This window comes from [Scytonema hofmanni] UTEX 2349 (assembly GCF_000582685.1).
Classification (GTDB): Bacteria; Cyanobacteriota; Cyanobacteriia; order Cyanobacteriales; family Nostocaceae; genus Hassallia; species Hassallia hofmanni.
The window spans coordinates 3641811-3699481 of record NZ_KK073768.1 but is presented as its reverse complement, the minus strand read 5'-3'; the positions used below and the strand labels follow the sequence as shown (position 1 = coordinate 3699481).

At 41.6% G+C, this 57671-nt stretch carries 50 protein-coding genes and 1 pseudogene (1 of these 51 only partly in view); 21 read left to right on the top strand and 30 right to left on the bottom strand.

The window, feature by feature from the left end; genetic code table 11:
- The 3 genes and pseudogenes from TOL9009_RS0121560 to TOL9009_RS0121550 all read right to left on the bottom strand — a co-directional run.
- Positions 1-287: the 5' portion of a DsbA family protein gene (locus tag TOL9009_RS0121560; protein ID WP_029634595.1), read on the bottom strand. 271 nt of this gene lie to the left of the window's left edge; 287 of the gene's 558 nt are visible here — the first part of the coding sequence; its start codon is at positions 285-287; its stop codon lies off the left edge, out of view.
- A gap of 221 nt (positions 288-508) precedes the next feature.
- A complete protein-coding gene (locus TOL9009_RS0121555; RefSeq protein WP_029634594.1) occupies positions 509-1132 on the bottom strand; it encodes a response regulator in 624 nt (207 codons plus the stop codon).
- Positions 1129-3423 (bottom strand): annotated as a pseudogene (locus TOL9009_RS0121550) (PAS domain S-box protein); the annotation flags it as partial. The pseudogene TOL9009_RS0121550 and the gene TOL9009_RS0121555, both read right to left, overlap by 4 nt.
- A gap of 519 nt (positions 3424-3942) precedes the next feature.
- Between TOL9009_RS0121550 and TOL9009_RS0121545 the strand changes: the two are divergent.
- The 3 genes from TOL9009_RS0121545 to TOL9009_RS0121535 all read left to right on the top strand — a co-directional run bounded on the left by TOL9009_RS0121545 (position 3943) and on the right by TOL9009_RS0121535 (position 6439).
- Complete coding sequence (locus TOL9009_RS0121545; RefSeq protein WP_029634592.1) at positions 3943-4266, top strand: hypothetical protein; 324 nt, start codon at positions 3943-3945, stop codon at positions 4264-4266.
- A gap of 241 nt (positions 4267-4507) precedes the next feature.
- The gene (locus TOL9009_RS0121540) at positions 4508-5908 is read left to right on the top strand and encodes a GTP-binding protein (protein WP_051502982.1); all 1401 of its coding nucleotides are present in this window, start codon (positions 4508-4510) and stop codon (positions 5906-5908) included.
- A 252-nt stretch (positions 5909-6160) separates the two neighbouring features.
- On the top strand, positions 6161-6439 hold the full coding sequence (locus TOL9009_RS0121535; protein WP_029634590.1) for a Calvin cycle protein CP12: 279 nt from the start codon (positions 6161-6163) through the stop codon (positions 6437-6439).
- On the opposite strand, the gene TOL9009_RS0121530 is transcribed toward TOL9009_RS0121535, so the two are convergent.
- The 3 genes from TOL9009_RS0121530 to apcB form a co-directional block, all read right to left on the bottom strand.
- Positions 6436-7248, bottom strand: coding sequence for a TlyA family RNA methyltransferase (locus tag TOL9009_RS0121530; protein ID WP_029634589.1), 813 nt, complete (start codon positions 7246-7248; stop codon positions 6436-6438). The two genes, TOL9009_RS0121535 and TOL9009_RS0121530, sit on opposite strands and share 4 nt — an antisense overlap.
- Positions 7249-7683: a DUF29 family protein gene (locus TOL9009_RS0121525; protein WP_029634588.1), complete on the bottom strand. Its 435-nt coding sequence runs from the start codon at positions 7681-7683 to the stop codon at positions 7249-7251.
- A 163-nt stretch (positions 7684-7846) separates the two neighbouring features.
- Positions 7847-8356, bottom strand: coding sequence for an allophycocyanin subunit beta (apcB, locus tag TOL9009_RS0121520; RefSeq protein WP_029634587.1), 510 nt, complete (start codon positions 8354-8356; stop codon positions 7847-7849).
- Between the two features lie 361 nt (positions 8357-8717).
- On the opposite strand from apcB, the gene glnA reads away from it, so the two are divergent.
- Positions 8718-10133 (top strand): type I glutamate--ammonia ligase, encoded by a 1416-nt coding sequence (gene glnA / locus TOL9009_RS0121515; protein WP_029634586.1) that lies wholly within the window; start codon positions 8718-8720, stop codon positions 10131-10133.
- Positions 10134-10283: 150 nt separating this feature from the next.
- On the opposite strand, the gene TOL9009_RS0121510 is transcribed toward glnA, so the two are convergent.
- A complete protein-coding gene (locus TOL9009_RS0121510) occupies positions 10284-10487 on the bottom strand; it encodes a hypothetical protein (RefSeq protein WP_029634585.1) in 204 nt (67 codons plus the stop codon).
- A 336-nt stretch (positions 10488-10823) separates the two neighbouring features.
- Here TOL9009_RS0121510 and TOL9009_RS0121505 point away from each other — a divergent pair, with 336 nt between their 5' ends.
- From TOL9009_RS0121505 to TOL9009_RS0121490, 4 genes are all read left to right on the top strand, one after another.
- Positions 10824-11066 (top strand): ribbon-helix-helix domain-containing protein, encoded by a 243-nt coding sequence (locus TOL9009_RS0121505; RefSeq protein ID WP_029634584.1) that lies wholly within the window; start codon positions 10824-10826, stop codon positions 11064-11066.
- 4 nt (positions 11067-11070) lie between these two features.
- Positions 11071-11367 (top strand): type II toxin-antitoxin system RelE/ParE family toxin, encoded by a 297-nt coding sequence (locus TOL9009_RS0121500; RefSeq protein ID WP_029634583.1) that lies wholly within the window; start codon positions 11071-11073, stop codon positions 11365-11367.
- Between the two features lie 266 nt (positions 11368-11633).
- Positions 11634-12689, top strand: a complete 1056-nt coding sequence (locus tag TOL9009_RS0121495) for a class I SAM-dependent methyltransferase (RefSeq protein ID WP_029634582.1) — start codon at positions 11634-11636, stop codon at positions 12687-12689.
- A 133-nt stretch (positions 12690-12822) separates the two neighbouring features.
- A complete protein-coding gene (locus TOL9009_RS0121490; RefSeq protein WP_029634581.1) occupies positions 12823-13086 on the top strand; it encodes a hypothetical protein in 264 nt (87 codons plus the stop codon).
- 385 nt (positions 13087-13471) lie between these two features.
- On the opposite strand, the gene patX is transcribed toward TOL9009_RS0121490, so the two are convergent.
- From patX to TOL9009_RS0121475, 3 genes are all read right to left on the bottom strand, one after another.
- The gene (gene patX / locus TOL9009_RS0121485; RefSeq protein ID WP_029634580.1) at positions 13472-13690 is read right to left on the bottom strand and encodes a heterocyst-inhibiting protein PatX; all 219 of its coding nucleotides are present in this window, start codon (positions 13688-13690) and stop codon (positions 13472-13474) included.
- 107 nt (positions 13691-13797) lie between these two features.
- Positions 13798-15570: an FAD-dependent oxidoreductase gene (locus tag TOL9009_RS0121480; protein ID WP_029634579.1), complete on the bottom strand. Its 1773-nt coding sequence runs from the start codon at positions 15568-15570 to the stop codon at positions 13798-13800.
- A 741-nt stretch (positions 15571-16311) separates the two neighbouring features.
- Positions 16312-18375 carry a TonB-dependent receptor plug domain-containing protein gene (locus TOL9009_RS0121475; RefSeq protein WP_029634578.1) on the bottom strand — a complete coding sequence of 688 codons (2064 nt, stop codon included), beginning with the start codon at positions 18373-18375 and terminating at the stop codon, positions 16312-16314.
- Between the two features lie 928 nt (positions 18376-19303).
- On the opposite strand from TOL9009_RS0121475, the gene isiD reads away from it, so the two are divergent.
- Positions 19304-19516, top strand: coding sequence for a protein IsiD (gene isiD, locus TOL9009_RS0121465; protein WP_029634577.1), 213 nt, complete (start codon positions 19304-19306; stop codon positions 19514-19516).
- Between the two features lie 68 nt (positions 19517-19584).
- Positions 19585-20787 (top strand): bifunctional phosphopantothenoylcysteine decarboxylase/phosphopantothenate--cysteine ligase CoaBC, encoded by a 1203-nt coding sequence (gene coaBC / locus TOL9009_RS0121460; protein ID WP_029634576.1) that lies wholly within the window; start codon positions 19585-19587, stop codon positions 20785-20787.
- A gap of 100 nt (positions 20788-20887) precedes the next feature.
- Here coaBC and TOL9009_RS0121455 read toward each other — a convergent pair whose 3' ends face one another.
- The 7 genes from TOL9009_RS0121455 to TOL9009_RS0121420 form a co-directional block, all read right to left on the bottom strand.
- Complete coding sequence (locus TOL9009_RS0121455; RefSeq protein WP_029634575.1) at positions 20888-21310, bottom strand: hypothetical protein; 423 nt, start codon at positions 21308-21310, stop codon at positions 20888-20890.
- Between the two features lie 329 nt (positions 21311-21639).
- Positions 21640-22230, bottom strand: coding sequence for a cytochrome c oxidase subunit 3 (locus tag TOL9009_RS0121450; RefSeq protein WP_029634574.1), 591 nt, complete (start codon positions 22228-22230; stop codon positions 21640-21642).
- 287 nt (positions 22231-22517) lie between these two features.
- Positions 22518-24227 (bottom strand): cytochrome c oxidase subunit I, encoded by a 1710-nt coding sequence (gene ctaD / locus TOL9009_RS0121440; RefSeq protein WP_029634572.1) that lies wholly within the window; start codon positions 24225-24227, stop codon positions 22518-22520.
- A gap of 87 nt (positions 24228-24314) precedes the next feature.
- Complete coding sequence (locus tag TOL9009_RS0121435; protein WP_038296502.1) at positions 24315-25217, bottom strand: cytochrome c oxidase subunit II; 903 nt, start codon at positions 25215-25217, stop codon at positions 24315-24317.
- Positions 25218-25324: 107 nt separating this feature from the next.
- Positions 25325-25927 (bottom strand): DUF2231 domain-containing protein, encoded by a 603-nt coding sequence (locus TOL9009_RS0121430; protein ID WP_029634570.1) that lies wholly within the window; start codon positions 25925-25927, stop codon positions 25325-25327.
- A complete protein-coding gene (locus TOL9009_RS0121425) occupies positions 25924-26424 on the bottom strand; it encodes a DUF2231 domain-containing protein (RefSeq protein WP_029634569.1) in 501 nt (166 codons plus the stop codon). Before TOL9009_RS0121425 ends, TOL9009_RS0121430 begins: the two co-directional genes overlap by 4 nt.
- Positions 26425-27189: 765 nt before the next feature.
- The gene (locus TOL9009_RS0121420) at positions 27190-30786 is read right to left on the bottom strand and encodes a tetratricopeptide repeat protein (RefSeq protein WP_260675926.1); all 3597 of its coding nucleotides are present in this window, start codon (positions 30784-30786) and stop codon (positions 27190-27192) included.
- A 289-nt stretch (positions 30787-31075) separates the two neighbouring features.
- On the opposite strand from TOL9009_RS0121420, the gene TOL9009_RS0121415 reads away from it, so the two are divergent.
- Entirely contained in the window at positions 31076-32557 is a 1482-nt protein-coding gene (locus tag TOL9009_RS0121415) for a site-2 protease family protein (protein ID WP_029634567.1), read from the top strand.
- Positions 32558-32654: 97 nt separating this feature from the next.
- Here the strand turns inward: TOL9009_RS0121415 and TOL9009_RS0121410 are convergent, their stop codons facing one another.
- The 3 genes from TOL9009_RS0121410 to TOL9009_RS0121400 form a co-directional block, all read right to left on the bottom strand.
- The gene (locus TOL9009_RS0121410) at positions 32655-33404 is read right to left on the bottom strand and encodes a PEP-CTERM sorting domain-containing protein (RefSeq protein ID WP_029634566.1); all 750 of its coding nucleotides are present in this window, start codon (positions 33402-33404) and stop codon (positions 32655-32657) included.
- A 400-nt stretch (positions 33405-33804) separates the two neighbouring features.
- On the bottom strand, positions 33805-34950 hold the full coding sequence (locus TOL9009_RS40040) for a glycoside hydrolase family 10 protein (protein ID WP_242055533.1): 1146 nt from the start codon (positions 34948-34950) through the stop codon (positions 33805-33807).
- A gap of 574 nt (positions 34951-35524) precedes the next feature.
- The gene (locus tag TOL9009_RS0121400; protein WP_029634565.1) at positions 35525-36790 is read right to left on the bottom strand and encodes a sulfonate ABC transporter substrate-binding protein; all 1266 of its coding nucleotides are present in this window, start codon (positions 36788-36790) and stop codon (positions 35525-35527) included.
- Between the two features lie 105 nt (positions 36791-36895).
- On the opposite strand from TOL9009_RS0121400, the gene TOL9009_RS0121395 reads away from it, so the two are divergent.
- The 3 genes from TOL9009_RS0121395 to TOL9009_RS0121385 all read left to right on the top strand — a co-directional run bounded on the left by TOL9009_RS0121395 (position 36896) and on the right by TOL9009_RS0121385 (position 39539).
- Entirely contained in the window at positions 36896-37192 is a 297-nt protein-coding gene (locus TOL9009_RS0121395; protein ID WP_029634564.1) for a hypothetical protein, read from the top strand.
- A gap of 20 nt (positions 37193-37212) precedes the next feature.
- Complete coding sequence (locus tag TOL9009_RS0121390) at positions 37213-37881, top strand: cadmium resistance transporter (RefSeq protein WP_029634563.1); 669 nt, start codon at positions 37213-37215, stop codon at positions 37879-37881.
- 1163 nt (positions 37882-39044) lie between these two features.
- A complete protein-coding gene (locus TOL9009_RS0121385; RefSeq protein ID WP_029634562.1) occupies positions 39045-39539 on the top strand; it encodes a hypothetical protein in 495 nt (164 codons plus the stop codon).
- Positions 39540-39627: 88 nt separating this feature from the next.
- Here TOL9009_RS0121385 and TOL9009_RS0121380 read toward each other — a convergent pair whose 3' ends face one another.
- Together TOL9009_RS0121380 and TOL9009_RS40035 are read right to left on the bottom strand one after the other, a co-directional pair.
- On the bottom strand, positions 39628-40461 hold the full coding sequence (locus TOL9009_RS0121380; protein WP_144238299.1) for a hypothetical protein: 834 nt from the start codon (positions 40459-40461) through the stop codon (positions 39628-39630).
- 23 nt (positions 40462-40484) lie between these two features.
- The gene (locus TOL9009_RS40035) at positions 40485-41777 is read right to left on the bottom strand and encodes a DNA cytosine methyltransferase (RefSeq protein WP_051502981.1); all 1293 of its coding nucleotides are present in this window, start codon (positions 41775-41777) and stop codon (positions 40485-40487) included.
- Positions 41778-42566: 789 nt separating this feature from the next.
- Here TOL9009_RS40035 and TOL9009_RS0121365 point away from each other — a divergent pair.
- Entirely contained in the window at positions 42567-44147 is a 1581-nt protein-coding gene (locus TOL9009_RS0121365) for a hypothetical protein (RefSeq protein WP_029634560.1), read from the top strand.
- Positions 44148-44373: 226 nt separating this feature from the next.
- Here TOL9009_RS0121365 and dusB read toward each other — a convergent pair whose 3' ends face one another.
- The 3 genes from dusB to trpS form a co-directional block, all read right to left on the bottom strand.
- Positions 44374-45426 (bottom strand): tRNA dihydrouridine synthase DusB, encoded by a 1053-nt coding sequence (gene dusB, locus TOL9009_RS0121360; protein ID WP_029634559.1) that lies wholly within the window; start codon positions 45424-45426, stop codon positions 44374-44376.
- A gap of 195 nt (positions 45427-45621) precedes the next feature.
- Positions 45622-46548: a methylenetetrahydrofolate reductase gene (locus TOL9009_RS0121355; protein WP_029634558.1), complete on the bottom strand. Its 927-nt coding sequence runs from the start codon at positions 46546-46548 to the stop codon at positions 45622-45624.
- A 60-nt stretch (positions 46549-46608) separates the two neighbouring features.
- On the bottom strand, positions 46609-47619 hold the full coding sequence (gene trpS / locus TOL9009_RS0121350; protein WP_029634557.1) for a tryptophan--tRNA ligase: 1011 nt from the start codon (positions 47617-47619) through the stop codon (positions 46609-46611).
- Here trpS and TOL9009_RS49555 point away from each other — a divergent pair.
- On the top strand, positions 47612-47746 hold the full coding sequence (locus TOL9009_RS49555; protein WP_260675925.1) for a hypothetical protein: 135 nt from the start codon (positions 47612-47614) through the stop codon (positions 47744-47746). The genes trpS and TOL9009_RS49555 overlap by 8 nt on opposite strands.
- 485 nt (positions 47747-48231) lie before the next feature.
- Here TOL9009_RS49555 and TOL9009_RS0121345 read toward each other — a convergent pair whose 3' ends face one another.
- Positions 48232-49362 (bottom strand): class I SAM-dependent methyltransferase, encoded by a 1131-nt coding sequence (locus TOL9009_RS0121345; protein WP_029634556.1) that lies wholly within the window; start codon positions 49360-49362, stop codon positions 48232-48234.
- Positions 49363-49462: 100 nt separating this feature from the next.
- Here TOL9009_RS0121345 and TOL9009_RS0121340 point away from each other — a divergent pair, with 100 nt between their 5' ends.
- The 4 genes from TOL9009_RS0121340 (at position 49463) to TOL9009_RS0121325 (ending at position 52457) form a co-directional block, all read left to right on the top strand.
- Complete coding sequence (locus TOL9009_RS0121340; protein WP_029634555.1) at positions 49463-50560, top strand: fatty acid desaturase family protein; 1098 nt, start codon at positions 49463-49465, stop codon at positions 50558-50560.
- 191 nt (positions 50561-50751) lie between these two features.
- Positions 50752-51699 (top strand): prolyl aminopeptidase, encoded by a 948-nt coding sequence (pip, locus tag TOL9009_RS0121335; RefSeq protein ID WP_029634554.1) that lies wholly within the window; start codon positions 50752-50754, stop codon positions 51697-51699.
- A 72-nt stretch (positions 51700-51771) separates the two neighbouring features.
- Positions 51772-52092, top strand: coding sequence for a hypothetical protein (locus tag TOL9009_RS0121330; protein WP_029634553.1), 321 nt, complete (start codon positions 51772-51774; stop codon positions 52090-52092).
- A complete protein-coding gene (locus TOL9009_RS0121325; RefSeq protein WP_029634552.1) occupies positions 52089-52457 on the top strand; it encodes an aspartyl protease in 369 nt (122 codons plus the stop codon). The genes TOL9009_RS0121330 and TOL9009_RS0121325 overlap by 4 nt, the downstream gene beginning before the upstream one ends.
- A 168-nt stretch (positions 52458-52625) precedes the next feature.
- On the opposite strand, the gene TOL9009_RS50200 is transcribed toward TOL9009_RS0121325, so the two are convergent.
- Positions 52626-52877 carry a type II toxin-antitoxin system HigB family toxin gene (locus TOL9009_RS50200; protein ID WP_063628698.1) on the bottom strand — a complete coding sequence of 84 codons (252 nt, stop codon included), beginning with the start codon at positions 52875-52877 and terminating at the stop codon, positions 52626-52628.
- Positions 52878-52891: 14 nt separating this feature from the next.
- The gene (locus TOL9009_RS47585; protein ID WP_072022159.1) at positions 52892-53095 is read right to left on the bottom strand and encodes a hypothetical protein; all 204 of its coding nucleotides are present in this window, start codon (positions 53093-53095) and stop codon (positions 52892-52894) included.
- A 107-nt stretch (positions 53096-53202) separates the two neighbouring features.
- Here TOL9009_RS47585 and TOL9009_RS40025 point away from each other — a divergent pair, with 107 nt between their 5' ends.
- A complete protein-coding gene (locus TOL9009_RS40025; RefSeq protein WP_038296499.1) occupies positions 53203-53979 on the top strand; it encodes a DUF429 domain-containing protein in 777 nt (258 codons plus the stop codon).
- A gap of 55 nt (positions 53980-54034) precedes the next feature.
- Here the strand turns inward: TOL9009_RS40025 and glgP are convergent, their stop codons facing one another.
- Together glgP and TOL9009_RS40020 are read right to left on the bottom strand one after the other, a co-directional pair.
- Positions 54035-56608, bottom strand: a complete 2574-nt coding sequence (gene glgP / locus TOL9009_RS0121310) for an alpha-glucan family phosphorylase (protein ID WP_029634551.1) — start codon at positions 56606-56608, stop codon at positions 54035-54037.
- A gap of 408 nt (positions 56609-57016) precedes the next feature.
- On the bottom strand, positions 57017-57370 hold the full coding sequence (locus TOL9009_RS40020) for a hypothetical protein (RefSeq protein WP_038296498.1): 354 nt from the start codon (positions 57368-57370) through the stop codon (positions 57017-57019).
- Between the last annotated feature and the right edge of the window lie 301 nt (positions 57371-57671).

The window sequence follows — 57671 nt, the reverse complement described above, 5'->3', positions numbered from 1 at the left end:
AACTGTCCCTGAGCGGCGGCGGCAACGGCTGCTTGGGCTGCCCGTTGAGCTTGGGGATGAATCTGTGCTTGCGGAAAATGACGGAAGATAAAGCATAAATCATCTTCTCCAAAAGAAGCACTAAGTTCTCCTTTGAGCAATTTAATCAGCTTGTAAACATCCGCACTTTTAGAGCATTGATAGTCTCCATACATCACCAGCACGACCTTAGCACTCAGCACACCTCGCATCCAATCCTGGGTTGAAGGGGTTACAAGTAAGGAACTGTGGCTACGATCGTCGTTCATTTTTATACATTTGCATCAAGCATGGAACCTGGCAATTTACTTACGCAATCAATGGATTGAGTAAGTGTTTGCATAAATTCAATATAGGCGATCGCCTTCAAGCTGTCGTCTATAGCAAGTTAAAATTTTTACAGTACAAATTGATAGAGAAACCATGCCGTCGCGGAGTAGAAGGCTAGCTATAACTTAAGTTAGAATCCGAATTCGATCGAAAGTAAACCCTATAAATTGACAATGCCGCGTTTAACGGCAACAATTACAGCTTGGGTGCGATCGCTAACATCTAACTTATTCAAAATCCGATTGACATGAGATTTGACAGTGCCTTCACCAATACTCAAAGCAGCTGCAATATCGGCATTGCTCATTCCCTGCGCCAGTGAGCCGAGTACTTCTAGTTCTCGTTCACTCAGTTCTGGATTGCTGAGGCGCTGTACCAACTTTGCTCCCACATCAGGCGGAATATACTTCTGACCCCGATGAACGGTACGAATAGCATTCAGAAGCTCGTCAGGTTCAGTTTCTTTCAACAGATATCCTTTTGCGCCTGCCTGCAATCCCCGATAAATATCTTCGTCACTATCATACGTGGTCAGTACAATAATCCGAGCAGATTTAGCAGTAGCACAAATTGCACCGATGGCGGCAACTCCTTCCACTTCAGGCATTCGGAGATCCATGAGCGTGACATCCGGTTGGTGTTCCCCAAATAGAGCGATCGCTTGTTCCCCATTTTCGGCTTGGGCAATCACCTGCATATCTGGGTCACGGTTAATAATGGTGGCTAATCCTTGCCGAAAAATAGCATGATCGTCTGCAATCAGAACCCGAATGGCTTGGCTCATTGTGATGCCTCCCGATCGACAGTAACAATCATCTCTGTTCCTTCTCCAGGTTGACTCCTAATCGTGAGTTGTGCGCCGATGCGCTCTGCCCGTTCGCTCATGCCTAGTAAGCCAAAACCCTCAGAGGCTGGAATACTCCCAACTCCAAAGCCCTGTCCATTGTCTCTCACGCGCAAGCAAAACTGATCGCGATCGTAGATTAGCTCCACTCGAATTTCATCAGCATCGGCGTGTCGAATCGCATTGGTTAAGGCTTCCTGCCCAATCCGCAGTAGATTACTCTCGACTTCAGTCGGCAGAGAATATACTGCACCCTCAATCTCATAATATAAAGTGGTATCCATTGCGGCAGTTCTGAGTTGAGCGACGAGACGATGTAGAGCGCTCTGTAGACTGCCTTCCTCCAAAAGCTGAGGACGGAGCGCTACTACCGATCGCCGCGCTTCAACCAGTCCAGTTCGCGCCAATTCTTTGATCAGGTCTAGGTGTGCCTCAGTTGCTTCTAAATCATCCGTTAGCACCTGTTTTGCCGCTCCCACCTGAGCCAGAATGCCCGTAAACGCCTGAGCGAGTGTGTCGTGAATTTCACGCGCCATGCGGTTGCGTTCTTCCAAAATTGAGGCTGCTTCTGCTTGCTTTTGCAGCGTAATATCTCGCGCTATCCAAATGACCTGCTCATGCCGAATCGGTGCAATGCGCGCTGAAAACCAAGTTTCTCGTCCATCTATCTGTAGGCTGTACTCAACGGTAAGCACTTGTTGGATTCTCAGCACCTGCTGAATATAATCCATAAATTTATCGGCTTGTTCTTCTTCAAAAATCTGATGCAGTGTTTTACCAACCTTCTCCTCAACTGAACTATACAACTGCCTCGGATTCCCTGCGACTGTTTCGATCACTCGCCCTTGGGCAGTAACAACACATAGCGGATCGGGAATGGCTGAAAAGAGCGCCCGTAGCTCTGCTTCAGAGGCTTGCAACGCTACTTCTGCCTGTTTGCGATCGCTAATATCTGCAATCACCCCTTCGATGTAGTCATCGCCTGCATTCAGATAAAAAGAGAAAAGCCCCCAAAACAATGTCCCATCTCGTTTTCGCATCTGGGCTTCAAAGCTTCGCACTTCCCGATCCCGCTTCAGCAACTCAATGGCGTGTTGGTGATCGCTGGGATCTGCATAATAGTCTGTGACGTGTTCAAGCCCAATGATCTCCTCTGGTGAATCAAAGCCAAACAGATTGGCATGGCGTTGATTGGCATCGAGAAGTAATCCATCCGAGAGGCGGGTTCGGAAGATGCCGACCTGCGAGTTTTCAAAGATATTGCGGAACTTGGTTTCACTGCGTTGTAATGCCTCTTCTGCTTGTCTACGCTGGGTGGTGTCATTGCCAACCGATAAGATTTCAACGACATCTCCCTGTTCATTGAAGATGGCTTGATTTGACCAAACAACCCAAACTCGCCGACCGTCTCGACACAGGTTTTCACCCTCGCCTTGCGGGTACGATTGAGGATTACGAAGTAAATCATGGACAAAGGGTCTCACATCGCGTCCAGAAAGTTCGACTTCTGGAATGATGGTTTCAAATAAGCTCCGCCCTAAAATCTGATGTTCTTCATAGCCAAGAAGTTTTACCCCATAATCGTTGATGTAGCGAATCCGTCCTTGCGGATCATAGCGAATGATAACGGAATTCGCGGTTTGTAGCAGGTTGCGATAATTTGCTTCACTTTGTCTCAATGCGGCTTCGGTTTGTTGACGTTCCGCGATCTCCTGCTGCAAAGCTTGAGTTTGCTCTTCTACCTTCCTTTCCAGTGTTTCGGAATAATCCGATAAGCGTTCATATAACCGAGCATTCTCCAGTGAAATTGCTGCCTGAGCAATCAATAGTTTAAGGACTTGTAAGCGATCGCTAGTAAACACTCCGGTACTGAGATTGTTCTCTAGATAAAGTATGCCAATCAGCTGATTTTGCTTGAGAATGGGCATACACAGGAGCGATCGCGTTTGTTGGTTTTGAATATACCGATCAGTCAAAAAAGACGGTTCGCTGATTGCCTCATCAAACACCAGAGTTTCAGATGTGCGTTCTACTGATTGGATGACGGAGACAGGAATTGTTGCACAGCCAGCAACAGCGATCTTTTCTAGGTTACACTGTCTACTCTCACTGCACTGAGCCACAACAGTGAGCCGATCATCTTCCAGGAGAACCAGAGCGCCAGTTTTGGCTCCTGCATTTTCTATCACTACCTGCATCAATGTGGCAATCAATTGATCGAAATAGATCATTGAACGCTCCTCCGACGAAGGACTGTCAGCCGTCTCCCAAAGTATATCACTTGCCAAACTCCAGAAAATTAAGCTTCTGGATGGATTTTTAAGGTTTTCCAATGACTACATTTGGGACTTCCAAAGAATAAATTATTCCAAAAAAAAGAAGAGACAGGTTGATTTAAAGAATGATAATCATTTTAATGGGAAAAAAGGGCTTGCCGTCGGCAAGACGAAAAAACAAGACTTTGAGATTGCTTCCTTACGTCGCAATGACAGAAATTCGTAGTCCGTGCGTAAATCCTGCCTAATAGACACAGGAAATTGGAAATTATTTAACCATTACCCCAAATCCTTGATTAGACGTAGCAATGCTACGTCTTATTGGGGGTTCTGGATAACGCATATTTAAATTCAAACGAGTCTAATAAATTCCTCATTTAGTCGTATACTCAAAGTCTTTCTTGAGAAGGAACTCTTCACGGCTTTGATTCTATAAAGTGATATTAGTAGATAAATTCTGGAGAATTAAAAATTATGGCTAATCAATCAGAAAATGAAATTAAGCAACCAGTAAGCCCAACTATAGAATCCAGAGAAGAACCAACACCTAAAGAAAAGAACGCCACAGTCAATCCTGGAGATGTGGTTGATGAGTCAAAATCACTTGAAGAAAAAGCTCAACAAATTGCTGTAGATTCACCAGACATTACAGGTGAACATATCACAGTACCAACTTACTTCGTTGTCGATGAACCCAATGGTGAACAAAAGGCACTTCACCACGTTAAAGATGCAGAAGAAATTTCTGATGTAATTCGTCAAGCAAGAGTTGACGAAGACGGAAACCGGATTTGGTAGATAAGTATTTGGGCAAAATCAACGTAAAATATTCTCTACGTAGTGAGCGGTTTACCGCTCATAGTTTCGATTTTAAGGGCTTCAGCCCTTACTACATTAGAACACATTTATCTATGCCCATCTAGTTATCAAGGGTCATATTTGACCGTCGCTTCATACGAACATTCACGCATTCACCCATTCAAAAAGAATTAAATAACCAACGACTCAGTAACGTCTTTAGGCATTGCTGAGTTTTGTTATGCAATTGAAGCAAAATAGATATATAGCTTGTTACAACAAAGGCAAGAACGTGCCTAATAATCTGCAAGAAACTCATTTAAACCGCGCTCGTGCTAGTCTCAGACAAGTACTGTCTTGGTATGGATATCTTCGTAAGCCAGGACAACCACAATCAAACCTGGAATTAGCATCTTTTGTCAAACCAGAATTAGAGATATTGACAAATACTCTTAATAAACTCGACTCTAACGTAATTAGAATTGCCGCTTTTGGTTTAGTCAGTCGTGGGAAGTCAGCAGTGTTAAATGCCTTAGTGGGACAAAAAATTCTGCAAACAGGTCCCCTTAATGGTGTAACTCAGTATCCTCGTTCCCTACGGTGGACTCCTGGTGGAAAGGTGCAGGTAGAATTAATTGATACCCCCGGATTAGATGAAATTCAGGGGGAGGTAAGAGGGCAAATGGCGCGAGATGTAGCACAGCAAGCTGATTTAATCTTGTTTGTGGTGTCAGGTGATATTACCCGGACTGAGTATCAAGCGCTGCTAGAGTTGCGGCGATCGCAAAAACCCCTAATTCTTGTATTTAACAAAATAGACTTGTATCCAGATACAGATAAAACAGTTATTTATAAAAATTTGCAACAACTGGGTGCAGGACATCCCCAAAGTAAGCCGTTATTACCCGATGAAATTGTGATGGTAGCGGCAGAACCTGCACCCCTTGAAGTGCGGGTTGAGTGGACTGATGGACGTGTAACTTATGAATGGGAGACACCGCCAATTGAAATAGAGGAACTCAAAGAGACAATTTTAAATATTCTCAATCGTGAAGGGCGATCGCTTCTTGCTTTAAATGCACTGATTCAGGCAAGAGATGCAGAAGCTGCGATCGCTCAAAAAACTATCGAGTTGCGCGAACAACAAGCAGAAGACCTCATTTGGCAGTTTAGCAAATATAAAGCTTTAGCAGTAGCGTTAAATCCCATCGCCTTTTTAGATGTCGTTGGCGGAAGTGTTGCCGACTTAGCGTTAATTCGCTCCTTAGCAAGATTATACGGCTTACCGATGACCGGTTACGAAGCAAGCAAAATTCTCAAGACAATTTTCTTTAGTTCTGGCGGTTTACTTTTGGGAGAATTAGGAAGCAGCTTGCTTTTAGGTTTAGGCAAAACTACCGCCGCCTTAGCCAGTGGTGAAAATCCCACCAATATTACAGCCTTCGCCGGAAGTGCGATCGCTCAAGCTGGTATCGCCGGTTATGGCGCATATGCGATCGGCAAAGCCGCACAAGTATATCTAAAAGAAGGCTGTACTTGGGGTCAAATGGGCGCTAGTACCGTCATTCAAGAAATTCTGTCCCAAGTTGACCAAAACACAATTTTGTACCGTTTGCAACAAGAATTAAGATTGGGGGAATAGGGCATTGGGCATTGGGCATTGGGCATTGGGAGGATGAACTCCTTGTCCTTTATCCTCCTTATCCTCCTTATCCCCCTCATCCCCCTCATCCCCCTCATCCCCCTTATCTCCCTAGTCCCCTGTCCGCAGTCCCTAAATGACGGTTTTCCCACCGGCATTTTTTGTTAAGCCTGTCTAAACTAGAAATTAAGCTTTTGAAATAATTCAGAAGCTGGCAGTCGATTTCTAAATCAACACACAAAGGTAAGTATCATGACTGACATCTCAAACGTAGTCCAGGCTGCTATTAACTCCGCCGAAAATCCAACTCAAACCCTTGAAGAAACAATATTTGAAGCTGTTGCTGAAGCCCGCCAAACCTGCGATATTAGCGGTAGCAATTCTGCTAACTGCGCTGTAGCTTGGGATATCGTCGAAGAATTGCAAGCTAAGAAATCTCACAAACAGCAAGCAACAAAAGGCAAATCTTCTTTAGAAAGTTACTGCGATCGCCATCCCGAAGCAGTAGAATGTCTAATCTACGACGTTTAATTTCTCAATTGGGCAACAGCAGATTTAGTAATTTGCTGAATAGCTTCTAAATCAGGCGGTGGTGTTTCGCTTTCTATATCCAGCCACAACAGATATTCAATATTCCCAGCAGGACCTGTGATCGGCGACCAAGTTAAGCCCTTGTAGTTCCATCCTAAATTTTCAGCAGTTTGCAAAACCTGAAAAATTGCCTCAGCTTGGTCAGAAGAATCACGAACAACGCCTTTTTTTCCCACACGGGACTTGCCAACCTCGAATTGTGGCTTCACCAGTAAAACAGCTTCTCTTTGAGGTTGAGTTAACTCCCACAAAGCAGGCAAAATCTTGGTTAAAGAAATAAACGAAACATCCACCACCGCCAAATCAGCTTTTTGTTCCTCACCATATAACTCATGGGGTTGCAGTTGTCGTAAATTAGTGCGTTCCAGCAATTTCACCCGCGAATCATTTCGCAGACGCCAATCAACTTGACCGTAACCGACATCAACCCCGTAAACTATCTTTGCCCCAGCTTGTAACAGACAATCAGTAAAGCCTCCAGTGGAAATACCCCCATCCAAACAAACGCGATTTTCCACAGAGATATTAAATAATTCTAAAGCCTTCGCCAGCTTCTCACCGCCACGAGATACAAAACGCGATCGCTCCTTAATCTTAATATCCGCCGCAACATCAACCTCCGTCCCCGCCTTATCCACAACCACACGATTAACCTGAACTTCCCCCGCTTGAATCAACCGTTGCGCCAAAGCGCGAGAAGCACACAAATTCAACTCTACTAATAATATATCAAGTCGTTGTTTAGCCAATTAACTGGACTCTCCTGGCAATATTAAACCTAAAGCACGATTGAGAATTTTTTCTTGGTTAACCAGCTTTTCCAATTCCTCTAGCTCATAACGACCCTCTTCTACTTCTAGGGAAGCTTGATCAATGGCATTTAAATAAGCTTCTACTAAAGTTTCCCATAGTTCTTCTGGTGTGAGATAATAACCTCCAGCCTTACGCCGCTTATTTTCTCGCTGAATTTCCCTAACAGAATTGCGAATTGACACATCCCAAGAACGAGTCGTGCGATTTTCAGCTTGTTGTTTAATCAAATGCAACAGGAGAATTACTGCATAGCTACGAATCGTCTTGATGATATCATTTCGGCTCATTTCGGTTAATTCTTCCACAATCATCAAAGCACCTTGAACATCGCCTTGAACCAGCAAGTTTTTCAGGGTTAATAATTCTTCCATAGCTAGCGCCTCAAATATGGGCAACTTCTATTATGGTCGTTTTTTTTGTATTAAAAAAAGTAAACGCACCTTGCCAATGAAGTCAAAGTGCGATCGCTATAATCTTTTTACATTTGCAGGGGAAACCCCAAGATAGCGCTGGCTCAATTTTTACCTTGTGCCACTAAATATCCTGCTCGCTCAACTCCCGTGTCATATAATCAAAAGGCTCATCCAAAAAAGCAGTATTAGCAACACCAGCAGCCGTCACTTGCTCCTTGATAATATCCTTCAAAATCTGGATACCCCGAACCGTCGGACCAATCGGCACACCCAAAGAATTGTAAGTTTCCCGCAGTCCTTGCAGTACCCGCTCATCTAGAACATCCATACTACCAGCAACCAGCGCATAAGTAGCGTAGCGCAAATAGTAATCCATATCCCGCAGACAAGCTGCATAGCGACGAGTCGTGTAAGCATTTCCACTAGGACGAATCAACTCCGGCTGTTCTTCAAATAACCGAGAACCAGCCTGTCTGACAATAGACGCCGCATTAGAATTAATTGCCCCAGCTGCTTGTACTCGTGCTGTACCACTTTCAAAGTAAGACTTGAGGCTGTCGATCGCATTCCGGTCAAAATACCGTCCGGCTACGTCATAATTCTTAATTAAACTTGTTACTGCATCCCGCATTCCGTTTTCTCCCAATCAATCCTATTTATGGTTTGATATTTATCTAGCTGCTTTTATGCGCCTATAAATTTTTGTGCTGCGGCAAAAGTCTCAGCACAAACATTAATCCATCGGCTACTTAAAGGATTCTATGTCAAAGTTGACCCTGTGAAATGAAGTATGAAGTTTTGTGAAAGTCGTTAAGCAAAAGTAAATATAAACTTTAATCATGAGTTTTTGTAGCTTATGCAACAAAACTACCTAATGTCCTATCTCTAGGATATTTCAGGGATCTCACAATTTGGTTTCATCAAACAGGGTCAGAGTGAATGCATTGAAAATTTCAGTTCTACCCTAGTAAATAGGCACACAAGGAGTAATCATGACAACCCCACAAGAAGTCTTGAAAATGATTCAGGACAACAACATTCAGATGATCGATCTGAAATTCATCGATACGCCAGGAACTTGGCAGCACCTCACGCTGTACTATAACCAAATTGATGAGACTGCATTTACTGACGGCGTGCCTTTCGACGGTTCGAGTATTCGGGGATGGAAAGCGATTAACGAATCAGACATGTCAATGGTTCTCGACCCAAACACAGCCTGGATCGATCCGTTCATGGCAGAGCCGACCCTGAGTATAATTTGTAGTATTCAAGAACCGCGTACAGGTGAACCTTACAATCGCTGTCCCCGCGTTATTGCTCAAAAAGCAGTAGACTACTTGGTTTCTACAGGTGTTGGTGACACAGCTTTCTTTGGTCCAGAAGCGGAATTTTTCATCTTTGATGATGCCCGATTTGACCAAACCGCCAATTCCGGCTATTATTATGTAGATTCAGTAGAAGGTGCTTGGAATTCCGGTAAAGAAGAAGGTCCTAACCTCGCATACAAACCACGCTTCAAACAGGGTTACTTCCCAGTTGCCCCCACCGACAGTTTCCAAGATATCCGCACCGAAATGCTGCTGACAATGGCAAAGTGCGGCGTACCGATTGAAAAGCAACACCACGAAGTTGCTACGGGTGGACAGTGCGAACTCGGTTTCCGTTTCGGTAAGTTAATTGAAGCTGCCGACTGGCTGATGACTTACAAATATGTCATCAAGAACGTTGCTAAGAAATACGGCAAAACCGTTACCTTCATGCCCAAGCCCATCTTCGGCGATAACGGTTCTGGGATGCACTGTCACCAATCTATCTGGAAAGATGGTAAGCCCCTCTTTGGCGGCGATAAGTACGCCGGTTTGAGTGAAATGGCATTGCACTACATTGGTGGTATTCTCCGTCACGCACCAGCATTGTTAGCAATCACCAACCCCACCACCAACTCTTACAAGCGCCTAGTACCTGGTTATGAAGCACCTGTAAACTTAGCTTATTCCCAAGGTAATCGTTCTGCTTCTGTACGGATTCCTCTTTCTGGTAACAATCCCAAAGCAAAACGCCTAGAATTCCGTTGTCCGGATGCAACATCTAACCCTTACTTGGCATTCGCTGCTATGCTTTGTGCTGGTTTAGATGGTATCAAGAACAAAATTCATCCTGGTGAACCTCTAGATAAGAATATCTATGAACTCTCCCCAGATGAACTGGCTAAGGTTCCTTCTACACCAGGTTCTTTAGAATTGGCATTGGAAGCACTAGAGAAGGATCATGCTTTCTTAACCGAACCAGGTGTGTTTACCGAAGACTTCATTCAAACTTGGATTTCTTACAAGCTAGATAACGAAGTTAACCCAATGCGTCTGCGTCCTCATCCTTACGAATTTGCTCTTTACTACGATTGTTAATTTCTAGGGACTGGGGATTAGTTGTTTAAAATAGCAATCCTCAGTCAGTCTAAATCAGGTATTTGAGAACATTATTAAGCCACCTACAGGGTGGCTTTTTTTGAGTAGCTATCAGGCTTATTTTCATTTCTAGTCCCTAGTCCCTAGTCCCTAGCTCATTGTCGCATTGCTGCGATCGTAAGTCATACGAACGGTAGGATCTATCTTGCCTTGAATCGGGTTCCAGCAATGAGATGCTTTGCCAGCAGGAAGACCTAGTTCTTCACCAACACGTTCCAGCATCGATTGTTGACGATTTTTTACCAACTGATAATGACGCATCATTAAAGCACGCGCTTTTTCTTGGGTAGACATATCAAGTTCCTCTTTATTGTTTTAATGATTTATAGATTCATTTTTCATCTACAAAACTACTATATCAAATAATTCTGTAACCAAAGTTACAAAAACGAAATCGTTACAAAACTTAATATTTATCCGGCAATGAGTGATGCCGGGATACCTCTGCGACATATCCAATCCATGAGAGGCTTTGGAGTGTTATTTAGGGATGACTGACCAGCATAAGGAGAGTGCGATCGCAGCACTAAACTCTGCCCCGGTTAAAATAGAGTATTGGAAAAAAGTTGTTATCAGTGGCGTTTTTCGGTAAAAATAGTTTATATTCCCCAAGTAAAACACCGCAGGTTTATGCAAGTTTTTTTGCCACTGGAACTCGAAGAACTCGTCAGAGCAACTATTGCCAGTGGGGTGTATGCTTCTGAAAATGAGGTTATTTGTGCCGCTTTGCAGCTTTTGAAAGACCATACCGACTATTTGAAAGAAGAACTGCTACGGGGAATTGAGGAAGCAGATAGAAAAAATTTCTCCTCCATGACCTTGGAAGAACTGAAAGCGGAAGGACGGCGCAGACAAGCCTTGCAAAACCATTAAACGCATGACTTTTTTTGTTGCCCGTACCCGACTTGCCGATGAAGACCTGTTGGAAATCTGGCGTTACATCGCCCAAAATAACATTGAGGCTGCTGACCGTCTGTTAGAAAAGATAGACAGAAAGTGCCAGCTTTTGGCTGATAGTCCTAGAGCAGGGGTTAAACGTGACGACCTCGCTACAGGTCTGCTGTGTCTCATCGAAGGCAAGTATCTTATCTTCTACCGCATCACTGACGAAACAGTTGAGATTTTACGAATCTTACACGGGGCGCAGAATCTCAAAGCCATTTTGCTTTCATAATATCCCCTGCCTCAGCGGAGGTGTGCCAGTGAAAAATTTTAAGCGTCTCAGCGAGAATACTTAGAAGCGTATATCCCCACGATCAAAGCCAGGGACAAAAGCCCAGCTGCCTTGGAGCGTTATTTAGGGATGACTCATTAGCATAAGGAGAATGCGATCGCAGCACTAAACTCTGCCCCCACATCTTTCTGAAGATTGATGAGAAAACTTTTACAATTATTTACAACAAAGTACTACAGTTAAAATAATCCAAGCCATTCTCACTCATGTCTGACACTTTAACTAAACTCACTTATCAGACTTTTCAGCAAGGTAAAAATTACTTTGGTCTAGCGCACAAAATTTTAAGCACGCGCTTAAAGAATATTATCTCTCCCAGTAATAAGCAGACCAAACCCATCCCAAGTGAGCTTTTACTCAAACTTCAACAAAGGCTAAATAACTTACTTGAAGTTGATTGGGAAGATGCTGAACAAGGCGTATATCCTACAAGCTTACTATTTGATAACCCTTGGGAAGACTTTTTCCGCTACTATCCAGCAGTATGGCTAGATTTACCACAACTCTGGGAGCGGACTAACCAAAAAAAATATCAAGAGTTTTCCCCAAATGTCGATATAGAGGGTTATCCCAGCTATTATGTACAGAACTTCCATCACCAAACTGATGGTTATTTGAGTGATTACTCAGCTAATCTGTATGATTTGCAGGTAGAAATTCTCTTTGGTGGTTCTGCGGATGCAATGCGCCGGCGGATTCTCGCTCCTTTGAAGGAAGGGCTGAAAGTTTTTAGTGATGTGTCACCCAGGCAAATACGTATTTTAGATGTAGCTTGTGGTACAGGTCGCACCATAAAGTCGATTCGCGCTGCTTTGTCTCAAGCCTCTTTGTTTGGTACAGATTTATCGCCGGCTTATTTGCGTAAGGCTATAGAACTGTTATCCCAAATTCCTGGGGAGTTACCACAAGTTTTACAAGCTAATGCGGAAGAGTTACCTTATTTAGATAACTATTTTCATGCTGTCACTTCTGTTTTCCTTTTCCATGAGTTACCCCCGATGGTACGTCAGCGAGTAATTGAAGAATGCTTCCGGGTAACAAAACCAGCTGGGGTGTTTATTATCTGTGATTCAATTCAGATGAGCGATTGTCCTGAGTTTGAACCAATGATGGAAAACTTCCACGAAACTTTCCACGAACCTTACTACAAAAATTACACTACAGATAATCTGGTGGAGCGTTTAGAAAAAGCGGGGTTCGAGAATATTACAACTCAATCGCATTTTATGAGTAAGTATTTGATTGCTCACAAGCCAGCATAACATTTTTGGGGATATTTGCTGTTATATCATGTCCCTAGTTGGGACAGGTAATTTGAGAGACGTTCCAACGGAACGTCTCTACCAAGGTTTGACATGATATTAGCTCATAGGGATAGAAGCTTTTGAATCCGGAATGGATATTACCTTAGGAGCCGAATTGCGTCGAGTTGCCAATTTGGTAGAAGTGGCAAACACAATGCCTGTTTGGGAACGTCCCCAGTATTTAATGGAGCGTTTACCGCAGACTTTGTTTGCACCTGAGTTGCAGTTTACCAGAATTATGGCGGCACAAAAGGCTTGGCAGCGCGATCCACAAGCGTTTATAGATAAATTTGTGCCGATGTTTCTTAACGGCATTAAGGGTACAGAAAACAACCGCTTCAGCTTCATCTCGTGACTAAATGGGGCTTTTGCGTTGATTTTTGTAGTAGAGACGTAGCAATGCTACGTCTCTACATTTATATGCGATCGCGAAATGGTATTAAAGGTCAATTGTTGTAATTGAAAAACTTTTGATGCAGTTGATGGAGGAAGCAAGTTTGCTTCGCATTTTGAGGCAAGGTTTACGACTGAGTATGTATACAAAAGCTTACTGACGAAGTACTGGGCGATCGCCTGAATTTTTGTATTTAATTATGCAATGTGTATACCAGGGGTATATGTATCAAATATTTTGGGCATAACACCCTGTTTAACTGGATGAAGTTTTTCTTGCTACAACAAAATTGTTGCTTTAAGCAAGTTACCTTCCCTTATTGTTGTTAAACAGCAGGATATGTCGGTTAGACATATTGCATTAACTGTTTACGTCCGCTACCCCGATGAGGCACTGGCATATCTGGTTGGCTAGGTTTGCTGGACTGGGGTTTTGCCGATATCAATTGTTCTGAATCACAAAAGGATAGCAACAGATTAGATAAGCAATTTGCGATCGCTTGGAAGTTAAAAGCTAAGGAGCTCAGTACTAAACCAGTAATTAGAAGTGAAATAGTTGCACGCATAAGAAGTGTCTATTTTGGAACTCTCCACTTCACTGATACTTAGTTTTTTTTACTGCGTCCGGACATTTTGACAAAAGTAACGTTTTTAACTTGAAAAAATGTTTAGATTATTCCTGAATATGTTCAACTAATAACCAATTACCAGCACGATTCCAGTAACCACAAATTTGTAGCGATTGCTGATCAATTAAATTTTGCAGTTGCTCGTCTATATGCGATCGCAAAGTCACAATTGGTAAAAGCAATTGCTTTTGAGTTGCTGTGGTGATGCTAAATCTGTAATCTTGCTGATCTAGGCGGTGGAAGATGCCCCGGAAATATTCTTGATTAAGTGATTTTATGTATTTAGATTGAAAATATTTATACTGGTTATTAGATGAGATAGGACAATTTCCAGTAGCTGGATAAGCGTCTGGGTTATCTAAGTAATACAATTGCCAGTCCAGCCATTCCGGATGATCGGGTGGTAAATTAAATAAGGGAACGACTGCCGCAGGAGAGCGTAAGTCTCGCAATAAAGCATTTTGCAGCATTCTAACAGGTAAATCTCTCGGCTGAGTGTTCAACTGGGCGCACATAGCAGCAGCCATTCCTGCCGCTTGACCAATGCCCATCACCACAGGTTGCAATCTCGTCGCACCATTGGTTATATGTGATACAGAGATATTTTTTTCACAAACCAATAAACCATCCGTTTGGGCAGGAATTAGACAACCGTAACCAATTGTGAAGGGAGTTCCTGTCCAACGTCCCCCCCAACGCATAGATTTGGGTTGTAGCTGGTAGTTGACTCCGGGATAATGGTGGTCATTGGCGTAATTACCAATAGCGATTGTTTCGATATTTAAGGATGCTACTCTACCAAGAGCGATCGGCAAAATATCCTGTTCTCGCATAGTAGTTAGTCCCACCAAACGGCGGCTTTCCCGGTAGTAGGGATGTAGGGCGTAAGCCGTGCAGGGATTTCGGTATTCAGGAAAAACTTGTTCTGCCAAGCCGTAGCGATCGCCTAGCTGATTTTGGATAAAATGGGCAAAATTTTGGCTGTGCCAGCGACATTCTTGTAAAAACTCACTTTTTGATGTCTCTGACTCTATCAAACGCCCAACTTCTTTGCCGTAGTCATTACCACAGATGGGCCAATTGATCATCAACAGCCCTCCCGGTAAGCGTCCATAATTCAAAAACTTCTCGGCACCATAATCATCCCAAGCGCCTGCAAACATTGATAAATCTTGATTGGGTGCTGGGGCTATTTCTTGTCGTTCTTCTTCACCAAAATCTTGCATCATCACAACCCAAGTCGGCGCTTGCACCGGATATTTTTCTGTGATATAATTAAAATGTGCTGGGGCGCTTGGCTCTTGCCATTGAGATTGCAATTCCCAACCCCAGCGATGAGGTATTTCCCCTAAAGCCAATAAATCTCCTAATTCTGTGCCGTCGAGAATAATCTTAGCTTTGACAGTAAAATCAGCAAAGCGAACGCCAGTAACACAATCTGCCTGTCGCAAAATTTCTAACGGAACTTTACCAGAAATCCAATGCAAATTTGGTAATTCTTGCACCCAATCGGCAAAAATCGCTGCCCCAATGCGCGGATCGTAACTAAAAAAGCTTACCCAACTATTGTCTAATCCTCCTGGCTGTCGAGAACGCAATTCTCGCAAAAACTCACCCCATAAACCTGTCTGAAATGCTTCTAATTCGTTACCATCGGGTACAGAAACCCCGGCTGAAGTCAGCATTCCCCCCAACCAAGGAAATTCGCTCACCAGGATAGTTTTTGCTTTACATCGCGCTGCTTGGATAGCCGCAGCAGTTCCGCCGGTTCCCCCACCGACAACTAAAACATCAGCCGTGTACGTCTGATTAATCATCTATTCACCTGCTATATAAAAGCTAGACAAGTCTAGACATTAGGATGGGAACACATGGATGTCTTCGTTTTGAGGATTTGATCAAATATACAGCAAATTTCACTCCTTAGGAGGTACATACGTAAAACCCAAAACCCTATGGAAACCTAGCACTTGGTAGTCTCTACATGTATTTGATCACAACGCAATCTGCTGTAAGGAACAGCGCTATGGAAAGCCTGGGGAAGGACTTGTAGCAAATTACGTCAAACTGCAAGTATATCAAGTGACAGTTAGACAACTGGACAGAATTTTCTTTTTCTGCGCTCTTTTATAGCCATGAAAAAACGCCTGGGAGTGTTACCGTGTTTCCACCCCAGGCGTTTTTTACTTTTAACTTGCTCCTCACACACAAATAAAACATATCACTGCTTTTATCAAACGGCAAGTATATCAAGTGACAGTTAGACAACTGGACAGAATTTTCTTTTTCTGCGCTCTTTTATAGCCATGAAAAAACGCCTGGGAGTGTTACCGTGTTTCCACCCCAGGCGTTTTTTACTTTTAACTTGCTCCTCACACACGATTTAAGAATATCATTAGTTAAATCAAAATGCCACCATATTAAGTGACGGTTTGTAAACTGCCTATTTTTACTCTAGTAGTCCACCACATTAGTTCTGAGCAGTTACGAGAGGTCAGATCCCCGACTTCTCCAAGAAGTCGGGGATCTAGCAGCGATGGGATGAACAAGTTGCCCTATTAAAAACTCGACGATACACCAATTCTAAAGGTGCGTCCGGGTTGATAAACGCGATTAACTTTTTCATACTCAACACCAGCTAAGTTTTCCACGAAAACATTTAGCCCTAAATTTCTCGTTATGGGAATCCTACCACCAAGATCCAAGTTCAACCAAGAGGGTGAAAAATCTGTGGTACTTTGACCTGGTAAATTAAATAAGGCTCTACGCGAACCACTGTTGTAACTAGCAATCAAATTAAGCTGCCAACCGTTGGATTGATAACCGATACCCATTTGTGCTACTGAGTAGGGAACTGTACTCAACTGCAATCCTTTTTCTATACCTGATTCGATGCGGGCATCAGTGTAAGTATAGTTGATAAAAGTTGACCATTCACGGGCAATTCGCAATCGTAAAGCCGCTTCTAAACCGTTGGTATTTACTAAGCCAATATTAGTCCACTGTCCGCCAAGTATTGCCAAACGGTTATCTAAACTACTGGCAAAGTAAGTGAATTGCCCGGTTAAATTATTAGATAATTTGACATCAAGTCCTGCTGTCCAAGAGAAACCAGTTTCCGGTTTGAGGTCGGGGTTGGGCAACCAGCCATGAACGGTATCATAAACATACAATTGGTCTATACCGGGGTTGCGCTGCACTGAAGCCCAACTTCCACGCACTGCAATATTGTCGCTAGCAGCATATTTTAATCCGACACTAGGATTAAGGTAACTACCAAATTCACTATTAAAGTTTTGTCTCAATCCTAAATCTGCTTGAAAATTCTTTGTTAGATTCCAAGTATTTAAGGCAAATATTGCTGTTTGAAATCTATCTCTAGTTTCATTACCATTAAAACGAATTCGATTGGGAACATTGCTAAATGTATCACCATCAAGGTTGCTATTTTTTAAATCTAATCCCCAACGCAGAAGGTTATTTTGATTGAATTGCCACTGATGTTCTACTCTGGCAGTCAATCCTTGAGAATTTAATGAACCTTGACGATAAAAAGTAGTGCCACTTGGACCATAAGTGCTGAAGTAATCTTGAGCATAACCGATGGTGGCGTTAAGAATAGAATCTTTACTATTACCAAGCTGGCTTTTCCAAGATAAACCAGTATTGAATACATCGTGGTCAAGTCTGTCTCTTTGAAGAGGGAATCCAAAATAAGTTAAACCTCGACGACTGCTAATTATATTAGTATCAAAACTGATAGTATTTTTGGAATTTACATCTAAAGTAATATTACCAAAGTAGTTGCTAGTTGATGTATCTCCATTAAAAAAACGTCCATTCGCATCACGATTTACAGCCCCTACAGGTACTCTGTAATTATTTTCGGCATCGTACTTTTCGTAGCCGATATTAAATTTTACTGAGCCAAGAGTCCCACCATAATTAGTACGGTAGTTAGATTCATCAAAAGAACCATATTGCACTAAACCACTAAATCTAGGCGGTCCTTCACCTTGTTTAGTGATAATATTAACTACTCCGCCAACGGCTTCTGAACCGTATAATGTGGAAGCTGTACCACTAGATAATTCCACCCGTTCAATTGATTCTACGGGAATGCTATTGAGGTCAGTATTGCCATGATAAATATTAATATTGCTGTTAATCGGTCTGCCATTTAGTAAAAATACAGACTGGTTTATTGACTGTCCTCGGTAGAAGGTTCCGGTGTGAATATCTGCACCATAACCGACATCGTTAATCGCAAATCCGGGTAAACCTCTTAATACTTCTGCTGCACTATTAGCACCTTGTTTTTGAATTTCATCTTTGTCTATTACATAAACTGGGGTAGATTGAGGTTGAGTATCTTGTTCTCCAGTTACTTCTAGGTTAATATCTGGATCATCGGTGGTTTGTGGTTCACTTGTTGGTGGTGACTGGCTAATTTTATCTAATTCAGTTTGCTTTAATAATTGAGCATCAGTGTATGGTAGTTTGATTTCACTTAAATTAGGAATGTCTGATATTACCTGAGACGATTTATCCGCAGCTACGGCAGGAAATGCGATCGCTAAACTTGTTACAACAACTGAAAACAAAACAAAATACCTTGTCACCCTGTTCCCTCACACTAAGTAAAAACACCAATCAGGTGTTATTTTTGCGAGAAAAGCAAAAATATGTCAAAAGACAGGGTGTCATATTTCAGGGATTAGGGCATGTTTGCAAATCCTGGAAGCTCTCAGGCTAAAAGCTTGGAGCGTTGCGTGTACAAAGCCTGCCGTCCCAAGCTGAAAACCATTTTTGCTGGTTGATTGATAGCCATGAAAAAACGCCTGGGAGTGTGACCGTGTTTCCACCCCAGGCGTTTTTTACTTTTAACTTGCTCCTCACACACAAATAAACCATATCACTGCTTTTATCAAACCGCAAGTATATCAAGTGACAGTTAGACAAGTGGACACAATTTTTTTTTTGCTGGTTGATTGATAGCCATGAAAAAACGCCTGGGAGTGTGACCGTGTTTCCACCCCAGGCGTTTTTTACTTTTAACTTGCTCCTCACACACAAATAAACCATATCATTAGTTAAATCAAAATGCAAGTATTTTAAGTGACAGTTTGTAAACTGCCTATTTTTTTAATAATTTAATTTCATAGTGGGCACTCTTTGTGTCCAATAGACACTCTGACAAATATTGTTTGAGCTTGGTCACGTCATCCTGATGGCTGCTGCCCGTTACCCAATCCCCAATGCGCGTAAAATCCCCCAGACTCAAGTCTGGTGATGAGCTTAAGAATCTGATATGGGGCATCAAATTCCTCCATAAATGTTAGATATATTACAGAATTTCGTGGTGAATCTGTAAAAGTATTAGATATTATTTTGTCACAATTGTAAAAAATTTACAATTTTAGCTAAAAATCCGGAAAAATTTTACGAAATCAACGCCCCCGAATGAGTAAGATATATTGGGTGGCTGCGTCAGCACGCAACTCAATTCATGCGCTATGGCGAATGCTGCATAAGGGAGGGGCAAACAGAATGAAAACTCTAAGCATTTCTAGAAATGATATTGCTGTCATGACCGTACAAGAGGTTGAAGAGTTGGCAACACGCTTGGATCAAGATAATTACAGCAATGCTTTTGAGGGTTTGAATGATTGGCATCTGCTGCGAGCGATCGCATTTGCGCGTCCAGAGTTAGTTGAACCCTATATCCATCTTTTAGATTTGGAACCCTACGACGAAGCATAAGGTATGAAGAGTTAGAGGTTATGAGTTATGAATGAATAATATTAACTCATAATTCCTAACTTTTTCCTATGCCAAGTGGTAAATCGACCAAAAGGGTTTTAGTTGGTGTAGGTGGTGGTATCGCTGCCTATAAAGTTTGTGAAGTTATTTCCACGCTGTTTAAAAGTGGGGTGGAAGTGCGGGTGATTCTTACATCTACAGCACAAGAATTTATTACACCTTTAACTGTAGCTACTTTATCTCGCCATCAAGCATACACAGATGAGGATTTTTGGCAAGCTAAATACTCGCGTCCGTTACATATAGAGTTGGGTGAATGGGCAGATTTGTTTGTCATTGCTCCTTTAACAGCTCATACATTAGCAAAATTAGCTCACGGGATGGCTGATAATTTGCTCACCAACACCGTTTTAGCTTCTACTTGTCCCGTGTTGCTCGCACCGGCAATGAATACCGAAATGTGGGAACAACTGACGGTGCAACGAAATTGGCGCGACTTATTGACAGATAGCCGATATCATGGTATGAGTACAGCATCGGGGTTGTTAGCGTGCGATCGCGTCGGTGCCGGCAGAATGGCAGAACCTCCAGAAATTTTCGCCTATATAAAATCACTGTTGCACACCGCAGGCAAGCGAGATTTAACTGGTAAGCGAGTGTTGATTAGTGCTGGAGGAACGCGAGAACATCTTGACCCAGTGCGATTTATTGGCAATCCCTCCACAGGTAAAATGGGATTAGCTTTAGCCCAAGCAGCACTTCATCGAGGTGCGAATGTGACGTTAGTACATGGGTTAGGTAGTTGGAATGCACCTTTGGGAGTGCAAGCAATTTCAGTTATTAGTGCTGAGGAAATGCAGCAAGTAATGCTGGAATATTTGCCGAATGCTGATGTGATTATCATGTCGGCAGCGGTTGCAGATGTAAAGCCACGCGATTGTAGTTTGGAGAAATTGCCCAAGCGATCGCTTCCCGAAACTTTACCTTTAGAAGCAGTACCTGATATAGTTGCCGAATTAGCAAGCCAAAAACAACCACATCAAAAGATAATCGGATTCGCTGCACAAAATGGCGATATTGTCAAGCCTGCTTTAGAAAAATTGCAGAGAAAGAAATTAGATGCGATCGTTGCTAATCCGATAGATGAACCGGATAGTGGTTTTGGCAGTGATAATAATAAAGCGATATTTTTAGATAATCGAGGTCGGCAAATGGTAATTGAACCTTGCTCTAAGTTAGAAATGGCGCATCGTTTATTTGATTTTATCTGAAAATTAATACAACTATTTTGCAACTTATAAAGCGATCGCACCCACGCACAAATAAAATAGTTAAGTGCGTAGGTACAACCCACTATAAACCTTTTTTTCTTTATCCTCTTACATATTTAACGACAGGATCTGTTTGCAAAACTTTGCCATTTTTGAGAATCTCTAGACTCACACCATTGACAACATATTCATATTTTCCATTCTTAGCAATATATCCTGTTCCCTCTTCTGTGTAGGCTGGAAGAGAACGGATACCTTTACTATTAAGCTTGGAAGTGCTTGTATAAAAAAGCTTTCCACTTCTTTTACAAATATAAATAGAAAAATTACGAGTTTCGATATTGGCTTCTAATGTTCCTCCTCCTGCATACTTAGGGCAAGTAGATGCCGAGGCTATAATCTCAGTATTTATTGCTGAAGCTTGAGTAGCCACTAATTCTGAGGCTACAGCAGAGGAAGATGTCCCAAATGTTCCAGTCAGTAATGAAGCCGTAGCCAAAATTAGCGGAAATGATTTGTTCATTGTAGGTATTGAAGTTTGATTACTCTAAGCTTCAAATTCAAGTTACAGTTTTTCGGATTTTTGGTAAAAAATTTGACACTGTTGATTTGCTGTCTGAGAAAAAGCGTTGTGAGGAAACCCGCTTCCCTAACACAACGCTTCTTCCGCATTAAGTCAGACTCTACATTTTATATTTTTTTGACCTATGACCTAATATCATTTCTGTGTGAAGCTGCGCCTAATTAGCCCACGAAGGTGGGCTTTGTACATGTAGCCGCGAGTTTACTCGTCAGGTTATTAAGCGCAACCTCACAAAGAATTGACCTAATTTTTCAGCAAACCCTAAATATTCACTGCCAAAGATAGATTAGAACAAACAAAATAATCCAGATCACATCAACAAAGTGCCAAAACAAAGAAGTTGCATTCACCCCAAAGTGTCCGGAATCGAAATTACCGGGAATGAAAGAGCGTACAAGAATAATCGTTTGTAACAAAATACCAGTGAGAACGTGCAAACCGTGGAAACCTGTCAATAAATAAAACGTTCCCCCAAATACACCAGAAGTGAAACCAAAAGTTAAATTACTCCATTCAATACCTTGTCCCACTAAAAAGTAAGTTCCCATCGCCATTGTTGTAAAAAGATACAAGCGATATTGCATCAATTTATGGCTTTGCAGAGCGCGTTCTGCCAAATAAATGACAAAGCTACTAGCAACAAGAACCACTGTATTAATTGCCGGTTCCTTAACTTCAAGTCCAGAAACACCGATTGGTAGCCAATTAGGTGTGGTTGTTTTATAGAGAATATATCCAGCGAAAAAACTCAGGAAAATAACGCTTTCAGATAGTAAGAAAACGATGAAGCCAAACATCTTATTGCCTTCTTCATCATGGGTATGCTCATGCAACTGCTCGGAAACTAAATAACTGTCCATTGCTTAAATTCTCCTTTATCTTGTGTCGAGTTCTGGTTCCTGGTTCCTAGTCAGAGACTGGGAACGAGAAAACGAGAAATGATCAGGTTTTCAAAGCCTCTCTCCCTGTGGGGGAGAGGTTTGGAGAGGGGTTCTTTGTGGGAACAAGGAAACCTAACCCCTAACCCCTTCCCTACGTTCGCGAAGCGTCTCGAAGAGAGGGAAGGGGAACCAGAAATCAAGGTTTCAAAGCCTCTCTCCCTGTGGGGGAGAGGTTTGGAGAGGGGTTCTTTGAGACTAGAAACAAATTAATCTACGCCTGTCAAAGTTGGGTTTGCCCTATCATATTGATGACTATGAGATGGAGCAATCAACGGTTCCGACTTGCCATAACCGTAAGGTTCGCTGATGACAATGGGAATTTCTTCAAAGTTCTCTACAGGAGGAGGTGAAGAAACTAACCATTCCAAACCAATTGCTCTCCAAGGATTATCAGGTGCTTTCTCACCTTGCATCCAAGAAACTATCATGTTGAAAATGAAAGGCAAAGTAGACATTCCTAACAGAAAGGCGCCGAGACTAGCAATAATATTCCAGAATTCATATCCTGCATCTGGAGCATAGGAAGAGACTCGACGTAACATACCTTGCAATCCTAATGGATGCATGGGGAAAAAGTTGAGGTTAGTACCGACGAATGTTAACCAAAAGTGCAATTTACCCCAGCCTTCGTGATACATGCGTCCCGTCATTTTCGGGAACCAGTGGTAAATTGCCGCATACAAGCCCATCGTCACTGTACCGTAAAGGACGTAGTGGAAGTGACCGACAACAAAGTAAGTATTGTTAACGTGAACATCAACGGGTACAGAGGAAAGCATGATGCCTGTGATACCCGCAAACACAAACATGATTAATGCACCCAAAGCAAACAGCATTGCTGTATTCAAGCGAATCTTACCGCCCCAGATGGTTGCTACCCAGGCAAATACCTTAATTCCTGTCGGTACAGATACGCACATCGTTGTCAGCATGAAAAACAACCGCATCCAGCCTGCTGTACCGCTGACATACATGTGGTGTACCCAAACTATACCGCTGACTCCCGCAATTAAGAGCGATGAAATGGCGACTACTTTGTAACCAAATAGCGGTTTGCGAGAATAGACGGGGAAGATTTCCGAGAAAATACCGAAGATAGGTAAAATTATTACATAAACGGCGGGGTGGGAATAGAACCAAAAATAGTGCTGGAAGAGGACTGGATTACCTCCCTTACTAGGGTCAAAAAAGGCAGTACCGGCGGTGAGGTCGAGTAACAACATGACCGCACCTGCTGTCAATGCTGGCAATCCAAACAGTTGGATAATTTGGGCGCTAAACACTGCCCAAACAAACAACGGCATCCGAAAGAAGCCCATACCTGGTGCCCGCATCTTGACGATGGTGGTAACAAAGTTGACCGCACCCATAATGGAAGACACGCCGGAGATTGCTACCGCCAATAACCAGAGAACTTGACCGTTAATTAAGTTACCTGTGGGGTTCTGGAGGCTCACTGGCGGGTAAGACCACCAGCCTGCTTGGGCGGGTCCACCAGGGACTACAAAGCTTGCCATGAGGAGAATTCCGACCACTGGCACCATCCAAAAAGCCACGGCATTCAAACGTGGAAATGCCATATCGCGGGCGCCAATCATCAAAGGTACTAGATAGTTGGCAAAACCAACTAGTGAAGGAAATGTCCACAGGAAAAGCATGACGGTGCCATGCATGGTGAACAACCCATTGTATACGGTGCGGTCTACTAAGTCTGAATCTGGGGTGATTAGTTCTCCGCGAATTACCATCGCAAACATACCACCGACAAGAAAGAAGATGAATGCGGTAACGAGATATTGGATACCGATTACTTTGTGGTCGGTGCTAAAGCTGAAGTATTGTTTCCAGTGGTTTGGGGGTTCGTGGTGAGGTGTCTCACTAGGGATTATAATGCCTTCGATGGGGATGTTGGTCATTTGTTTGTTGGTTTGTTAGTTGATGGTTGATAGTTGTTAGTTGTTCGTTGATGGTTGATGGTGGTGATGGAAGGGCTGAAGCTGTTACTACAAATTGACTAGGGGAGGGGTAGCAGGGGCAACAGTTGCCCAACCTGGTTTGATTGACTGATTTGATGCTTGAGCATATTCAGAGGCTGCTTGGTTTTTAGCGATCGCTTGTTTGTGAGTTGCAGCTTTTGTCAGCCATTTTTGGTAATCTTCTGGTGATTCAACGATTACATCGGCTTGCATGGTTGCAAAGTATGTGCCGCTATATTGAGAATCGGTTAAGCGATATTTACCTGGACGGATGGGTGTAAATTCAAAGTTGATAGTTTGGTTGGGAATTATGTCTTGCTTGAGTCGGAAAGCGGGAATATAAAAGCCGTGGAGAACGTCTTCAGATTGCATTGCTAAACTTATGCGGCGATCGCTTGGTAAATGCAGTTCGGTACTGGTGACGTTTTTTTCTGGATAATGAAATACCCAAGCCCATTGTTTAGCAAGTACGTCAATTTTTTCTAATTGTTCAGTTGCGGCGTCTTTTGGTGCAGCATATGCCGATTCTATTCCCATCGGATTAGGCAAATGTACATGCTCCATCGGACCTTGAATTCCCATTTTCTCGTAGGTTTGGTAGCTATAATTTGCAATCCAAAACACTAACAAAACTGGGATGACTGTCCAAACAACTTCCAAAGTTATATTACCTTCAATTGGGGGACCATCGCTATAGTCATCTTTGATTGCGCGATGGAAAATAACCGAATACATCACAGTTGCGGTTACTCCCAAGAAGATGAACGCACCCAGCGTCACGAGGAAGCTAATCAAATCATCAATTAGGACAGATTCGGCTGCCGCTTGGGGAGGAAGCCAAAAGTAGGCTTGTTTGCCGATCCAAATACTAGTAAAAGTGAGAGCGATCGCGCCTGTAATTAATGTGAAAATTCGCAATATTTTCTGCATAATTTGTTGGGTGATTGATGGTTATTCTACTAATTCATAACTTTCGTACAGACGTTCCGCCGGAACGTCTCTACCAGTACAAACGTTCCGGCGGAACGTCTCTACTTCTAAAACATTTCGTTCAAATCTTTGCCGGAACGCAGTAAATTATCTGCTGTATTGTGTACTCCAAATTCTGTGGCTAATTGCGCTCCTAATGTGCCGTGGAGGAACATAATGAACATAATTCCTATGCCCATTAATAGATAACTTAATTGCACTTCTCTATCTGCTTCTTTTGACCAAACGAAGCGCTGCCAACCTCTCCAGACGGTCATACCGACAATTAGGGCTAATAATAAGACTCCACCGACACCATGCCAAAGCATAGTTTCCATTGCTTGCAATCCCCAAGCACTTTTCACATTTGCGGGGGGATTTGCCAGCATCATTTCATAAAAGCCTGCCCCGACTGTGAAAAATGTAATCACAGATGAAGCGAGCATGTTGTACCAACCAACATCAAAAAAGCTGGAACGTTCCACAGGAATTGCTAAAGATTTGAAGACCCATGTTTGGAAAGGGAAAATTACACCAATAATATCAAAGGTAATCCCAATAATAAACAAACCTAAAGTCAGATGTACTAAGTTGGGATGAATGGGAATGGTGTAAGGTAATCCGTTCGCACCTAGTTGGTTGCTTAATTGGTCAATTAGTTCTGAATTCATGGCAAAATACTCTCTTTTACTGCTTGAACAACTGGTACTGTATGTAGTCCATATACCCAAACAAGTTTGTCACCAAGATATACTTGGAAGCCAACTACACAAGTTAAAAGCAGTCCTACTCCGAGATAGTAAATCGATATTTTGTGTGGGTTACGAATACGCATTACATAACGATATGCTGTAATCGCTGCGATGATTCCTGAAAGCGACCAGCCAATCAGTGTATGCGTACTCAAAACTGATTTTACTGCGTTATAAGGTTGTGCCAATCCTGCTTCAAATTGTCCGAAAATGACAGCAACAAAAATAGCGATGGTGGCAAAAAACATATTCCACCAACTCACTTCAAAAAGGCGAGTTTTACCAGTGAAATAGCCGATGACATCGCAAATAAACGCAAACAATACCAATGCGATGACGAAGTGAACGACGATGGGATGAATTGTATCGGGATACGGTAAGTTGTGGTCGTTCAATGAGGTTAAATACTTCAGCATGATAATCTCCTTAACATATTTTTTACCTAAATTTCCCTGATTGTCACTCAACAAAAGCCTTCAGATGTAACCGGAAGTTGATATTTTTGCAGCGTTATCCGGTGACTGAATTTTTCAGCTTTTTCGCAAAATTAGGTAAACTTGCTTTTATTTTTAGTTCCTTGATTTTTACTTCAATTCATTTGCTTCTGCCTAGATATGGCTAAAAATAATTTCTGTCTGACGCTGGATTAGTGTTACCTAACTTTTAGGTTATGCAATATATTAAGTTTTGTCAAACAAATCAAAATAAAAGTTTTAACTGTAGCTTTATATCAGAAAATTATTTTTATAATGTATCTAGATTAAATTGTTGAAATAACAGAATTGTAAGTTAATTGACAATTACAAGAAAGCTGTTTGTGATGAAAGACACGGATGATGAAGTAAGTGAATAAAGTTGAGGCGAATCTTTTCACTTTAATGGTTTTTATGCAGTGATGAAGAAACTTTGTAGTAGGGGTTTTAACGCCTTTTTAATTTATCACCGTCAGGCTAGAAGCCTGGGGCTATACAAACAAAGCCCACCTACGTGGGCTAATTTTAATTTATCACCCTCAGGCTAGAAGCCTGGGGCTATACAAACAAAGCCCACCTACGTGGGCTAATTAGCGTTCTTCCATCACTTTCGCCAGATAAAATTTGAAACCCTATTTTCTGGTTAGTCAGCCTAATCGCGGACTTTGTTTGTGTAGCTGCGACTTCCAGTCGCCTTAATTATTCTTTTTACTTCCACTCTCCTTGAAGTGTAAATGCTGCCCAGTAATATGGTGCGGCAAAGTTCTCATTTTTTAACATTTCTATTTGTGCCGATCGCAATGCAGCCGCAGGTTTTAATTTGTCTTGCAGCATTTTTTGATAAAATTTTGTCATTAATTCTGATGTAGCTTCGTCATCGACACTCCACAAACTGACGACGACTCGCGGGCTACCTGCATACATGAAGCCTCTTGTCAAGCCCACTAATCCTTCTCCTTTGATTTCTTTGCCTAAACCTGTTTCGCAAGCACTGAGGACAATTAATTCTGCTGGCAAGTTGAGGTTAAAGATATCGTGAAGTCGTAAAAAACCGTTTTGCGGCATTCCTTTGTTGTCAAACAGCGACAAGACTATCCCAGATAATTCTGGTTGCGTGCTATTCAGGATACCGTGTGTGGCAAAATGGACGATGCGATACTGACTGAGTTCGGGATTGGTTGCGATCGCGCGACTGGCATCAAAATCAAAAACCTCTTTGCGTAAGGCATCGGGAAATAAAGTTGAGATGCGATCGGCTTCATTTCGGGTAAATGGCAAACGATCAAATGTTATACCTGTTCTTTTGGCGGATCTTGATAAATCGAGTTCGTTTACATTAGGTTTGTCTAGTTTTTGTTGCGGTAATTTCAAGCGTGGATCGTCGCTGGTAAAAACTGGATCGGCAAAAATAGCGATCGCTTTCGGTGCTCTTTGACGGTTATTTATTTCTTTGCGTAAAACTGCTAAGGTAGATACTGAGGGTAAATATACTATTTCGTGTTCAACTAACAAAGGCGTTGATTGTGTCTTACCTGTTTGGTCTTTCGGATTCGGCAATGCTGCAAACGGCAAATATTGCAAAGCACCATCACTAACAATCACTAAACGCTTATTTCCCAACTCTTTCGCAACGGGTTGCAAAAGTATCTTACTGAGTTTGGTTCCGATTTCGACATCTGTAGGTGAATTCAGATTAGATCCCACCGATATTCTTCTCGGTTTCTTCAACGATTGATAAAATTGCTTTGCGGTAGTTTCTATTTCTACACGTTTGGGTAATTCGTAACTCTTAATATTTGTTTTGCTAACTGCCCACAGATAACTGCGTTCTTCGCCTAGAGAATATTCTAAAACTAGGGTATCGTTATCAAGTAGCTGCTGGTGTTGTGCTAATGTCAGAGATTGAGGTTGTGTAAGTGCAGCATAACGGGGACTTAAGCTTCTAATTTGTGCTTTGAGTTGTCGATTTTGTTCTAAAAGCGCGGAAATTTCTTTTTCTAGCGCTTCGGTTTGCGCTTCTGTATTTGGTTTGTTGGATAATTCAATTCGGCGTTTTTCTGTAGCATCTAATTTTTGCTGTAAGTTGCGTTCAAGTTCTAGCAACTTCGGATCTACACCTTGACGAATATCGGCGTTAGCTTCATTCAACAATTCTACCAGACTGCGGGCGCGAGCGCGTTCACTAACTTGCAATGCCAAAGCATCGTATCCTTTATCTGGTTGCTGTTTGTGCAACCGCATCAATAAGTCGATGTAAAACTGGTAATATTTTTGTATTGAAGCAAAATATGAGCTTCGCAAATCTTGACTGGTAACGTTAGTGCGGATATCTTCGATAATCGCTATCACCGATTCTATTTGTTTTTGCGCTGCCTGAAAGTTGTTGCGATCGCGTTCGGTGACAGCAATATTATAAAGCGTATCGGCAACACCTGTGCGATCGCCTAACTTTTGCCGCAACTTTAGTTCCTGATTGTAACTGTTGATTGCCTTGTCTGGTTGCTTTAATGAATTGTAAGATTTGCCAATATTGCCTAAAACGTTAGCTTCTGCTGTCGGAATGCCGATTTTTGCAAATCGAGATGCTGCATCTTGTAAGACATCTATGGCTTTTTGATAATTCCCTGACGCTAGATACACTCTGCCTATAAAAGCATATGCTAAAGTTTCACCAAAGCTGTTTTGTTGTTTCTGGGATAATAAAAGTCCCTGGTTGGCAGCTTCCAACGCTTTCGGATAATCTTTTAAAGATTCATAAACTCTAATTACCCCAGTGAGTGTAGCAAATTCTTGAAAAATAGCTTTTTGTTCACGCCACAATTTTAGTGCTTGGTTGTAGTATAAGAGTGCTTTAGGATAATCTTCAGCAATGCGGTAAACTGTACCTATATTATCAAGAGTTTGCGCTTCCCTAGAGCGATCGCCTATTTTTTTAAATATCTCCAATGCTCGCACGTAAGTATCAGTACTTAATTGATAATCTCCTAAATAACTATATATTTGAGCAATGCTTTTTAAGGTCTTCGCTTCTCCAGAACGATCCTGTACTTGACGCTGAAGAGTTAATGCTTGATTATATGTATCTAGCGCTTTTTGATAATCGCCAAATGATTGATAAATATCGCCGATACTACCAAGGGTGAAAGCTTCTCTTGCGCGATCGCTATTTGCACGTTGAAGTACCAAAGCTTGATTTAAAGATTCCAGAGCTTTTTGTTTGTCGCCCAATTCATCGTATACTATACTAATCTGGGCGAAAACTTCCGCTTCACTAGAACGATTTCCGGCTTTTTGAAAAAGAGTACGCGCATTATTGAAGTATGAAATCGCTTTGAGATAATCACCTAAAGATTTGTAAGTACCAGCAATACCGATGAGAGTTTGCGCTTGTTGAGAAAGGTTAAATACAAGTGCAGTTCCAGAAAGATTTCCTTGCGCTTGTTGTTGCAGTTTCAACGCTTGATTGAACGAGTCAAGCGCTTGTTGGTTTTCACCTAAGGAAAAAGAAATTAGACCAAATCTATTATATATCTCAGCTTGTCCGTTAATATCTTTTCTCAAACGTTGAATTTCCAATGCTTGATTGAACAGTGGCAAGGCTTTTTGATACTCACCTAAGGTCGTGTAAACTGAAGCGATCGCATTGAGTGTACGAGCTTGAGAGGCAGTATCTTTTGTGGTACGCTGAATTTCTAATGCTTGATTGTATGCTGAGAGTGCTTTTTGCGTTTCGCCTAAATTAAAGTAAACTCCGCCAATACTGATTAACGTGATCCCAGCAAAGTCAAGTTTTTTCTCAGCTTGAAATAATGACACTGCTTGATTGTAAAATTGTAATGACTTTTGCTTATCGCCCAAATTCGAGTAAGCACCAGCAGCATAAGAAAGCATCACAGCTTCCCCAAAACTATCTTTGAGTTCCCGTCTAATAACTAAAGCTTGATTGTAATATTCGAGTGCTTTTTGGTTTTGGGAAATTGTATAGTAAACAGTGCCGATGCTTAAAAGTGTGGTAGCTTCAGAATTACGATCGCCTATTTTTCGCCAAATTAAAAGTGCTTGAGAGTAAAGTGCGATCGCACGTTGTCGAGATTCCCCCGTACCTTGCTGCAAAAGCTTCTCTGCTTCATCTAACAGTTGCTTTCCCTTTACGTATTCTGGGGAATTCTTTGGTACTTGTTGAGCGATCGCACCTGCGATAGATGCGATCGTCACCATCGGATGCGATAACATCAGAATGCCAACAATCGCCGCTAAAGAGCGATGAATCAGCATTTTACCACTTTTGATTTTTAGTTTCGTCACCGTAATTCTACCTTATATAAATGCTTTCTCTGGTTGTATAAGTCAGATTAGCACCTATGTAGCCACTATCTTAGCGCCGTTACATTTTTGAGAACGTTACAAGCAACGTTATAGATTTAGGACTTACGCAATGACTGCACATAACTTTCCCAAACTCTCCTAAACTCTGTGTCCTCTGCGTTCTCTGCGGTTCGTTTTCCATTTATTTGCGCTCATTCTTAAGATTAGTAGTAATGTCACCGAAAATTTGACCGTCGCCCGTGCGAAAATTAAAAAAAATAGATTAAAAATGCTTACTAATTCAGAAACTCCTATTCTTGCGGCAATCGTGCTGGTTTTTTTCGGTATTTTGGCTTGGGGCTTTTATCGCGCCAGACCATTTGGTAAACTTGGCATCTTAGCTTGGTTGCAGTCGGTGGTCTTGATGACTCCTTGGCTGTTGTTTTTTGGCTTGTTTGCTGCCGGGATTTACATCAATATAGTCGGTGTGTTATTTTTATTAGTTGGCTCAACTGTCTTATACATATTTTTGGGAAGAAAATTGCGAGCAGCTGGACAAGATGCAATCCTCAAACAGCGTGCGACAGAAAGAATAGCCGCTACCACAGCATCAGAAACTCCACAAAATGCACTGAATGCAGAATTAAAGCTAGAAGATCCGCCAATTCCGGAAGAGGAATTGAACGCAATTAAAGGTATTTTCGGTTTAGATACATTTTTTGCCACAGAAGCGATCGCTTACCAACAAGGAGCGATTTTCAAAGGTAATCTGCGGGGAGAACCCGAAGAAGTTCACAATCGCCTTACCATCAGTTTACAAGAACGTCTGGGCGATAAATATCGCTTGTTCCTGGTCGAAAACCAAGATGGTAAACCTGTAATTATCGTCTTACCCAGCAGCAATGATCCGCGTCCGTCAACAATATCACAAAAAATCTTTGCTGGTATTTTATTTCTAGCAACGATCGCCACCTGTTTAGAAGCTGCCGGTCTACTATTAAGATTTGATTTATTTGAGAATCCATCCCGCTTTCCTGAAACTTTACCCATTGGTGGGGGTATTTTGGCGATTTTGCTAATTCACGAAATTGGTCATTGGTTAGTAGCGCGTCGTCACCAAATCCGTTTAAGTTTACCATTCTTTCTTCCCGCCGTGCAGATTGGCTCATTTGGGGCAATTACTCGGTTTGAATCTTTATTACCCAACCGCAGTGTATTATTTGATATTGCCATAGCAGGTCCAGCCGCAGGGGGAATTACTTCTTTGGTAACATTGATAATTGGCTTGCTACTTTCTCATCAGGGTAGCTTGTTTCAATTACCAAACGAGTTTTTCCAAGGTTCGATTTTGGTCGGAAGTTTGGCGCGGATAATTCTCGGTTCCGCATTACAATCATCAGTGGTCGATATTCATCCTTTAGTGGTGATTGGCTGGTTAGGATTGGTCATCACCGCGATAAACTTAATGCCAGCCGGTGTCTTAGATGGTGGACGCATTGTCCAAGGGATTTATGGACGCAAAACCGCAGGAAGAGTCACAGTAGCAACTTTAATTGTTTTAGGAATAGCATCTTTAGCGAATCCCCTTGCCATGTATTGGGCGATCGTGATTCTATTTTTACAAAGGGATTTAGAACGTCCCAGCTTGAACGAAATCACCGAACCTGACGACGCACGCGCTGCATTAGGTCTTTTAGCTTTATTTTTGATGATAGCTACCCTTTTACCTTTAACTCCCGCTTTGGCTGGACGTTTGGGAATTGGGGGATAAGAATTGGATTTTAGACCTTGAAACATTATAAGCCCCATCCGATTATAAATAGGATGGGGCTTTTGATTGGAGAATTATTTAGCTACTAAATCGCCAATTAAAGATTAACAGGTGCAGACTTACGACGACGAGCAACGACCATTCCACCTAAAACTAAACCTAAACCCATCAGAGCGCTGGGTTCTGGAACTTTAGTACTAGGTCCCGATGGCACATTAGCGACGAATAATGAAGCATGAGATAGAGCCTTACCTGCGTTACCACTTCCATCTAAAGCAACACCAATGGTATTGAAAATTCCTTCTAAACCAGTTTTAGAGAAATCAATATCTTTAAAGAGATAAGTGCTGTATACAGTACTGCTCTTGAGGCTTATTACAAATGTACCACTACTCAGTGCCTTCTTTAGGCTCCAGTTGCCAGTACTCAAGCCATTATCTGCTGATAAAAAAGGATTTGGCTCATCCGACTTTCCAGCTAAACTCCAAGTAACGTTTGAACCTACACTACTTGCAAACAAACCTCCATTTAAATCATCAAGTAAAGTGGCTTTATCTCCTGTGTCATTACCTTCAAAAGGTCCTTTACAATCGGTAGCAGCAGTTCCTCCAAATGAGACATTACTAACGTTACACATCACGCTAGTCGCAACTTTATCTGTTGGTTTATCTACGTTATCTGTTGGTTTATCTACGTTACCTGTTAGTTTATCTACGTTACCTGTTGGTTTATCTACGTTACCTGCTGGTTTATCTGCGTTACCTGCTGCCTGTGCTGGTGCAGCTACTGCCGCAACTCCAAGAGCTAATGAAGCAGAAATTAGTAGAGTGGAAAATACACTTTTCATATCTAACAATCCTTGAATTTATTAATTTTGATGCTTTAGGTAGTTGACAAACACTCGTTTTTTCTTCGCTTTTTTGTCTGTGAACTCATCATAAGCACATCACCAAGGATATGTCTGGATTAAATATGTTGCTCAGTTAAAAAAACAGTAATGTTATCTGATGAAATTTCTTCATCTAATTTTTATATTCATGAATTTTGCTGGGAGGTATCGCAAAGATTTGGGAAATAATAGACTTTTTTTTTAAGGATTTACGCACACAATCGCGAGAAAACAAGACTTTGAAATTTGAGATTGCTTGGTGATGTCGCAATGACAGAAATACGTAGTCTGTGCATATGCGCTCATTCCTATTTTTGCAAAAATAGGAATGAGCGCAAAAACCGGACACGATATTACTTCATACTTTCTCTGGTTTCCAACCTAAAAGTAAATTTGGATAAGTTTTTGCTGTAGAAAATAGCTTCCCAAATCTAGTTTGACGTTGTGGGGGTTTCTCGTTGACAAGGTTCCATAAAGTTTCGTAAAAGAAAAAGGATACACCTGCAAACTTGCGATCGCGTACACTCTGCACTTGTGTTTCAATTTGTTGCATCGGCACAAATCGACCTTTCAAACCTGATAAAATGCCGATACTTACGGGAATGTGGCTGCGTGCTGCTTTGACTTCTGGATATTCTAATTCGCTGTTAAACACATTTAAATCATTCCGGTATATCTGCAAAACTAATTCTTCAATTAGTCCCATCCGTTCCCACTTCTGCCAATCTGCTAAAAAGAAGTCATAAGAAAAGCGTTGCGGATTAGGTGCAATGGAAACGATACAATTCTTTTTGGTTGCTTTAATAGCTGTAAACACCCGCTTCATATAGTTGGTGATTTTGTTTGCTCGCCAACTTAACCATTCTGGATTCTTAAAGTCTGTTGGTGGAGCTTTGCCATTATGCTCTTTTTTGTAGAGTGCAACAGTATAGGCATCATAACCCAATTCTGATGGTAAACCAAAATGGTCATCAAATTGAATGCCGTCGATATTGTAATTTCTGACGATTTCGACGATTAAATTTTGGATAAATTGCTGTACTTCTGGGTGAAAGGGATTCAACCAAACGCGATCGTGAGTTCCTTCTTTGATAATCCGCGTACCGTTAGCGCGATTTGTCAGCCATTGCGGATGACGTTTAGCTAATTGCGAATCAGCCGGTGCCATAAAGCCAAATTCAAACCAGGGAATGACTGTTAAGCCTTTTTGGTGTCCGACATCGATTACTTCTTTGAGCATATCACGTCGTTGCAATCCCGGTGTCGGATCGAGCGATCGCCCAATTACACTTTGCGCTACCTTACTTGGATATAACGTCCAGCCCCAATTCCAAACAGTCGGATATACAGTATTAAAGTTTAACTCGTCTAGGCGTTGCAAAGCTTTATTTAGACGCGATCGCTCAAACAACACATCGCTATCAATATTAGTTAACCACACCCCCCGCAACTCCGCACTTTTTCCCACAGACAGATTTTGCGCGTTTAAAGGAAAAGACAACATCACTGCCGCTATTATACTTAAAGCTACCACAGCAGAAAAGAACGCCTTTTGTTTATTCACAAGCTTTATCATTTACTTTGAGTAATATAAAAAAAATTCGTCGTAGTGAGCGGTTTACCGCTCATCCCAAAACCTTCAACTTAATCGTTTTATCACATTAAACAACGTATATTTACACTCATCTACTTACAAAAAATCCCGAAATTAACAGTATAATTCACAACTGTTTTTCGTTCAAAAGCTGTTATAATAGCCATAATTATACTTAATAATCAAATCTGATTCCTATATAACAATCCTAAATGAATTGTGAAAATCGAGAGGCTAAGATCCCCAACTTCTCAAAGGATACAGCTATTGCAAATGGTAGGTCTGACCCCTCATTTTATTCAAAAACCTTGTAGAGACGTTCCGGCGGAACGTCTCTACAATTGTGTGGAATCTCGAAAAATCGTGAGATAAGAGGTGATACCCCTGAATCGCAATAGCTGTATCCGTAAAAGTTGTTGGGGATCTTGTTGTTCACGCTCTTATTTAGGACTGCTATATGATGTAGAGACGTGTCCGTGTCAGATTAATAAGTCCAGTTTTGCTTAGTCTGCAAGCTATAGGTTCCATCTTTGACATTCACCCGCTCAGGAATCAGATTTAAATCTCTAAATATATTTGCTTGATGCTGTAGGGCATTGAGCGATTGGTCGTCAATGGGGATAATGGCGCGTTCGCCACTATGTTTCTGTAAAGTTTCTAGGATGGAGGGATCGATTTCATGGTGTGCTGTCATTCGTTGAACAGCTTCTAATTCCTGTCTCTTAGCCCAAGTACCAGCTTCGTTTACCTCTTCTAAAATCACCTTGAGCAAGTCGGGATAGTCGCGTACCAGTTCTGGAATCGCGTAGTAATAGGTTGGAACTTCCACGGAGGCTTTGTCACCAAATATGCTCTCTAGGTCTGCAATCGATCGCCCTGGGTAAGCGCTTCGGGCTTGAGTAGCTGTGTAGGGAACCCAAATCACCCAAGCATCCACTTCACCCCGACGGAATCGGGGCAGCGCCTCCGGCTGTGTCAGATAAACTGGTTCAATGTCACTAAACTCTAGCCCTACTTTTTCCAGCGATCGCACAAGCACATAATGTGCGCTTGAGCCTTTGTCAAAAGCTATCTTCTTACCCTTCAAGTCTGCCAGCGTCTGAATCGGCGAATCTTCCGGTACCAGAATCGCTTGACCTTTGGGAGCAGTATATTTTTCCTTAGCTACCCGCACAAATACATGATCCGCTGCTTGAGAGAAGATGCTAGCCGTACCACCACCACCACAGAAGTCAATCGTCCCGTTGCTGAGTGCTTCTATCAGAGAAGAGGCTGATAAAAAGCTTGTCCAGGTGACATTCAGTCCAAATGGTCGCAAACGGTTTTCGAGCAAGCCTTGAGTACGGAGAACTTCCAGATTTGTCATTCCCTCTGGATATCCCATTTTGAGTTGCTTGAGCTGCCGCGCTTGCTCTGCTAAGGGTATGTTGCTAGATTGACCAGAACGGTTAGAAAACCAGCGATCCAAAACTATACAAAAAATTATCCCCCCCACAAACAGTCCCACGGTTTCCAGTAACTGGATTATTGAGCTTTTGGGTAGTTTGAACTGATTTATTACAGAGGAGAGGTGATTGCCAGATTCAGAAGCGGCAACAGCATGACGGTCAAAAACTAGAGTCAAGACAAGTCCGATGCAAAATAGAACTGCCAACCTGTAGGTAGCCGATCTACGAGTGGGTAATTTGAGCGACCGTAAGATGTTTTGACCTATGCGTCTAGGCAGAAGGTCAATCAAACGGCTAATCATAATGACTCCTTTGATAAATATAGGTGATGGAAATTGCCGGCTGAATTGGAGATGGGGGTTGAACAGGGTGTAGGGGGTAGGGTGTGGGGTGTAGTGTCCGGTTAGATGGGGATTCAAACCCCAACTAACCTTTATACACCGTACTCATACGGTGGGGTTTTAGACCCCATTGCACTCCTAGGGTGGGGTGTTCCCAATCTTCAAGGTATTCCCCAAACCTACACCCCACACCCCACACCCACTACTGGAAGCGGGGATAAAGTCAAAGCATCACTTGATATGTATAAACTACCAGATTTGCTCACTTGCTATACCCAATATGCGATACTCACATTATCATATCGATATTGTGTGAATTTTCTACAACTGTTGAGCGATCGCTCTTTTTCGGTCATCAGATAGGTGTTGAGTGAGGAATGGTAATGGATTGGTTAATTGCAACAATTAAGATTGGGCTAGCTGCTGCTGTGGCAACAACGTTTGACGACAATATTTATCTGACTGCCTTCTTCAGCGAGGTTAATCGTACTTTTCGTCCTCAACATGTTGTGGTTGGTGAGATTCTAGGGTTTACGGCATTAGTGATAGTAAGTTTAGTTGGTTTCTTACTGGGACTAGTGATTCCATCAACTTGGACTGGTCTACTGGGGATTCTGCCGATACTTATTGGCTTGAACAATTTGTTCAACCTTAATAAGGATGATTCAGCCGAAGATAAGTCAGCCAATCTGAAAAGAAACTCTAAATTTCTCGGATTTGATTCCAGAAAGCGATCGCTCTGGGACGTAATCCGCGATCCCCAGACCTATCGCGTCTCTGCGGTCACGATTTCCAACGGTGGCAACAATCTTGGGATCTATATTCCCCTGTTTGCCAGCAGCTCAATCCAAAATCTAGCTGTGATCATCCCAGTTTGCTATTTCATTGTTTGCTGCTGGCTGTTTATGTCCTATACTTTGACTCATCAACCCGGTATCGCTTTCGTACTCAGCCGTTATGCTCGCAAGATTTTCCCCTTTGTCCTGATGTGGCTGGGTTTGAGAATTCTGTTAGACAGCGAATCCTATCGTCTTTTTCTACCGAACACTTGACAGACAAAGGTTATCAAGGCATTCAAAAAATCTATGGCAACATTGTAAAGTTTTAGTCGTCAAGACGCAGCACTTTTCAAGAAGGCAGAAGGCATTCGTGCTGAGGGCAGAAGGAACCAATTGGGAGGGGATTGTGACCCCTCCCAATTGGAGGCTCCCAATATCGTTGCATTTGGGAGGGGCTTCAGACCCTTACTCCTTTCAGTCGTGGGCAGAGGACACTTATACATTCCTTCTGCCTCCTGCCTTCTGCCCTCTGCCTTTCCCGGTGACGAATGCAACTCGACGCTATTGGACACTCTTGATTGAACAATGGTTAAAATCCAATACAGTTGGTGTTAAGCCCAAAATACCAGTGTAGAGACGTGAAATTTCACGTCTCTACAGGTCTAAAATCAGTACTAAAAATCCTTAACACCAACCGTATTGGGTTAAAATCAAGTCTTTCCCAGTCGTTTCGTTGGGAATTACTTGATTATTCACCGTCAAATCCGTCTTAGGATGCTTTTTTGGAAGTTGGTCAGCCTAAGCAAAATACCATATAAATAAGAGCTTATTTAACGGTCGAAATGCCGCGTGGATGGAGAAATTACGACCTCAAACTTTGTTAATAACTCTGGCAAAGCGATCGCATGAGCTTATATTATGACTTTTTATGAATTTTTCCTGATAATAAAATTGATTGAAATTCAAACACTTATTCAGCTATATCCTAATGCCCAAGCACGATTGAGGCTCAAGACATTTCCTAATTAGCCAATCGATATTCGTAAATGCAGGGTTTAGCACTACACACTCAATAACCGATCGCATGTACAATTTTTTTAACAAAATCGCCCTAGCTTGCGATTCTGACAAGCTAGGGCGATTTTCCCAAATCTCACAATTTAATTATTAAAATTAGGAGTTACGCCATTTACAAAAAGACATTTATGTGCATCATCGAAAGTATAGTCAGTCTTCTAGATTGAACTTACCAGAATAGTCACAATTTGTTCCATTTCTATTCCAAAAATGCATAATTTGATGGTGCTTATACCTATTTTACAGAAGTAAAGCTCATTCATAATTAACTTCTGTTGTTGCAAATCAAGCAAGGGTTTATGCATACAATCAAGATTATGTCAATACATAAGTTATAAAAATTTAATTTAGGATTCTCAATGGTTAGCTTAATTAATTCCCAACAAACTACGACAAACTATACAGCAGCTATCACTCGTCTGACACGGGCAATTATGATGTCCAATGGAGAGTTTTCACTAGTGTTAGCGTGCTGCAATGTCCAAAAGCAACAGCAAATAGTAAGTCGGTTACAAGAATTTTCCTCAGCAGATATCCGAGAAGTACTGATTTTACCTTGCGCTCAGACACTTTATACACCCTTAATCAACGCGATCGGTACTACTTTACCAGAAGCTTTGATAGTCAGAGGTTTAGAATCGGTGGTAGAAATTAATCAACTCATCATCTCTACCAATCTCATGCGAGATGAGTTTAGAAAACAGTTTCCCTTTCCGGTGGTACTCTGGGTTAATGATGAAATTGTGCGAAAGTTAGTTTGGTTAGCGCCCGATTTAAAAAACTGGGCAAGTAGTACTATTAGATTTGATGTGCCAAAGGATCAGTTTGTTGATCAAACAGTGCCTTCCACCTGATACAATTTGGGACTAAACCTAGTAATCATTGGTAAATTCGCCAATATTGTCACCGCTACTTTACACCTACCATAAGTATCATCTCTCCTCATTCACTTTCAAAATTTATCTCTATTTGCTTTTGTGTTACAGAATTATCCTCTTCACTAGCTAATTGAGTAGTTGGCTCATCCATTCTTTCTGTAAGATGTTCAGAAAATGCTTGTATAAAGCGTTGAAGTTCTGCTCGATTTGGTATTACGCTTCTTTCTCCTCCATTTCCAAGTAAAAAAAACTTTCTACCTGCTTGAGATGCTTCAACAATTGTTAAATCCATCTCTTTTCTAAGAGCTATTTGAACAGATAAGCAATGTGGATTTCCTCTATTCATTAATTGCCCTCTGCCCAACCAATCAAAGAATTCAGATTGAGAAATTCTAATTTTTGAATTAATTGTAGAAAGTGGTAATATAGTTTGATTTTTTCCTAACCTATAAAATGGTTGTCTGGGGTAAGGTTCATCAGAAAGTTTGATTTTTCCTTGTTCAACTAAGTAACCAACCGCTATATCCGAGCGTTCAGATGGGGTCTTAAAAGAAACTTTTCCACCTTCCCAAATTGGGTAAGTCCCAAAAGGAACACGCACTTCAGTAAAAACTTCTAATTTGGGATATGGTTCGCATAGTTTAATTACTAAATTTATTAGATAGTCTTGCATGAGTGCAGCGGTTAAGTTTCGTGATAAATTTTGGTTAAAATCAAACCTCTGCTTATTAGCAGTATCTCCTAACCAATTATATCTTTCAACGAATGCTTCTAACCCGTCTATTGGATTAGCATTGGCAAAAATGTTATAGGATAACTGAGTTTCTTCAAGAATATCAGCCAGTAGTTTTTGAGGCTGAAAATCACTAGCCCTAAAATCATTAATATACTGGGACAAAAACTTCATTTACTAAGGTAGTCTTAAAAATTTAAAGATAGCTGTTGAGCAATCAAAGGTTTTGAGGGTAAATCTACTATTGCTTGTTTTAAATTATCATCCTCTATTTCCTTTTGACTACAATTTTGTTCTAAAGCTTTTAGTAACTCATTTCCTATTGCTTTTGCAAGAAGTGGTGGAACAGCATTTCCTACTTGAGAATACTGAGGCAGTTCAGAGTTACGTTTTTTATTACCTTTACCGCCGCCGCCAGATGCCCTCGGTCCTAAGAATTCAAAAGTATCGTCAAATGATTGAAGACGAGCCATTTCACGAACGGTAAGAATTCTATGTCTTTCATAATGAACAAAATCATCAGGTAAGGTAACAACAGTAAAAGAAGGTAGGTCTGGATGTAAACGGACACACCACTTTTTGGAGGAATGTAAATGTGCTTCCCAGAGTGCTTTTGGAATAGAATCTAACCCTTTACCTTGCTCAATCATCGCAAATCTGGCAATAACTTCGGGCGTATGCTTGGCGGCTTCATGATTTTTTAGTTGATTATTTGTACGCTCTATTCCTTGCTTCAAGAATAATCTTCCACGCCTACTTTCCTCTTGGTATTTACAACTAGGAGGATAATTAATTTCATAACTTCCAGTAGTTTCCCAAGCTCTTAAGAAAGCTAAGTCTCCTATCGCCTCTTTTACTGTGACATAACGCTCAGGACAACTTGGAGTTATATTTTTTATTGGAGGCATATCCTCTCGATACCCAATGAAAAGAATACGTTCTCTTAACTGAGGTACTCCAAAATCAGCAGCATTGATTTGTATCGGTCCATTAACTTTGTATTTAACAGGTTTAAGACTAGAAACTTCATCATGGATTCGTTGAACAGTTTTCCCCCCATACATTGTTACCAAACCTGGTACATTTTCCATAACGAAATATTTGGGATTTAGTACTTGTATAATTTTTAAATAGGATAAAAATAAATCGTTACGAGGATCTTCTTCATTCCTTTTTCCAAATACTGAAAAACCCTGGCAAGGTGGACTTCCAACAACAACATCAACGCTAGGTTTACCACTATTTTTGCTAATAATATTTGTGAGATTCTCTACAAAAGATATAGAACTAATATCTTCTAACAGGAAAGAATAATCTATGCCTAATTGCTTACGAAACCTTTGTTCATGTGTTAAACAGGCATTTGGATGTACATCACTTGCAGCAATTAACTTAAAACGACTTGTACCATGACTAGCTAGCAGCAATCCCTCAGTAAATCCTCCTGCACCTGCAAATAAGTCTAAAAACGTATAAGGCATAACAAATTAATAAGTTGTATAATAGTTTGATTGTGTAGATATTTTATTCAGGATTTTATATTAACCCATCTTGGATTATATGGTAAAAATGCGACAAATTCGTGTATATTTAGGGATACATCAGAAATAGTTATTAACATCGGAAGGCTTTGATTTTGCCCGTGAGTAGCATTGGATACTGTTTGCGAATGTACTACAAAAGTCTAAAAGTCTAATAATGCCGTTGTTTAAGCCAATACCTTCGCCAAAATTTGAGGATCTAATCGCCTACATATAGCCCAAACCCTTAGTCTGCAAGGATTGTAGCCCATATGTTTTTTCTAGAGTCTGAAACTCCCGCCCTGTGGGCGTTTCAAAAAAATCGCGAAGGTATTGTTAAGCGCGAGTTGATCAATGGCTAGACTAAAGTTTTTTTTAATTCGCTAACACTACCAGGAAAGCTGTCACCCTGTGTAACTAAGTTAAAACTGTATTAGATTGCGGCTTCTTGACTAAATTGGGCAATTTGGACGTATCAAAATCACTCTTCCGGGTAAGTCAATTGGGTGATGCGATTTGCCAAATATAAACCTAATCTAAAAGTTAGGAACTAATAGCCCAGACAACGGTGTCTATCTTCACATATCTTATCACTCAAGAGAGTCGTTAAGTTAATCCCAATTACTTATATTGTGGGATAATATACCTTTTTATCCTTATTCGCTAGTTAGAAGCTTTTTAATATTTAACTAGGGTTAATGATTAATGGCTAATAAGTACTGATTAATCACTAAATTTTGACTCTAAATTATGACAACTATACTCAAAATTTATTTTACCACAAACCAAGCGCGAATTTTTACTGCTTTAATTTTGACTGGCATTTTGTCCATTGGTAGCAATTTCACCCTCATCAAGAATGCTACCGCAGCGCCTGCAAATTTAATGCCAGAAAGTACAAATGAATTCATTAAAGAAAATCTGACAACAAACAACTTACCACGTCGAGTAGAAGCAGCGGTGTTGCGAGATGCATCAAAAAGATCGCAAATTTCGATCAAAGACTTGAAAATTGTTGAATCGACTCCACAAACTTGGAATAATGGTTGCTTGGGAGTATCTCAACCTGATGAAATCTGCACCCAAGCGTTAGTTCCTGGTTGGAAAGTTGTGGTGTCAGATGGTAAACAAAAATGGGTTTATCACACCAATAGTAACGGACGTTTGTTACGGATAGCTTCTGCCCAGACTTCTCAGGGTAACGAAGCAAAATTACCTTTTTTCGTCAAACATGCTGTTTTCCAAGCTGCATCCCGACGTTTGAATTTGCCGATTTCTCAATTAAATATCGTTCAGGTGAAACAGCGCACTTGGAATAATGGTTGTTTGAATTTACCAGGTGCTGATGAGGGCTGTACTCAAGCGATCGTTAACGGTTGGAAGGTAGTTGTAGGTGCAGTTGACCATACTTTAGTTTACCATACCAATGCATCTGGTTCTGCACTTCGGCTAAATGAAAAGAAGAGCGAAATCGCTGACAACGGAATTACACCTATAACGATTCCCACAAGTGAGTTACCACCAGCTTTGAATAGCAATGTCATTTTTCGGCAAATCTCCAGTGGTGGGTTTTTAGGGAGAACCGACGAAACTGTATTGCTGAATGACGGACGTATCATCCGCTATGAAAAAGGTAATGCTAACGATCTTAAAGCTCAAGTTTGGCAGATTTCTCCACAACAATTGAAAGAATTTCAATTATTCTTAGAAAAACAGAAATTAAGTGAATTCGAGAATCTGAGTTATCCAGCAGTTAAAGGTTCTGCCGATTACATCACTTATACAATCACTACCTCTGATGGTACGATTCAATATAATGATGTCTCGCGAAATAACTTGCCTAAGGATTTGCAGACAGTGGTCAAAGCTTGGAATGATATTCGTAATATTGCGATCGCTAACCAAATTCCCGATGAGATTAAACCTTTACCTATTCCTGTAAGTGAGTTACCACCACAATTAGATCGCAATGTGGTTTTTCGACAAATTTCTAGCGGTGGCTTTATCGGCAGAACCTACGAAACTATTTTGCTTGGTGATGGGCGTTTGATACAATACCGCATTGGTGATGCGAATGATTCTGAGCGTCGAGTTTGGCGAGTTTCTAAGCAAAAGGTGCGAGAGTTTGAACAACTGCTCAAAGACCATAGATTCAGGGAATTAGAGAATCTAAGTTACCCACCAACCAAGGGTTCTGCTGATTATATCACGTACACACTCACCAGCGATGATACTACAGTTCGCTACAACGATGTGTCTGAAAATAGCCTACCCAACAATTTACAGGCAGTTGTCAAAGCCTGGAATCAAATTCGCAAAACTTATCAGTAAATTACACATACTGTAAAGACGTTCCGGCGGAACGTCTCTACGACGGTTACGATGTTTTTATTACTGTTATAAAACGGATCTGATATGAGGGCGATCGCATCTAATTGCATAATTTATATTGCCCGGTAAATTACACATACTGTAAAGACGTTCCGCCGGAACGTCTCTACGACGGTTACGATGTTTTTATTACTGTTATGAAACGGATATGATCCAATTGGATAATTTATTGTGCGATCGCTAGTTCATTTTCTTCGATAACTTCATAACCCTTAGCCAGTTGCTCAATTGCCCGATCAATCAAATCTACACCGTGCTGCAACTTGTCAACCACGCTTAATTGTCCACGTAAATCAGCAGCACCGGCGAAGTTTTTCGCATACCATGTCATATGCTTGCGTGCTTGACGCACACCGCGATCGCCTTTATATTCATACAACGCTTGTAAGTGTTCTCGCGCACATTCCAAACGCTGAATTGGGGTTGGTTTCGGTAATAATTCCCCCGTTTTCAAGAAGTGATCAACTTCTCCCACCAAAAACGGATACCCCAAAGTCCCCCGTGAACACATTACCCCATCAGCGCCGGTTTGCTCCAAACACTTCACCGCTGCTTCCACCGAGAAAATATCGCCATTCCCAATCACAGGTATAGAAAGCACCTCTTTCACACGCGCAATCCATTCCCAGCGAGCGTTACCATTGTAACCTTGAGCGCGGGTGCGTCCATGCACCGTAATCATTTGCGCTCCTGCGTCCTCCATCCGTTTCGCAAAATCAAGAATGGTGATTTCCTGGTCATTCCAGCCGATGCGTGTTTTCACCGTCACTGGTACATTTACTGCCTTCACCACTTCCCGGACAATTGCCTCAGCAACATCTGGTTGACGCAACAGGGAAGAACCACCACCATTTTTAGTGATTTTATTTACCGGACAACCCATGTTAATATCAACAGTATCAGCGCCTTCTTGTACCGCTTTTATCGCCGCTTCTGCGAGAAAATCTGGACGACAATCAAATAGCTGAATGCTGATTGGGCGTTCGTTGGGGTCTACATCCATAATTTTCGGCAATTGCTTGACATAATGCAACCCCGTAGCATTTACCATCTCCGTATACATCATCGATTCTGGGGCATAGCGACGCACCAAACGACGAAACACCAAATCTGTCACCCCAGACAAAGGCGACTGTAAAACGCGGCTTTTGACCTCAAGTGAGCCAATTTTTAGGGGTGTCGAGAGTCTAGCTTTGAGTTCGGGAGACAGCATAAACAATGTACTAAAGCAGCTATAGCGGTCAAGGGTTGCGTGAGGTACATAAAACCTCACCCCTTCTCCTCTCCTTATAAAGCGAGGGGTGTCCGGAACGGATGGGGTGAGGTTCTGTATTGCATACAAGTGCAACCGACTATAGTTGATTCTAGCTGCTTTAATACAAAATGCGTAGGCGTAGAAATCGCCCCAAATCCTCTAAACTGTTATCAACTCTTTAATTGGTGCCACTCCAGCCATATCCAAAATTGGCACAATCAAATCTTCACGTTTCACCGCCATCATATGTACACCCTGACACAATTGACGCGCAATCTGCACTTGTTCGGCAGCAATTTTCACCCCTTCTTCCAGGGGATCTTTTGCTTGCGCTAATCGATCAATAATATGGTCGGGAATATTCACCCCCGGAACGCACCTATTAATAAACTGGGCATTTTTCGCCGATTTTAACAAGAAAATCCCTGCTAAAATCGGTTTATCACAACCTGCGGCGATTTTGTCCATAAACTTTTCTAGCCGCTCAAAATCGGTAATTAACTGACTTTGGAAAAACTCCGCTCCCGCTTGCAATTTGCGCTCAAATCGACTTTGCAAACCCGACCAACTCGCACATTGGGGATCGACAGCTGCACCGACAAATAAATCTGTGGCTCCATCAGTCAAGGGTTTCTCGTTACAATCAAAGCCGTGATTTAGCTTTTGGATGACTTGCAGCAAGCGGACTGCTTCCAAATCAAACACTCCTTTAGCATCGGTGTGGTCGCCTACTTTCACGGGGTCGCCAGTCAATGCTAAAATGTTGTGTATCCCCAAGGCATGAGCGCCCATCAAGTCGGCTTGTAAACCGATGCGATTGCGATCGCGACAAGCCATCTGACAAATCGGCTCTATCCCATTTTGCAACAAAATCGCCGAAGCTACTAACGAAGACATCCGCAGAACTGCTCTGCTACCATCAGTAATATTGACGGCATGAACTCTCCCCTTAAGAGTCGCCGCCATACTGACCATGTGCGCTGGATTACCCCCCTTTGGAGGAGTTACTTCGGCTGTAATCAAGAAATCACCTGCTTTTGCAGCTTTGCGAAAGCAAGTTAATGCTGTTTTGGATGTATCAAGCATAACTATGGTATGAATGTACTCTAAGTACACTCATACCATAACGTATCTAAAAGCGAAACGTCATAAAGGTAGAGAATAACCCAAAGCAACTTTTACTTGTGTAAGGGTAGAAAGTGCGATCGCTTGAGCTTTTTCTCGTCCAGAGCGCAACACCGACTCTAGATAGCCTTTGTCATCCATCACCGCTTGATATTTATCTTGAATCGGTTTCAGCGCATTAATCGTCGTTTCTGTCAATAATGGCTTAAATTGTCCCCAACCCATATCTTGACACTCAGCGGCTACTTCTTCCTTTGTTTTACCAGAAAGTAGCATATACAGCGTTAACAAATTGTGACACTCCGGACGCTCTGGATCGTCAAAAGTCAGACCGCGAACCAAATCAGTTTTACACTTCTTAATCTTTTTGGTGATTAAATCTGGTGGATCTAGCAAATTGATTCGGCTCAAATCTGACGGATCGGACTTTGACATTTTCTTAGTTCCATCCGTCAAACTCATTACCCTTGCTCCTTCTTTGCGAATTAAAGGGTCGGGTAATTTTAGCACAGGTTTATCGGGCTTGGCAAATTGATGATTAAATCGATTGGCAATATCCCGCGTCAATTCCAAATGTTGCTTTTGGTCTTCACCCACCGGTACTTTATCAGCTTGGTAGAGCAAAATATCCGCTGCCATTAGCACCGGATAATCCAGCAAACCGACATTCACATTTTCGCCTTGTTTAACAGCTTTTTCCTTAAACTGGATCATATCTTCCAGCCAGTTCATCGGTGTGATGCAGTTTAGCAGCCAAGCAAGCTCACTGTGAGCAGAAACGTGAGATTGGACAAAGATTGTGGAATATTCTAAATCCAGACCACAAGCTAGATAAAGAGCCACAAGGGTGTAAGTATCATTTGCCAGTGTGGCGGGATTATGCGGTACAGTTATCGCATGTAAATCAGCTACAAAGAGATAATTTTCATACTCGCTCTGTCCTTGTACCCAGTTGCGAATTGCTCCCAAGTAGTTACCGAGATGATAATTGCCAGTTGGTTGAACTCCCGACAGAACGCGTTGCTTGCCCATAAATTTCAACTTATCTCAAATCCGCACTATAGTAAATGTGCGATGGCGCGAAACGCCCGCCGAAGGCGATCGCAAAACTCATTTAATTTTGACATTTTCTAGGGCAATTCGCCCTTTAGAGATTTAGAGTTTTTTATTATAGTTGATTTGCGCTCCTATCATATTCTGACTTTTCACGGTATCTGGAAAACCTCTCTCTAAATCTCTCTCCTACAAGGAGAGAGACTTTGAATTTTCCCCCTTCCCGTTTCGGGAAGGGCAGGGTGGTTTCATACCATCAGAGAAAAATTAAAACCAGTTATCAAAGCCTCTCCCCCCGTGGGGAGAGGTTTGGAGAGGGGTCAAAATCTATGATTCAAAACGAGAAATAGAGGCTTTCATATTTTTCTTTTTTCGTATGAAACCACCCTGCTTCCCGTTTCGGGAAGGGGGTTAGGTCAATCGTTAGCTTTTCCACATGACGTGAAAAGTCAGTATCATATTAAAGTTATTTTGAAGCCGAATAAACCCGGATTATGAAAAAAACCGGGTTTATAGGTTCGTATTTATCAAAACTGTATTATGTTATGTGCTTTATGAGAGTCTGATTAATCTGGTCGCATACTCAGTCATTCAAGTATGAACCAACAGGTATTGCCCGTTACCAAGAATTTGACCATCGCAACCGTCAAAGTGGTGAATACACAAGAGTAAATAAAATCTCCAGAGTCGGCGAAACTTGGCATAGTTCATGCCATAATTTAAATCTTTGACTTTGGCTTGATTTTGGTCAAAATTATTTAACCAATTCCTCAGAGTTTTGGAATAGTTAGCGCCATTTAAATACCATCGATTAATGGTTTTCAAGTCTTGATTAATCTTTGGTATTACATCATAACTCCACACGCGCATGTTTGGAAAAATATATTTGTTGATAAATGGATGGGTTATGTTGTAAGGTAAGCTGGTTGTGATTATGTGAATCAAGACCTTGCCATCATCTTTTAGGAAACTAGCCAGTTTTTGGAATGATTTTGTTAAATTACCTACATGCTCAAACAGCCCGATCGCGATAATTTTGTCAAACTTAGTCTCAAAATCAATATCATTAAAGTCCTTTTCATCTAGAGTAAATCTATCTGAACTGAAGTGACTGGTAGGGTCTTGCATTTTTTTCCGCATATATTCACATTGCCCGTGGCTCAAATTCAGAGCCGTCACTTGAACATGAGGAAATCGGGAAAGAATGTAATTTGAAAATGAACCCCAACCGCATCCCAAATCTAAAATTTTGTCTCCGTCTTGAATGCCTGCTTTTTCAATTAAATCATCGAGCATGTGCATTTGGGCTTGCTCAAGGTTGGATGCTCCTTTTTCCCATAAAGCCATTGTGTATTTGGGATACAAAAGTTCTGTCTCTTTCAACATAAGACTGAACATTTCTTCGGGCAGGTTGTATTGAATGTTCATTAACTCGTGCGATCCTTCTGCGAGGCGATCGCTTTCTTTCGTCAGCCATTCATAGGGAACCAGGAGAGAAGGAAAATACTTGTAGCAAATTTGCACAGAGGCATCAAAAAAAGATTTAAGTACAGGGTCTGGAGTTTCTAGTCCATTGATATAAGCTTCTGCTCCTGCCATTGAGATCGCGCTGAATGCCGCGTTCGTTATCCGCGTGGCTTGGTAAGCAATGGGGCTTTTGGTATTCACATCTCCTACTAAAGGTATATGCCTTTGGATATCTTGCAGATTGCTAGAATTCATGTTCTTCACTCCTACAATCAATATTTTTTATATGATAAAATCAATAAAAAATTATTGATTGTGAATTCGATTATAATTTATTAAAAAGTAACAAGAGTTTATGAAAATAAATAACGATCAAGTACTAATTCCCCAGAGAACCTATGCGAAAAAGTTGCGTCCCTTCCTTCCTCCTGAAGCGTTTGCTCCCGATTCGAGTAAGTTAGGTATCCTGTTTATTAATCTGCTAATTTTGATATTAGGCTGGATGATAGCAGAACGCTTAGATTGTTGGTCGGTGTATCTTTTATGGCTTTATTTACCACTAACAATCATCATGGGCAATAGCGTGATTGTTTTACTATTTAGCTCCCACGATCTGATGCATGGTAGCGTGATCAGAAACTCACGGCTGACCTATATCATTAGCTTGCTAGGGCTAACAATGTTATGGATGCCACCAACGTTGTGGAAAGCCGTTCATAATCGAGTGCATCATAATCAAACAAATGACTTAGGAGATCCAGATCGCAATTACTTATATGAGCAGTCTCAGACTTGGGGAAAATGGATTCAAAATTTATTTGTGCCTTCTATTGAAGTTAATCCCGTATGGTTAACAGTGGGAATGGCAACAGCATGGGGAGTACATACTTTTCGCAATCTGACTTCAGTGTTGTTATTTAACCGGGAAACCGTCGATTATGTTCCAGCCGCTTTTAAGGTTAGTGCCAAAGAACGTCTGGCGATCGCAGGGGAATTTATAATTATATTAATAATTCATCTGAGCATATTAATTTATCTGCAATTTAACCCTTTAAAACTCGTGTTGAGCTATTTTCTGCCTATCGGAATTGGCTATGCTGGAATGATGTTTTATATTTATACAAATCATCTGGCTTGCCCAATGACAGGCATCAACGATCCGTTAATAAATAGTGTTTCTATCCGAGTTCCTAAAATCTTTGATATTTTGCACTTAAATTTTTCATACCATACCGAACATCATATTTTTCCAGGAATGAACTCTGACTATTATCCAATGGTTCAAGAACTTTTAAAAGTTCACTATCCGGAACGTCTCAATTTACTGAATGCTGGGGAAGCGTGGCATTTTCTCCTACAAACTCCTCGACATTATAAAGACGAAAATACCTTTACAGATTGGTCAGGAGAAAAGTCTGTTGCTTGCCCTCTTCCTAGAATTGAATCAAGATAAGCAATCATTTCTTTGCCAAATTTTGTGCATTCCTATGTCTTTTCAAGGATTTTTAATTATAAATATGGTATATCTATTTGATACATCATACACTTGTTTGTAGTCAGGACTTCAGTCTTTTTCTAATACCGAAGAGGACTAAAGTACTCACTACGAACAGAGTAAAAATCATATCTTATAATTAGAAGATAATGCGCGAACTTTACCCACCTATCAAACCTTACAAAGAAGGTAAATTACAAGTTTCCGACTTGCACACAATTCATTTTCAAGAATCAGGAAACCCGCAAGGTAAGCCAATAGTTTTACTACATGGTGGACCCGGTGGCGGATGTCCACCTTTTTATAGACAATATTTTCATCCCGAAAAATGGCGTTTGATAATGTTTGATCAACGCGGTTGTGGTCAAAGTACACCTCATGCAGAATTGCGAGAAAATACAACTTGGGATTTAGTAGATGATATTGAAAAACTCCGAGAACATTTAGGAATAGAAAAATGGGTTGTTTTTGGTGGTAGTTGGGGAAGTACCCTGTCATTAGCTTATAGTCAAACTTATCCGGAACGTTGCAAAGGTTTAATTTTACGCGGTATTTTTATGCTGCGTCAAAAGGAATTGCGTTGGTTTTATCAAGAAGGTGCCAGCTACATTTTTCCTGATGCTTGGGAGGAATATTTAAAACCAATTCCTCTAGCTGAACGTGACGATATGCTTACAGCTTATTACAAACGCTTGACAAGTCCCGACTTACAAGTGAGGTTAGAAGCAGCCCGTGCATGGTCAGTATGGGAAGCTAGCACAAGTAGATTGTTTTTAGATCAACAGTTAATGCAAACATTTGGTCAAAGTGAATTTGCCGATGCATTTGCCAGAATTGAATGTCATTATTTCATAAATAAGGGATTTTTGGAAAGCGAAGATCAATTACTTGCGAATGTTGAGCGAATTCGTCACATACCTGCGGTAATTGTGCAAGGAAGATATGATGTAGTGTGTCCGATGATATCAGCTTGGGAATTACATCTTGCTTGGCAAGAAGCTGAATTTATTGTTGTTCCTGATGCGGGACATTCGATGAGTGAAACTGGAATCAAGAATGCTTTAATTAACGCAACAGATAATTTTGCAGATTTGTAGACGCAGTGTAACACTTCATTTTTAATTACTCTGTTACTTTATATATAACCTTCGATAACTCAATTTATAAAAATGACTGAGAAAACTAAGAGAAAAGTACCCCGTGGTACTCCAATGTTTCCAAATCGTCCCCCACTTTCCCCAGAAGAGAAAGCCAAACGCAAAACTGAGAGAGAAGTATTTTCTCGACGTTGCGATAAAATTTTCCAGCGAGTTTACCCGGAATTAATCGCCGAGCATTACAACTGGTACATTTATATTGAACCAGACAGTGGCGACTATTTTATTGACCCAGTTAGGGAAGTTGCCCGACAAAAAGCCAAGGAAAACCACCCTACAGCAATTATGATGGCGATGCGTCTCAATCAAACCGGTACTGTTGGCAGAATATGATTCAAGGCTATTTTGGTGAGAGGGGTGAACTATTTTTTGAGATTGATTTGATTGCTGCTGATGGTTCTATTGTGACAGTTGATGCTTTACTAGATACTGGATTTACTGATTGGCTGGCAATGAATATTCAAGATATAGAGAGTTTGGGATGGTCATTTATCGAACCAGATAGAAGGCAGACAGCCAGAGGTGAAGCCGAGTTTAATCTGTACCAAGGTGCTGTTGTCTTTGATAGTCAAGAGGTGATTATTCCTGTTGTCGGTGGTGAAGAAATTACCGATGTTTTAATTGGGTTGCCTTGGTTAGAAACTCGACGCTTAGTAGTAGATAGAAAAGCAGCTTTGCTAACTTTGGGCGAAGATTGAATAGTCAAAGGACTTGTCATTTTTACAGTTATTCAACAAGCGATCGCTTTTTACTTTGCTTTTACAGTTGAACTGATAAAACAACGGAGAGATGAGTTTGTGTCCTATTTATAGTGAGAGTGCAGATTAGCGATCGCTATAATGATATCGCGCTTGAAGAAAGTCAATTTACTCTTCTTTACCAAGTCCAAACTCCTGACGCAAGTCATCTACAGTTTGAGGTTTAAAAGTTCGCGCTTTAGCACGTTCGATTTTCCAGTTCTCCTTGTCATATTCGGCATGTGTGAGTACAGCGCGTACAAATGTTATTTGGAATTCATAATCTATGTATGTAATGAGTCGATAATTATTAGCGCTAATATTAAAAACTATAAAGTTGCCAACTAAATCTGCTGAGGGAAAGACTTGACGTAATATCATGTCCGGAAAATTACTTATGATGTAAAGACGTTCCGGCGGAACGTCTCTACGACGGTTGCGACGTTTTTATTACTGTTAATTAAACGGACATGACGTAAGTCATTCAAGTTTTGAAACTCTAAATCACCGATGCGCTGATACCATAGTAAAAGTCCGGGTTGGGCATTGGGATGTTTCTCCCAAAATTCTCTCAGTGTCCTTTTGCTAATAACACGCATTCAATTATTTTTTGAAATCCTTTTAAACAACTAAATTGCCCTCTGGATAGCTTCTTAATTAACTTATCAATTCATTTCTAAATTATAATCTGGAAATTAGGTAGATAATGAAATTTATCGGTATTGATTTCGGCTGGAAATCTCAACCAAGCGGACTATGCTGCTTACAATGGACAGATAATCAACTTGAACTACTCGACTTAGATCGCAAAGATTTTATTGCAGACATCCTCACCTGGATTGATAGTCACGTACAACCAGACGAAAGCGCTATCATTGCCGTAGACGCACCTACCCTCATCCCCAACGCTACCGGGAGTCGCTTACCAGATAAACTTAGTCACAAACACTTTGGCAAATATCACGCTGGATGCTACCCAGCAAACCTGAATTTACCCTTTGCCGATCGCACTATCAACTTCGGTTTAGAACTAGAATCGCGTGGCTTTACACACGCACCAACCATCGAACCGCAAAAACTTGGTAGATATCAAATAGAAGTCTTTCCCCATCCTGCCATCGTCCATCTCTTCAACTTAGAACGCATCCTCAAATACAAAAAAGGACGTTTAAGCGATCGCCGTTTAGAACTTCTCAAACTCCACAATTACATCCTTGATATCCTGCCCACCATCGAACCTCATCTGCGTTTATCCGCGTACATCAGCGGTTATTTTCCTACCGAAATTCCCACAACAGGTGCAGCACTCAAAGCATTAGAAGATAAATTAGATAGCCTCATCTGCGCTTATGTAGCTGCACACTGGTGGTATTGGGGAGAACAACGCAACCTAGTATTAGGCGATCGCACTACCGGTTACATTGTCATCCCACAGAAATGGGGACTGGAGACTGGGGACTGGGGACTGGGGACTGGGGACTAGGAAGAAAAGAATATACTCTTCCTAATCCCTAATCCCTAATCCCTAATCCCTACTCTTACTGTGCCCAGAGAATCAACCTTGGCTCATACGGAGTAGCAAGATGCTTGTGTTTTGGCAACACGCGCAAGGACAAGCCTTGTAAACCAGAGGCAGTGTAAAGGATATTCGCAGTGTAAATACCTAACTTTTGCGTATCATTACCTTCGTAATCCATCACCACTGTCACAGCATCAACAATCTCACCATCGGCGTTGATTGTACCTTGATAAAGCTCCACCTGCACATCATCTGGACTGAGAGTTGCTAAATCAAGTTTTGCCTTAACAGCAACGGTTTGGTTCACCTCGATATCTTCACCTGAGGAGATGTCAACATCTTTGATTTTCATGTTGAACCAATGTTCTGTGAGTTTGCCTTTCCAATTTGCTAATTCCTTCGCTGGTGCATACTGATCGGCAGTTAGAGTGTAGTAGCGATCGCTTGCGGGGAAATAAGCTCTTTGTGCATATTCTCCCACCATCCGCGCTGTATTAAAGAACGGACAATTCAACCGAATCGCATCTTTCATTTTTGCTACCCAACGACGGGGCAAATTATCAGCATCGCGATCGTAAAATAAAGGCACCACTTCTTTTTCCAGTAAATCATAGAAAGCGTTTGCTTCTATTTCATCCTGGTAATTGGGGTCTTCATAATTCTCACCATGTCCTATAGCCCAACCTGTACGGACATAATCAGCTTCATCCCACCAACCATCTAATACACTTAAATTCGGTAATCCGTTCATCGAAGCCTTCATTCCGCTTGTACCTGAAGCTTCTCGCGGACGACGCGGTGTATTTAACCATACATCACAACCAGCTACCATCAATCGAGATATGTGAATGTCGTAATTGGGAACAAACACTACCTGCTTTTGTAAATTTTGTTCGCTGATAAAGTGATTGATGTCGCGGATTAATTCTTTACCGGGGATGTCTTTCGGATGTGCTTTGCCGGCGATAACAAATTGTAGCTTGCGGTCTTTGTTAGCCAACATTATCCGCCTGATACGCTCGATATCGCGCATCCATAAAGTTGCGCGTTTGTAGGTTGCAAAGCGACGAGCGAAACCGATAGTTAAAACGTTTGGATCGAGAACTTCTTGCGCTTGGGCGATATCAGAAGAAGAAGCACCGCGATCGCGTAAATGTTTCACCAAATGATCGCGCACATACAATACCATATCCAAACGGCAGCGTTCGTGATTGCGCCACAATTCTTCATCTGGAATCGCGTCCATGCGTTCCCACAATGGGCTATCTGCTGCTACTGATGACCAATTGGGTCCGAGATAGCGATCGTACAACTCTTGAGTTGATTTTGCCACACAACTGCGGGCGTGAACGCCATTTGTAATTGCGGCGATCGGTACTTCCTCTACCGGCACTTCTTGCCACAAACCCTTAAACATCTGCCGCGACACTACACCATGCAGTTGCGCTACACCGTTACAAAATGTTGCCATTTTTAACGCCAGCACTGCCATACTAAAAGGCGCAGATAAATCACCAGTATTTTCACGCCCCAATCCTAAAAATTGGTCTTTTGTTAAACCAAAGATATCTGCGTAATATCCTAGATAATACAACATCTTATCTGGGGGAAACAAGTCAATACCTGCGGGTACTGGCGTGTGAGTGGTGAAAATATTAGTTGAACCCACTACCTGTTTGGCGGTATCATAACTCAAATTCTCTTCTTGAATCAGCACCCGGATGCGCTCAAGAGCAGAAAAAGCCGCATGACCTTCATTCATATGGTAAGCGGTGACATTATACCCCAGAGCTTTCAGCATCTGCACGCCGCCGATCCCCAGCATGATTTCCTGGTGGATACGCATGTCGATATCGCCACCATACAGTTGATCTGTAATGTTGTGGTCGTAATCATTGTTGGGTTCGATGTTAGTATCCATCATGTAAAGCGGCACAGTTCCCACTTGTACGCGCCATACCCTAGCATAAACCTTGCGTCCGGGGTAATTTACCGCAATTTGCAATTCTGAGCCATCAGGATTGCGCTCTAGGTGCAAAGTCATGTTATAGAAATCGTTGATTGGGTAGCGTTCTTGCTGCCAACCATCCGCATTCAGATACTGAGCAAAGTAACCTTGCTGGTATAGTAAGCCCACACCTACTAAGGGTAATCCTAAGTCGCTGGCAGATTTGAGGTGATCCCCCGCGAGAACACCCAGCCCTCCAGAATATACAGGTAGACAATCCACCAGTCCAAATTCAGCTGAAAAATAAGCGTAGCATTCTTTGCCTTTATCGGCAGAATGACTACTCCGCTGTTTCTGATACCAAGTGCGTTCTTGTAAATAATCTTCTAACTGGCGGGCTGCTCGATCCATTTGCGCCAGGAAGCCTTCATCTTCCACAACTTCGGTCAACCGACCTTGGCTGATTGTACCGAGCATCAACACTGGATTATGGCGGCTAGATTCCCATAAATCCGAGTCTAAACGGCGAAATAAGTCTTTTGTCTCGACATTCCAATCCCAATGGAGGTTATATGCCAGCTTCCGCAGCGGTTCGAGTCGGGGCGGTAGCGAAGGGGACACGTTAAATGTACGAATTGGTTGCATAAGGACTGCGAAACTCCTGGTTTAGCTATCGCTATTGTTGACTGTGTTTGCCCAATGTTTCCAAACTCTTTATACCTTGTTTGTGAAGTTATGATGACTTTGTTAAGGTTTAAAAAAGATTATCACTTAGATTGGAAAATTTGACTACAAAGGCTTTGCTGATTTTACCAGTTAGTGTTGACTATATAATTATTTATGTAATTCAATACATAAATTAACTAAATCAAAAGTAAGAAGTTATAAATAAATATTTATATGACTTTGAGATATACACAACAGAAGCTTTGCGTCTTCAAGAGGGAGAGAGAAGAGAAAACACAGACGTTTCTTGAAGTTATTTTTCAAACTCCCTCAAAAAGTTGTACTGAAACTTTGGGGGCAGAAAGCACGAATCCGGGCAATGTGCCATTATTCTAGAGTTAATTGGGTAACATTGGAATTTTCGCTGGTAAAATGTACTGATTCGGCGCCTTTTGGGAGAGCAAAGACAATAGTACCCAAGACAAGAATGCCAACAGCACTAGGACAAAGAAGTTTCATCTTGATGATACCGCGTTTGTTTTTTGTCGGGCGATCGCTCTTCTCGTTACGGTACTCTTTACGAACACGTCCCGATTGCACAGCTTCTTGTAAGAGCATCAAAGCATCGATGTCTTTTTCCTCAAATTCACTTTGCAGTAACTGCTGCAACTGCTCATCTGCCCGAATACTCAAAGAACCTGTAATTAGCGCTTGCTGAACAATGTCACGAATGAGAACCATATTTTTTACCAATTTTGGGGATTAAGCAATTCAAGCGCGTCAGCATTTAGTGGAAGCGCTGATGCCACCAACAAAGTAGCTGTATTGTTCCTTAAAAATTTATATTGGGTAGACCACGGAAGGCATCATGCTAGTGGATCACCCGATCGGGTGATATACAAGAACGCCAATGAAGCTTACATTACCTTTGAAAGGGGAAAGGGTAAAGGGGAAAGGTAAAGGTACGGAAATAAAATACGCATTTATTCAAATAACTCTATATTTCTTACCCTTTCCCCCTTCCCCCCTTCCCCCCTTCCCC

Excerpts from the sequence above, each read along its gene's own strand:
- TOL9009_RS0121555 (WP_029634594.1), bottom strand. The coding sequence starts at position 1,132 with ATGAGCCAAGCCATTCGGGTTCTGATTGCAGACGATCATGCTATTTTT.
- TOL9009_RS0121545 (WP_029634592.1), top strand. The coding sequence starts at position 3,943 with ATGGCTAATCAATCAGAAAATGAAATTAAGCAACCAGTAAGCCCAACT.
- TOL9009_RS0121540 (WP_051502982.1), top strand. The coding sequence starts at position 4,508 with ATGCAATTGAAGCAAAATAGATATATAGCTTGTTACAACAAAGGCAAG.
- TOL9009_RS0121535 (WP_029634590.1), top strand. The coding sequence starts at position 6,161 with ATGACTGACATCTCAAACGTAGTCCAGGCTGCTATTAACTCCGCCGAA.
- TOL9009_RS0121525 (WP_029634588.1), bottom strand. The coding sequence starts at position 7,683 with ATGGAAGAATTATTAACCCTGAAAAACTTGCTGGTTCAAGGCGATGTT.
- apcB (WP_029634587.1), bottom strand. The coding sequence starts at position 8,356 with ATGCGGGATGCAGTAACAAGTTTAATTAAGAATTATGACGTAGCCGGA.
- glnA (WP_029634586.1), top strand. The coding sequence starts at position 8,718 with ATGACAACCCCACAAGAAGTCTTGAAAATGATTCAGGACAACAACATT.
- TOL9009_RS0121510 (WP_029634585.1), bottom strand. The coding sequence starts at position 10,487 with ATGTCTACCCAAGAAAAAGCGCGTGCTTTAATGATGCGTCATTATCAG.
- TOL9009_RS0121505 (WP_029634584.1), top strand. The coding sequence starts at position 10,824 with ATGCAAGTTTTTTTGCCACTGGAACTCGAAGAACTCGTCAGAGCAACT.
- TOL9009_RS0121500 (WP_029634583.1), top strand. The coding sequence starts at position 11,071 with ATGACTTTTTTTGTTGCCCGTACCCGACTTGCCGATGAAGACCTGTTG.
- TOL9009_RS0121495 (WP_029634582.1), top strand. The coding sequence starts at position 11,634 with ATGTCTGACACTTTAACTAAACTCACTTATCAGACTTTTCAGCAAGGT.
- TOL9009_RS0121490 (WP_029634581.1), top strand. The coding sequence starts at position 12,823 with ATGGATATTACCTTAGGAGCCGAATTGCGTCGAGTTGCCAATTTGGTA.
- patX (WP_029634580.1), bottom strand. The coding sequence starts at position 13,690 with ATGCGTGCAACTATTTCACTTCTAATTACTGGTTTAGTACTGAGCTCC.
- TOL9009_RS0121480 (WP_029634579.1), bottom strand. The coding sequence starts at position 15,570 with ATGATTAATCAGACGTACACGGCTGATGTTTTAGTTGTCGGTGGGGGA.
- isiD (WP_029634577.1), top strand. The coding sequence starts at position 19,304 with ATGAAAACTCTAAGCATTTCTAGAAATGATATTGCTGTCATGACCGTA.
- coaBC (WP_029634576.1), top strand. The coding sequence starts at position 19,585 with ATGCCAAGTGGTAAATCGACCAAAAGGGTTTTAGTTGGTGTAGGTGGT.
- TOL9009_RS0121455 (WP_029634575.1), bottom strand. The coding sequence starts at position 21,310 with ATGAACAAATCATTTCCGCTAATTTTGGCTACGGCTTCATTACTGACT.
- TOL9009_RS0121450 (WP_029634574.1), bottom strand. The coding sequence starts at position 22,230 with ATGGACAGTTATTTAGTTTCCGAGCAGTTGCATGAGCATACCCATGAT.
- ctaD (WP_029634572.1), bottom strand. The coding sequence starts at position 24,227 with ATGACCAACATCCCCATCGAAGGCATTATAATCCCTAGTGAGACACCT.
- TOL9009_RS0121435 (WP_038296502.1), bottom strand. The coding sequence starts at position 25,217 with ATGCAGAAAATATTGCGAATTTTCACATTAATTACAGGCGCGATCGCT.
- TOL9009_RS0121430 (WP_029634570.1), bottom strand. The coding sequence starts at position 25,927 with ATGAATTCAGAACTAATTGACCAATTAAGCAACCAACTAGGTGCGAAC.
- TOL9009_RS0121425 (WP_029634569.1), bottom strand. The coding sequence starts at position 26,424 with ATGCTGAAGTATTTAACCTCATTGAACGACCACAACTTACCGTATCCC.
- TOL9009_RS0121415 (WP_029634567.1), top strand. The coding sequence starts at position 31,076 with ATGCTTACTAATTCAGAAACTCCTATTCTTGCGGCAATCGTGCTGGTT.
- TOL9009_RS0121410 (WP_029634566.1), bottom strand. The coding sequence starts at position 33,404 with ATGAAAAGTGTATTTTCCACTCTACTAATTTCTGCTTCATTAGCTCTT.
- TOL9009_RS40040 (WP_242055533.1), bottom strand. The coding sequence starts at position 34,950 with ATGTTGTCTTTTCCTTTAAACGCGCAAAATCTGTCTGTGGGAAAAAGT.
- TOL9009_RS0121400 (WP_029634565.1), bottom strand. The coding sequence starts at position 36,790 with ATGATTAGCCGTTTGATTGACCTTCTGCCTAGACGCATAGGTCAAAAC.
- TOL9009_RS0121395 (WP_029634564.1), top strand. The coding sequence starts at position 36,896 with ATGGGGATTCAAACCCCAACTAACCTTTATACACCGTACTCATACGGT.
- TOL9009_RS0121390 (WP_029634563.1), top strand. The coding sequence starts at position 37,213 with ATGGATTGGTTAATTGCAACAATTAAGATTGGGCTAGCTGCTGCTGTG.
- TOL9009_RS0121385 (WP_029634562.1), top strand. The coding sequence starts at position 39,045 with ATGGTTAGCTTAATTAATTCCCAACAAACTACGACAAACTATACAGCA.
- TOL9009_RS40035 (WP_051502981.1), bottom strand. The coding sequence starts at position 41,777 with ATGCCTTATACGTTTTTAGACTTATTTGCAGGTGCAGGAGGATTTACT.
- TOL9009_RS0121365 (WP_029634560.1), top strand. The coding sequence starts at position 42,567 with ATGACAACTATACTCAAAATTTATTTTACCACAAACCAAGCGCGAATT.
- TOL9009_RS0121355 (WP_029634558.1), bottom strand. The coding sequence starts at position 46,548 with ATGCTTGATACATCCAAAACAGCATTAACTTGCTTTCGCAAAGCTGCA.
- trpS (WP_029634557.1), bottom strand. The coding sequence starts at position 47,619 with ATGGGCAAGCAACGCGTTCTGTCGGGAGTTCAACCAACTGGCAATTAT.
- TOL9009_RS0121345 (WP_029634556.1), bottom strand. The coding sequence starts at position 49,362 with ATGAATTCTAGCAATCTGCAAGATATCCAAAGGCATATACCTTTAGTA.
- TOL9009_RS0121340 (WP_029634555.1), top strand. The coding sequence starts at position 49,463 with ATGAAAATAAATAACGATCAAGTACTAATTCCCCAGAGAACCTATGCG.
- pip (WP_029634554.1), top strand. The coding sequence starts at position 50,752 with ATGCGCGAACTTTACCCACCTATCAAACCTTACAAAGAAGGTAAATTA.
- TOL9009_RS0121330 (WP_029634553.1), top strand. The coding sequence starts at position 51,772 with ATGACTGAGAAAACTAAGAGAAAAGTACCCCGTGGTACTCCAATGTTT.
- TOL9009_RS0121325 (WP_029634552.1), top strand. The coding sequence starts at position 52,089 with ATGATTCAAGGCTATTTTGGTGAGAGGGGTGAACTATTTTTTGAGATT.
- TOL9009_RS50200 (WP_063628698.1), bottom strand. The coding sequence starts at position 52,877 with ATGATATTACGTCAAGTCTTTCCCTCAGCAGATTTAGTTGGCAACTTT.
- TOL9009_RS47585 (WP_072022159.1), bottom strand. The coding sequence starts at position 53,095 with ATGCGTGTTATTAGCAAAAGGACACTGAGAGAATTTTGGGAGAAACAT.
- TOL9009_RS40025 (WP_038296499.1), top strand. The coding sequence starts at position 53,203 with ATGAAATTTATCGGTATTGATTTCGGCTGGAAATCTCAACCAAGCGGA.
- glgP (WP_029634551.1), bottom strand. The coding sequence starts at position 56,608 with ATGCAACCAATTCGTACATTTAACGTGTCCCCTTCGCTACCGCCCCGA.
- TOL9009_RS40020 (WP_038296498.1), bottom strand. The coding sequence starts at position 57,370 with ATGGTTCTCATTCGTGACATTGTTCAGCAAGCGCTAATTACAGGTTCT.